35 protein-coding genes and 1 tRNA gene are annotated in these 49,027 nt (G+C 73.0%); 24 read left to right on the plus strand and 12 right to left on the minus strand.

The features are described 5' to 3' along the window. The first annotated feature begins 832 nt into the window (after window positions 1-832). On the plus strand, window positions 833-3,070 hold the full coding sequence (locus tag ACFWWQ_RS16200) for an ATP-dependent RecD-like DNA helicase (protein WP_384596443.1): 2,238 nt from the start codon (window positions 833-835) through the stop codon (window positions 3,068-3,070). Window positions 3,071-3,227: 157 nt separating this feature from the next. Beyond that, window positions 3,228-4,517: a citrate synthase gene (locus ACFWWQ_RS16205; RefSeq protein ID WP_384596446.1), complete on the plus strand. Its 1,290-nt coding sequence runs from the start codon at window positions 3,228-3,230 to the stop codon at window positions 4,515-4,517. 561 nt (window positions 4,518-5,078) lie between these two features. Here ACFWWQ_RS16205 and ACFWWQ_RS16210 read toward each other — a convergent pair. Then, the gene (locus ACFWWQ_RS16210) at window positions 5,079-5,372 is read right to left on the minus strand and encodes a heavy-metal-associated domain-containing protein (protein ID WP_384596449.1); all 294 of its coding nucleotides are present in this window, start codon (window positions 5,370-5,372) and stop codon (window positions 5,079-5,081) included. A gap of 264 nt (window positions 5,373-5,636) precedes the next feature. On the opposite strand from ACFWWQ_RS16210, the gene ACFWWQ_RS16215 reads away from it, so the two are divergent. Continuing rightward, window positions 5,637-6,359 (plus strand): DedA family protein, encoded by a 723-nt coding sequence (locus tag ACFWWQ_RS16215; RefSeq protein ID WP_384596452.1) that lies wholly within the window; start codon window positions 5,637-5,639, stop codon window positions 6,357-6,359. 192 nt (window positions 6,360-6,551) lie between these two features. Here ACFWWQ_RS16215 and ACFWWQ_RS16220 read toward each other — a convergent pair whose 3' ends face one another. The 5 genes from ACFWWQ_RS16220 to ACFWWQ_RS16240 form a co-directional block, all read right to left on the minus strand. After that, window positions 6,552-7,475 carry a 2-dehydropantoate 2-reductase gene (locus tag ACFWWQ_RS16220; RefSeq protein WP_384596455.1) on the minus strand — a complete coding sequence of 308 codons (924 nt, stop codon included), beginning with the start codon at window positions 7,473-7,475 and terminating at the stop codon, window positions 6,552-6,554. A gap of 139 nt (window positions 7,476-7,614) precedes the next feature. After that, window positions 7,615-7,809, minus strand: coding sequence for a helix-turn-helix transcriptional regulator (locus ACFWWQ_RS16225; RefSeq protein ID WP_384596458.1), 195 nt, complete (start codon window positions 7,807-7,809; stop codon window positions 7,615-7,617). A gap of 377 nt (window positions 7,810-8,186) precedes the next feature. Beyond that, window positions 8,187-8,579 (minus strand): peptidoglycan-binding protein, encoded by a 393-nt coding sequence (locus ACFWWQ_RS16230; RefSeq protein WP_384596461.1) that lies wholly within the window; start codon window positions 8,577-8,579, stop codon window positions 8,187-8,189. Window positions 8,580-8,853: 274 nt separating this feature from the next. After that, window positions 8,854-9,867 (minus strand): Gfo/Idh/MocA family protein, encoded by a 1,014-nt coding sequence (locus tag ACFWWQ_RS16235; protein WP_384596464.1) that lies wholly within the window; start codon window positions 9,865-9,867, stop codon window positions 8,854-8,856. Between the two features lie 36 nt (window positions 9,868-9,903). Beyond that, window positions 9,904-10,824 (minus strand): sugar phosphate isomerase/epimerase family protein, encoded by a 921-nt coding sequence (locus ACFWWQ_RS16240; RefSeq protein WP_384596467.1) that lies wholly within the window; start codon window positions 10,822-10,824, stop codon window positions 9,904-9,906. Window positions 10,825-11,194: 370 nt separating this feature from the next. On the opposite strand from ACFWWQ_RS16240, the gene iolC reads away from it, so the two are divergent. The 9 genes from iolC (at window position 11,195) to ACFWWQ_RS16285 (ending at window position 26,004) form a co-directional block, all read left to right on the plus strand. Further along, window positions 11,195-12,187, plus strand: coding sequence for a 5-dehydro-2-deoxygluconokinase (gene iolC, locus ACFWWQ_RS16245; RefSeq protein ID WP_384596470.1), 993 nt, complete (start codon window positions 11,195-11,197; stop codon window positions 12,185-12,187). A 199-nt stretch (window positions 12,188-12,386) separates the two neighbouring features. Continuing rightward, window positions 12,387-13,322 carry a 5-deoxy-glucuronate isomerase gene (gene iolB / locus ACFWWQ_RS16250; RefSeq protein ID WP_384596473.1) on the plus strand — a complete coding sequence of 312 codons (936 nt, stop codon included), beginning with the start codon at window positions 12,387-12,389 and terminating at the stop codon, window positions 13,320-13,322. Further along, on the plus strand, window positions 13,319-15,193 hold the full coding sequence (gene iolD / locus ACFWWQ_RS16255) for a 3D-(3,5/4)-trihydroxycyclohexane-1,2-dione acylhydrolase (decyclizing) (protein ID WP_384596476.1): 1,875 nt from the start codon (window positions 13,319-13,321) through the stop codon (window positions 15,191-15,193). The genes iolB and iolD overlap by 4 nt, the downstream gene beginning before the upstream one ends. Window positions 15,194-15,232: 39 nt before the next feature. Further along, window positions 15,233-16,726: a CoA-acylating methylmalonate-semialdehyde dehydrogenase gene (locus ACFWWQ_RS16260; protein ID WP_384596479.1), complete on the plus strand. Its 1,494-nt coding sequence runs from the start codon at window positions 15,233-15,235 to the stop codon at window positions 16,724-16,726. Window positions 16,727-16,868: 142 nt separating this feature from the next. Then, a complete protein-coding gene (locus tag ACFWWQ_RS16265; RefSeq protein ID WP_384596483.1) occupies window positions 16,869-18,131 on the plus strand; it encodes a hypothetical protein in 1,263 nt (420 codons plus the stop codon). 390 nt (window positions 18,132-18,521) lie between these two features. Then, window positions 18,522-21,224 (plus strand): alpha/beta fold hydrolase, encoded by a 2,703-nt coding sequence (locus ACFWWQ_RS16270; protein ID WP_384596486.1) that lies wholly within the window; start codon window positions 18,522-18,524, stop codon window positions 21,222-21,224. Beyond that, window positions 21,221-22,108: an ABC transporter permease gene (locus ACFWWQ_RS16275; RefSeq protein WP_384596489.1), complete on the plus strand. Its 888-nt coding sequence runs from the start codon at window positions 21,221-21,223 to the stop codon at window positions 22,106-22,108. The genes ACFWWQ_RS16270 and ACFWWQ_RS16275 overlap by 4 nt, the downstream gene beginning before the upstream one ends. Before the next feature lie 417 nt (window positions 22,109-22,525). Beyond that, window positions 22,526-24,640, plus strand: coding sequence for an FUSC family protein (locus tag ACFWWQ_RS16280; protein ID WP_384596493.1), 2,115 nt, complete (start codon window positions 22,526-22,528; stop codon window positions 24,638-24,640). A gap of 281 nt (window positions 24,641-24,921) precedes the next feature. Continuing rightward, on the plus strand, window positions 24,922-26,004 hold the full coding sequence (locus ACFWWQ_RS16285) for a rod shape-determining protein (RefSeq protein ID WP_384596496.1): 1,083 nt from the start codon (window positions 24,922-24,924) through the stop codon (window positions 26,002-26,004). Between the two features lie 51 nt (window positions 26,005-26,055). Here the strand turns inward: ACFWWQ_RS16285 and ACFWWQ_RS16290 are convergent, their stop codons facing one another. Beyond that, window positions 26,056-26,811 carry a TetR/AcrR family transcriptional regulator gene (locus tag ACFWWQ_RS16290; protein WP_384596499.1) on the minus strand — a complete coding sequence of 252 codons (756 nt, stop codon included), beginning with the start codon at window positions 26,809-26,811 and terminating at the stop codon, window positions 26,056-26,058. Window positions 26,812-26,966: 155 nt separating this feature from the next. Here ACFWWQ_RS16290 and ACFWWQ_RS16295 point away from each other — a divergent pair, with 155 nt between their 5' ends. The 6 genes from ACFWWQ_RS16295 (at window position 26,967) to ACFWWQ_RS16320 (ending at window position 33,051) form a co-directional block, all read left to right on the plus strand. Further along, complete coding sequence (locus ACFWWQ_RS16295; RefSeq protein ID WP_384596502.1) at window positions 26,967-28,328, plus strand: FAD-dependent monooxygenase; 1,362 nt, start codon at window positions 26,967-26,969, stop codon at window positions 28,326-28,328. A 218-nt stretch (window positions 28,329-28,546) separates the two neighbouring features. Continuing rightward, entirely contained in the window at window positions 28,547-30,184 is a 1,638-nt protein-coding gene (locus tag ACFWWQ_RS16300; protein ID WP_384596552.1) for a sensor histidine kinase, read from the plus strand. 2 nt (window positions 30,185-30,186) lie between these two features. Next, entirely contained in the window at window positions 30,187-30,594 is a 408-nt protein-coding gene (locus ACFWWQ_RS16305; protein WP_030284070.1) for a roadblock/LC7 domain-containing protein, read from the plus strand. 64 nt (window positions 30,595-30,658) lie between these two features. Then, entirely contained in the window at window positions 30,659-31,021 is a 363-nt protein-coding gene (locus ACFWWQ_RS16310; RefSeq protein ID WP_384596505.1) for a DUF742 domain-containing protein, read from the plus strand. Continuing rightward, window positions 31,002-31,625, plus strand: coding sequence for an ATP/GTP-binding protein (locus ACFWWQ_RS16315; protein WP_384596508.1), 624 nt, complete (start codon window positions 31,002-31,004; stop codon window positions 31,623-31,625). Before ACFWWQ_RS16310 ends, ACFWWQ_RS16315 begins: the two co-directional genes overlap by 20 nt. Window positions 31,626-31,650: 25 nt before the next feature. After that, complete coding sequence (locus tag ACFWWQ_RS16320; protein WP_384596512.1) at window positions 31,651-33,051, plus strand: cytochrome P450; 1,401 nt, start codon at window positions 31,651-31,653, stop codon at window positions 33,049-33,051. 132 nt (window positions 33,052-33,183) lie between these two features. On the opposite strand, the gene ACFWWQ_RS16325 is transcribed toward ACFWWQ_RS16320, so the two are convergent. Both ACFWWQ_RS16325 and ACFWWQ_RS16330 read right to left on the minus strand, forming a co-directional pair. Next, entirely contained in the window at window positions 33,184-34,329 is a 1,146-nt protein-coding gene (locus ACFWWQ_RS16325; RefSeq protein ID WP_384596515.1) for a terpene synthase family protein, read from the minus strand. A 1-nt stretch (window position 34,330) separates the two neighbouring features. After that, the gene (locus tag ACFWWQ_RS16330; RefSeq protein WP_384596518.1) at window positions 34,331-35,242 is read right to left on the minus strand and encodes an SAM-dependent methyltransferase; all 912 of its coding nucleotides are present in this window, start codon (window positions 35,240-35,242) and stop codon (window positions 34,331-34,333) included. Between the two features lie 468 nt (window positions 35,243-35,710). On the opposite strand from ACFWWQ_RS16330, the gene ACFWWQ_RS16335 reads away from it, so the two are divergent. After that, window positions 35,711-37,909, plus strand: coding sequence for a tetratricopeptide repeat protein (locus ACFWWQ_RS16335; protein ID WP_384596521.1), 2,199 nt, complete (start codon window positions 35,711-35,713; stop codon window positions 37,907-37,909). Between the two features lie 36 nt (window positions 37,910-37,945). Here ACFWWQ_RS16335 and ACFWWQ_RS16340 read toward each other — a convergent pair whose 3' ends face one another. After that, a complete protein-coding gene (locus ACFWWQ_RS16340; RefSeq protein WP_384596524.1) occupies window positions 37,946-39,331 on the minus strand; it encodes a hypothetical protein in 1,386 nt (461 codons plus the stop codon). Window positions 39,332-40,248: 917 nt separating this feature from the next. Here ACFWWQ_RS16340 and ACFWWQ_RS16345 point away from each other — a divergent pair. Beyond that, on the plus strand, window positions 40,249-42,339 hold the full coding sequence (locus tag ACFWWQ_RS16345) for a UvrD-helicase domain-containing protein (protein WP_384596527.1): 2,091 nt from the start codon (window positions 40,249-40,251) through the stop codon (window positions 42,337-42,339). Between the two features lie 179 nt (window positions 42,340-42,518). Here the strand turns inward: ACFWWQ_RS16345 and ACFWWQ_RS16350 are convergent, their stop codons facing one another. Continuing rightward, window positions 42,519-42,881 carry a hypothetical protein gene (locus tag ACFWWQ_RS16350; RefSeq protein WP_384596530.1) on the minus strand — a complete coding sequence of 121 codons (363 nt, stop codon included), beginning with the start codon at window positions 42,879-42,881 and terminating at the stop codon, window positions 42,519-42,521. Between ACFWWQ_RS16350 and ACFWWQ_RS16355 the strand changes: the two genes are divergently transcribed. Further along, the gene (locus ACFWWQ_RS16355) at window positions 42,828-43,562 is read left to right on the plus strand and encodes a hypothetical protein (protein ID WP_384596533.1); all 735 of its coding nucleotides are present in this window, start codon (window positions 42,828-42,830) and stop codon (window positions 43,560-43,562) included. The genes ACFWWQ_RS16350 and ACFWWQ_RS16355 overlap by 54 nt on opposite strands. A gap of 57 nt (window positions 43,563-43,619) precedes the next feature. On the opposite strand, the gene ACFWWQ_RS16360 is transcribed toward ACFWWQ_RS16355, so the two are convergent. Beyond that, a tRNA-Arg gene (locus ACFWWQ_RS16360) sits at window positions 43,620-43,695 on the minus strand. 302 nt (window positions 43,696-43,997) lie between these two features. Between ACFWWQ_RS16360 and ACFWWQ_RS16365 the strand changes: the two genes are divergently transcribed. The 3 genes from ACFWWQ_RS16365 (at window position 43,998) to ACFWWQ_RS16375 (ending at window position 48,914) form a co-directional block, all read left to right on the plus strand. Then, window positions 43,998-45,755, plus strand: coding sequence for a dynamin family protein (locus tag ACFWWQ_RS16365; protein WP_384596536.1), 1,758 nt, complete (start codon window positions 43,998-44,000; stop codon window positions 45,753-45,755). Continuing rightward, complete coding sequence (locus tag ACFWWQ_RS16370; protein WP_384596539.1) at window positions 45,752-48,016, plus strand: GTPase; 2,265 nt, start codon at window positions 45,752-45,754, stop codon at window positions 48,014-48,016. Before ACFWWQ_RS16365 ends, ACFWWQ_RS16370 begins: the two co-directional genes overlap by 4 nt. A 232-nt stretch (window positions 48,017-48,248) precedes the next feature. After that, window positions 48,249-48,914, plus strand: coding sequence for a single-stranded DNA-binding protein (locus tag ACFWWQ_RS16375; protein ID WP_384596543.1), 666 nt, complete (start codon window positions 48,249-48,251; stop codon window positions 48,912-48,914). Window positions 48,915-49,027 lie beyond the last annotated feature (113 nt).

Genomic DNA, 49,027 nt, shown 5'->3' on the forward strand with positions numbered 1-49,027 from the left:
GGGGGCCGCTGGCGGGCGGGTGGCCCCGGGCGACCCGCGGGGCGCGCGGGCCGCCCGCCCGGGCGGGGGCGGGGGCGGGGGCCCCCCCGGCCCCCCGCGCCATTGCGCCGGGCAGCAGGGTGGCGGGCGCGCCGATCCGCGCGACGATGCCGTGCTCCTGGTCGGTGGAGATCAGCAACGGGACGGGCAGCCGCTGCGCGGCGCCCGCCCGCTGGATGCCGTTGGACAGCTCCGCGATCTGGTGCGGATCTCGGGTGTTGTGCGCCCAGCTGAAGTAGATGACGCCGCCGACGTGGTACTTCGCGATGAGTTCGGCCGCGTTGGCGACGCCGATCTCCTTGCGGTTGGCGTTCACGTCGGCCGGGTCCGGGTCGGTGGCGGAGTGTCCGTAGACCCGCATCACGAAGAGCTGACCGGCCTTCTCCTCCGGTGTCATACGGGCGATGAGACGCCGCATCCGGTCCCGTGCGGCGGCGGTGGGACGGGCGCTGGCAGGGCTTGCGGCGGCCGCGGGAACGGTGCCCGAGGCACAGGCGGCGGCCGCCGCGGCTGCGGTGGTGAGGACGGCACGTCTGGAGTGCATGTGCGTTCCTTCCGGCGGGCTTCCCCGGCGAAGTGAGGGACGGTCGGAGGATCACGGATAGCCCGAAAGCATCGCTCGGTCAATGACCTGTTGACCGGCGCCGCCCGGCGGTTGCGGCGCGGACGGCGCCGTGCGTACGGCCGGCAGCCCAGCGGCGTTCGTCTCTCGGCGTCCGTCAGAACCCCGCGTCCCAGGGGAGCACGTCCCGGCCTGGTCGCGTTGTCAGACCCCGGCGGTACCGTTCGGAGCATGGGCAGCGAGGTCAACGCAGCGGTGGTCGAAGGGGTCCTGGAGCGGATCACCTACGCCCACGAGGAGAGCGGCTACACCGTCGCGCGGGTCGACACCGGCCGCGGCGCGGGCGAGCTGCTGACCGTCGTCGGCGCGCTGTGGGGCGCGCAGCCCGGCGAATCCCTGCGGATGGAGGGCCGCTGGGGCTCCCACCCGCAGTACGGCAAGCAGTTCACCGTCGAGAACTACACCACCGTCCTGCCCGCCACGGTCCAGGGCATCCGCCGCTATCTCGGATCGGGCCTGATCAAGGGCGTCGGCCCGCGCATCGCCGACCGCATCACCGAGCACTTCGGCGCGAGCACACTCGACATCATCGAGGAGCAGTCGCGGCGCCTCATAGAGGTGCCCGGCCTCGGCCCGAAGCGGATGAAGATGATCGCCGCCGCGTGGGAGGAGCAGAAGGCGATCAAGGAGGTGATGGTTTTCCTCCAAGGCGTCGGCGTCTCCACCTCCCTCGCCGTACGCATCTACAAGAAGTACGCGGACGACGCCGTCACCGTGGTGCGCGAGCGGCCCTATCAGCTGGCGGCCGACGTCTGGGGCATCGGCTTCCTGACGGCCGACCGCATCGCCCAGGCGGTCGGCATCCCGCACGACAGCCCGGAGCGGGTCCGGGCCGGTATCCAGTACGCCCTGTCGCAGTCGGCGGACCAAGGGCATTGCTTCCTGCCCGAGGAACAGGTGATCGCGGACGCCGTGAAGTTGCTCCAGGTGGACACCGGCCTGGTCATCGACTGCCTGGCCGAGCTGGCGGCGGACCCGGAGGGCGTGGTGCGCGAGAAGATCCCGCAGGGCGGCGGCGAGGAGCCCGTCACCGCCGTCTACCTGGTGCCCTTCCACCGTGCCGAGCTGTCCCTGGCCGGTCGGCTGACGCGGCTGTTGCGCACCCCCGAGGACCGGCTGGCCGTCTTCGGGGACGTCGACTGGGAGCGCGCGCTGGCCTGGCTGGCGCGGCGTACGGGCGCCGAGCTGGCGCCGGAGCAGCGGGACGCGGTGCGCCTCGCGCTGACCCGCAAGGTGGCGGTGCTCACCGGCGGCCCGGGCTGCGGCAAGTCGTTCACGGTCCGGTCGGTGGTCGAGCTGGCCCGGGCCAAGAAGGCCCGGGTGGTGCTGGCCGCGCCGACGGGGCGGGCCGCCAAGCGGCTGGCGGAGCTGACGGGCACGGAGGCGTCGACCGTCCACCGGCTGCTGGAGCTGAAGCCCGGCGGGGACGCCGCGTACGACGCCGACCGGCCGCTGGAGGCCGATCTGGTAGTGGTCGACGAGGCGTCCATGCTGGATCTCCTGCTCGCCAACAAGCTGGTCAAGGCGGTCCCGCCGGGCGCCCATCTGCTGCTGGTGGGCGACGTCGACCAGCTGCCGTCGGTCGGGGCGGGGGAGGTGCTGCGGGATCTGCTCGCCGACGGCGGCCCGGTGCCGTGCGTGCGGCTGACCAGGATCTTCCGCCAGGCCCAGCAGTCCGGTGTGGTGACCAACGCGCACCGCGTCAACGCCGGTCGGCCGCCGCTGACCCAGGGCCTGCCCGACTTCTTCCTCTTCGCCGAGGAGGACACCGAGGAGGCCGCACGGCTGACCGTCGACGTGGCGGCCCGCCGCATCCCCGCGACCTTCGGACTGGACGCCCGGCGGGACATCCAGGTGCTCTCTCCGATGCACCGCGGACCGGCCGGGGCGGGCGCGCTCAACGCCCTGCTCCAGCAGGCGGTGACCCCGGCGCGCCCGGAGGTGCCGGAGCGCCGCTTCGGCGGCCGGGTCTTCCGCGTGGGCGACAAGGTCACCCAGATCCGCAACAACTACGAGAAGGGCCGCAACGGCGTCTTCAACGGCACGGTCGGCGTGGTCACGGATATGAACACCGATGACCAGCGTCTCCTGGTGCGCACCGACGAGGACGAGGAGGTTCCGTACGACTTCGACGAGCTGGACGAGCTGGCGCACGCCTATGCGGTGACGATCCATCGCTCCCAGGGGAGCGAGTATCCGGCGGTGGTGATTCCGGTCACCACGGGCGCCTGGATGATGTTGCAGCGAAATCTTCTGTATACGGCGATAACCCGGGCAAAACGCTTGGTGGTGCTGGTGGGGTCCCGCAGGGCTCTGGGGCAGGCCGTGCGCACGGTGTCCGCCGGTCGGCGGTGTACAGCGCTCGATCGCCGACTCGCCGGAGTGGTGGCAGTCGCTCAACTTCCCTAATCGGGTCGAAGGGGCGCAGGATGGTCACGTAAACGGCACTCAGTGCCGCCCGAAGGCCGAATTGCCGACCCCGAGTGCACATCCCACGTCCAAATGGGGGAAGGTAGAGGCAGTCAGGGCACCTCGAAGAAGAGGCACAACGTCGGTGAGGGATGACGTGAGCGACAACTCTGTAGTACTGCGTTACGGGGACGGCGAATACAGCTACCCGGTCGTCGGCAGCAGCGTCGGCGACAAGGGCTTCGACATCTCGAAGCTGCGCGCCCAGACCGGTCTGGTGACCCTGGACTCCGGTTATGGCAACACCGCCGCGTATAAATCCGCGATCACCTATCTGGACGGTGAGCAGGGGATTCTGCGTTACCGCGGCTACCCGATCGAGCAGCTCGCGGAGCGCAGCACGTTCGTCGAGACCGCGTACCTGCTGATCAACGGCGAGCTGCCCACCGTCGACCAGCTGTCCAACTTCAAGCAGGACATCACGTACCACACCCTGCTGCACGAGGACGTCAAGCGCTTCTATGACGGCTTCCCCCGGGATGCCCACCCGATGGCGATGCTGTCGTCGGTCGTCAGCGCCCTGTCGACCTTCTACCAGGACAGCCACAACCCGTTCGACGAGCAGCAGCGGCACATTTCCACGATCCGGCTGCTGGCCAAGCTGCCGACGATCGCGGCGTACGCCTACAAGAAGTCGGTCGGCCACCCGGTGGTCTACCCGCGTAACGACCTCGGCTATGTCGAGAACTTCCTGCGCATGACGTTCTCGGTGCCGGCCGCCGAGTACGATCTGGACCCGGTCGTGGTCAGCGCCCTCGACAAGCTGCTGATCCTGCATGCGGACCACGAGCAGAACTGCTCGACCTCCACCGTGCGCCTGGTCGGCTCCTCGCAGGCGAACCTCTTCGCCTCGATCTCCGCCGGTATCAACGCGCTCTGGGGCCCCCTGCACGGCGGTGCCAACCAGTCCGTGCTGGAGATGCTGGAGGGCATTCAGCGCGACGGCGGCGACGTCGATTCCTTCATCCGCAAGGTGAAGAACAAGGAAGACGGCGTGAAGCTCATGGGCTTCGGGCACCGCGTCTACAAGAACTTCGACCCCCGGGCGAAGATCATCAAGGCGGCGGCGCACGACGTCCTCTCGGCGCTCGGCAAGTCCGACGAGCTGCTGGACATCGCCCTGAAGCTGGAGGAGCACGCGCTCTCCGACGACTACTTCGTCGAGCGCAAGCTCTACCCGAACGTCGACTTCTACACCGGTCTGATCTACCGGGCCATGGGCTTCCCGACCGAGATGTTCACGGTCCTCTTCGCCCTCGGCCGCCTCCCGGGCTGGATCGCCCAGTGGCACGAGATGATCAAGGAGCCCGGTTCGCGGATCGGCCGCCCGCGGCAGGTCTACACCGGCGTCGTCGAGCGCGACTTCGTGCCCGTCGAGCAGCGCTGACCCGTCCGGGCGCCCGCGCCCGGCACGGAAACGGCCCCCGCCCGTCCAGGGTGGGGGCCGTTCGCGTTCGGTGCGGTGAACGCGGTGGAGAACGAAAAGCGCCCCGCCTCCAGATCCCCCCACGGGTCCAGAGTGCGGGGCGCTTCCCTTGTCCCGGGTCGGATTCCCCCCACGGGATCCGTCCGGGCGTTCAGGGTGCCCGCGATCTGCCGGGACGCGCACGTTCGGGAGGGCCGCTCAAAGCTCCCCGGGCACGTCGCCCCGGCCACGCGTAGCCGGTCCGATCCCCCAAGACCGGCACGGCTGTTGCCGAGCAGGCCCCGCCGGGGTGCCTGCACATCTGGTTAGACTCTCGACCCCCCACGATGGTTACGTTCGGAAGTCTGTGATCTGGGTCTCTTGCCATATGAGGGCGAAAACGGTCAAGGGCCGCGATCTGAATTTCACGGCCCTGACGTATGGGTGTTGTGCCCATTGTGGGAATTTTGTGAACGCGTGGGCTGTGTGGGCTACGGAGCGGCCCCTGTGGTGAAAAGGCCCTCCGGTCCATACCGGGGAGGCTCAGGCCGGACCCAGCAGCTCGTAACCGGCCTCGTCCACCGCCTCGCGCACCGCGGCCTCGTCGAGGGCGGCCCGCGAGACGACGGTGACCAGACCCGTGGCGGCCTCCGCGCGCACCGAGACGACGCCGTCCAGCTCCGAGATCTCGGAGTTGACCGCGCCCTCGCAGTGCCCACAGGTCATGCCGGTCACCTTGTAGGTCGTGGCGATCCCGCCCGCCTGCGCCGCGCTCTCGCCGGAGTGGCAGGAGCCTTCGGGTGTGCAGCAGGAACCGTTCGTCGATGCGGCGGTCATAGGAGTCTCCTCGTGGTGCCGATGGTCCGTGGATGTCGAGATGCCGTACGGGTTGCCGGGGGGTGCGCCGTCAGGGGCGCGGCGGTGCGACCGGAGTCACCGACGCCGTCCGGCGATGCCCACTGTATACCCCTAGGGGGTATCAATCCAGCGGCGTCGCGCCGCTCGTCCCGGCACGCGTTGCCGCCACGCGTGTCGCGCGTCAGCCTGGGAGGTACCGGACCGGAGTGCGCCGGGCCGGGGTGATCGGAGGAGGCGCGCCGGATGGAAGTGCTGGCCCTCTACGGGCTGCTGATACTCACCACCCTGCCACCGCTGGTGCCCAATTCCGCGCTGCTCGTCTCCGTCGGGGTCCTCGCCGCACACGGCGATCTCTTCCTCCCGCTCGCCCTGCTGGTTGTCGCCGGCAGTGCGACCCTCGGTGACGTACTGATGTATCTGCTCGCCCGCCGCTTCGGCGGCCCGGCGCGCGCCTGGATGCGGCGCAGCGTCCGCCGCCGCGTCCTCCTGGAGTGGACGTCACGGCGCATCGAGCGCTACGGCCTGCCCTTCGTCCTCGCGGTGCGGTTCCTGCCCAGCGGCCGGATCGTCGGCGCCGTCGCCTCCGGCGTCCTGCGCTACCCACTGCGCCGCTATCTGCTCGGCGCCGGCATCGCCGAGACGGTGTGGGCGTCCTACTCGATCGGCCTCGGCTATCTCGGTAGCGCCGCCGTGGGTAACCGCCTCTACGCCGCCGCCCTGGGCATCGGCATCTCCTGCGCCGTCGCCGTTCTGGGCGCGGTCGTTCCCTGGGTGGCGCGCCGCCGCGCCGTCCGGGCGCAGAGGGCTTCGGTGTGCCGGGTGAACGCCGCCGGGGTGGTGGTCCGGGGCGGTGGCTCCGACAGTGCACGGTGGCAGGGCGAGGGCGATGTCGCGCAGGGTGGGTGCCGCGTCCCGGGTCCGGGGCGACGTCCCCGGCCCGTTGTCAGTGGTCGCCCTTACCGTTGAGTCATGGCTTACGAACTCTCCGTAATCATTCTGGTGTGGGGGTGCGCGTCGGGCTGGGCGCGGTGGGACCTTCGCGCTCCGGGGCGGGTCTTCCGGGCTCCCGGACGGTCGGGCCGGGGGAGTGGGTCGCGTTACGGGCGGCGCGGCTCACCGGTGGCCGGGTGCCGGGGCGGTCCGCCGAGGTGCCCGGATTCAGGTGCCGTACGTGGCTCGCGATTCGCGGTCGACGGCGCGCAGCAGGGTGAGCAGCATGCGGTTCAGGGGCGTCGGGAGGGAACGCCGTTCGCCTGCCGCGACCACCGCTCCGGTGAGGTATTCATGCTCCAGCGGTCGGCCCGCCTCGCGGTCGTAGAGCATCGACGAACCGCCGCCGGGCGGGGTCATCGCATAGATCTCCAGCGTCCCGGAGATGTCGCTGTCGCCGATGTCCGCCCCCTCCGCGCGGGCGACCTCCGCCGCCTCGATGAGCAGCGCGCGGGCGAGCGCGGTCATCTCCGCCTCCCGGAAGATGTGCATCCGCTGCCCGAGCAGCGCCGTGAGGGGGTTGGCGGCGAGGTTGAGGAACAGCTTGCGCCAGGTCGCGGTGGCGAAGTCCGGCACCAGCGTGACGTTCAGCCCGGTGCCGTCCAGCAGCGCGGCGAATGCGTCGGACGACGGGCCCTGCGGCACATGGAGTTCGCTCGCGAGATGGTGGACGATCCGGCCCGGCGCGGTGCGCTCCGCCGAGAGGTAGCAGATCACCGGCAGTGTCGCGGTCCCCTCCGGGACATATGGGGCCACGCGCTCCGTGAGCCCGATGCCGTTCTGGAGCACGGCGACGGTGGTGTCCGGCCCGCACAGGGCGCGCAGCCAGGGCGCGGCGCCGGGAGTGTCCTGCGCCTTGGTGGTCAGCAGCACCCAGTCGACGGGCCCGACCTGCGCGGGGTCGGTGGCGACGGGGACCGCGGCGTGCCGTTCGGTGCCGTCGAGGATGACGGTGAGCCCGTCGATGGGCGTCCGTACGCACAGGGTGACATCGAGGCCGGCCCAGTGCGCCAGGGCCGCGGTGTAACCACCGATCCCACCGGCGCCGATCACCGCGAGACGGGTGGAGGAGGAGCGAGATGTCGTGGACATGAGGCGATCGTAGGAGCGGCCCGCCCGACGTGTCCGGCGGTGCGCGGATCCGCCCGTGCCCAGGGGCGTCTGCGGAGGCGCGGCAGACCCGGGACCGGCATGGCCCGCGCACCGTGACGGAGGCCGTGCGGAGGTGGAGTCATACCCGTCGGCTGTGGCCCGGTCTGCGGGTCACCCAGTCGCGGACGGTGTCGGCGAACCAGTACGGCCTGCCGCCCTCGACGAGGTCCGGCTCGGGAAGCAGCCCGTGCTTGCGGTACGAGCGCACGGTGTCCGGCCGTACCCGGATGTGCGCGGCGATGTCCTTGTAGGACCAGAGCCTCCGGTCGGTCATCGCTGCCTCGCCTCCCTGGATCCGGGGCCCCGGCCGCGCGGCCTGCGGGAGGCGCGGACGGGGCGGGTGTTCCTGTGTCCTGCGCCGGGACAACGACACCGACCGCTGCACGGACAGGGGCTGTTGATCACCTGTGACGGAAGACCCGCGTAATCGTGACGGATGTGACGCGCCGGGGACGGACGTGACAGGGACGGAACGGAAGGAGAGTGAGGGGGAAGGTCGTGGCGGGATGCGGGATGCGGGATGCGGGATGCGGGATGCGGGAGGGGGCGGCCTTACCGGTCGGGGAAGTCCCGGACGTGCGCGGCGGGCCGCCCCGCTCGGGACGGCCCGCCGTGTGAAGGGTGCCGCGCCGAGGGCGCGGGCCGACCCGCTCAGGCGTAGAGCGCCTTCCAGGTCTTCTTGTCGACCTTGCCGTCAGCGGTCAGATGCGACGCCTTCTGGAACTTCTTGACGGCGGCGCGCGTCTGGTCGCCGAAGTAGCCGGTGAGGCTGCTCCAGGGCAGGTACTTGCGGTTGGCCAGCAGGCACTGGACTTGCTTGACCCGGTCGTTGCGCTGGCCGTACACGGTGAGCGCGGTGCCGTTGTAGTAGGCGCAGGCCGCCCGGGGGCCCGGCCCGGCGGCGGCCTGCGCCGCGGGTGCCGAGCCGGTCAGCAGGGCGGCGGTGATCAGGGCGGCGGCGGCCGCCAGGGCGGCCGGGCGGCGGATGGTGCGATGCAGTGAGGTGATGCGCATGATGTCCTCGTTTCCCCCGTTGAATGCCATGCATCCGTATGGTGCGTATCGGGCCACCCCCAGGGGGTACGCGCGCCGGACCGCCCCGCATCCGGATGTCGTGCATCTACGGGCACGCCGCCCGCGCCCGCCGCGGTTGCCGGAGGCGCGGAGTCCGGTGCGTCAACTTCCGTACGTATTAAGGGGGAGGGCGGCTCGTCGTCGCGGACCGGTCGATTTGCGTCGAACGTCCCGTGAGTCGGGAGACGTGAAGGGACGGCCGCGGCCTTTGCGCCGGTGTGGGCCGTGCGGGGGAGCGGGCGGATCAGCGGTACAGCGCGGGCCGTTCGGGCAGGTCGACGGGGACACGCTCGCCGGTGCGCTGCGCCTGGACGCCCGCCCGGCAGACCACCGCGGCGGCGTAGCCGTCCCAGCAGCCGGGGCCCTCCACCGTGCCGCGCCGGGTGGCGTCCACCCACCGCTGCACCTGCCGGTCGTACGCGCCCGCGAAGCGTTCCACGAAGCCCGGCGGGATGGTGCCGCCCCAGCGGCCCGCCGCGTTGACGAAGACGCCGCGGTCGTCGCCGATCCGGGCGGTGCCCCGCTCGCAGACCGCCTCGCAGGACACCTGGTAGCCGAAGCCGCAGTTGACGAACAGTTCGGTGTCGACGAGGTGGCCGTCCGCGGTCTCGAAGACGATCAGCTGCGGATCGTGCAGTCCCTCGGGCGCACCGCCGGAGGGCGCCGGACGCAGCACCCGCACCGCGGTGATCTCGGTGTCCAGCAGCCAGCGCGTCACATCGATCTCGTGCACCGCGGAGTCGTGCAGCGTCTGCGCGTCGGTGCAGCCGGGCGGCGAGGCGACGTTGCGGTGCGTGTGGTGCAGCATCAGCGGACGGCCGTACGCGCCGCGCGTCAACTGCGCCTTGAGGGCGAGGTAGTCGGCGTCGTAGCGGCGCATGAAGCCCAGCTGGACGAGGCGACGGCCGCCTCGCTGTTCGGCGGCGAGCACCCGCAGCGCGGAGTCCGGATCCGGCGTCAACGGCTTCTCGCACAGCACCGGCAGCCCGCGGTCGAACGCCGCCGTCAGCGCCGCCTCATGGGCCGCCCCCGGCGACGCGATCAGGACCGCGTCCACCCCCGGAGCATCCATGGCGGCCACCGGATCGGTGCAGGCCACGGCCCCCTCCATGGCGTCGGTCAGCGCCTCGGCGCGCGCCCCGTCGACGTCGGCGACGACCGCCACCCGCGCCCCGCTGATCACCTCGTCGATCCGGCGTACGTGATCGGCGCCCATCCGCCCGGCGCCGATGACGGCCACCCCCAGCGTCCCGTGCATGTCGTCCTCCTGCTCGCGGTCCGTTCCGTCCGTCGCTCAGGCGCCGCAGGAGCGCAGAAAGCGGCGGGTGCGCCGGGCGATGGGCAGCGGCCGCTCCGGCGGACAGGGATACATGTCCTGCTCGACGATGGCGAAGAGCGCGGTGCCCAGCTCCTGCGCCGCCTCCAGGACGGGCGGCAATGCGGGCACACCGCGCGGCGGTTCGCACATCACGCCCTGCCGGACGGCCGGACCGAAGGCGGTGCCCTTGGCGCGGACATCGGCCAGGACACCGGGGTCGACCTGCTTGAGGTGGAGATAGCCGATGCGCTCGCCGTAGGTGCGGATCAGTGCGACGCTGTCGCCGCCGCAGTAGGCGTAGTGGCCGGTGTCCAGGCAGAGGGAGACCAGGCCGGAGTCGGTGGCGTCGAGGAAGCGGGTGACGTGCTCCTCGGTGTCGAGGTGGGTGTCCGCGTGCGGATGCACCACCAGCATCAGGCCGAATTCCTCCCGCACCCGCCGGGCCAGCCGCTCCGTGCCCTCGGCCAGGTGCCGCCACTGCGTGGCCGTCAGCTCGGGCGGCTCCAGCTCCTCGGCGGTGCGGTCGTCACGCCAGAAGGACGGGATGGCGACGAGGTGCCCGGCGCCCGTCGCCCGGGCGAGCGCGGCGACCCGGGACACCTGCGCCCACGTCGCGTCCCAGACCGCGGGGCCGTGGTGCAGCGAGGTGAAGACCGTCCCGGCCGAGACACCGAGGCCACGCCGCGCGGTCTCGTCGCGCAGCACCGCCGGGTCGGTGGGGAGATACCCGTAGGGGCCCAGCTCGATCCAGTCGTAGCCCGCCTCGGTGACCTCGTCGAGAAAGCGCCGCCAGGGGACCTGCCGCGCATCGTCGGGGAACCACACGCCCCACGAATCCGGCGCGGACCCCACCCGGATGCGGTCCAGAACGGGCGCGTCGGCACGGGCTGCGGACATGCGACGGCTCTCCTCTCGCCGGTCGGCGGTGACCGGGGGCGCGGGAGTGGTGGGCTCAGCCTCGCGGGCGCCCCGGGGGGTGTCAAGATTTCGTTCTGCCATATGGATCTTCCGGCACGACCGCCCCGGGGAGTGCCGGACGGCGCCCTGAAAGCGGAGGTTCCGCCGCGTCGCTCCCCTGGCGGAAGCCCGCGCGAGGGGGTGTCCCCGCCATGGGGCCACTCGCCCGTACCGCCGTCCCCGTACAGGTCAGGGCGGTGTGCCGCGCCGTTGACACGGTCCGGCGGCCCCACTAGACCTGTGCCCGCGACGGGGCGTGGGTGCGCCGCCCGGCCCCGTCGTGCCGCGTCGGCCGAAGCGAAGGGGCCCCATGCCGGAACCGTTCGACCTCATCACCATGGGCCGCATCGGGGTGGACCTCTACCCCCTCCAGACGGGCGTGCCGCTCGCCCGGGTGGAGACGTTCGGGAAGTTCCTCGGCGGCTCCGCCACCAATGTCGCGGTGGCCGCCGCGCGCCTGGGCCGCCGCACCGCCGTCATCAGCCGCACCGGACGCGACCCCTTCGGTGACTACCTCCACGAGGCGCTGCGGGAGTTCGGCGTCGACGACCGCTGGGTCACCGCCGTGGACGGTCTGCCCACCCCGGTCACGTTCTGCGAGATCTTCCCGCCGGACCGCTTCCCGCTCTACTTCTACCGCCGCCCCACCGCCCCCGACCTCACCCTCCGCGCCGACGAGCTGGACCACGACGCGCTGCGGGCCGCCCGGATCCTCTGGGTCACCGGCACCGGACTGTGCGAGGAGCCCAGCCGCACCGCCACCCTCGCCGCGCTCGCCGCCCGCGGCAGGCGCGGCCCCACCGTCTTCGACCTCGACTGGCGGCCCCTGTTCTGGGGCGGTGCGGGCGGCGCCTCCGGGGACGGCGGCGCGACCGGCGCCGCCGCCATGGCCGCCGCGCGCCCGCACTACGAGGCGGCGCTCGCCCACGCCACCGTCGCCGTCGGCAACGTCGACGAGGCCGAGGTCGCCACCGGGCTGCGCAACCCGAGGGCCTGCGCCGAGGCGCTGCTCGCCGGGGGCGCCGAACTCGCCGTCGTCAAACAGGGCCCCAGGGGCGTCCTCGCGGTGCACCGGGACGGCCGCACCGCCGAGGTACCGGCCTTCCCCGTCGACGTCGTCAACGGTCTCGGCGCCGGTGACGCCTTCGGCGGCGCCCTCTGCCACGGCCTGCTGCACGGCTGGGACCTGGAGCCGATGATGCGCTACGCCAACGCGGCCGGTGCCCTCGTCGCCACCCGCCTCGCCTGCTCGCCCGCCATGCCGACCGCGGCGGAGGTCGACGCGTTCCTCGCCGGACGATGAACCCCGGCGTGCCCCGACGCCCCGCCCGAAAGGACGGTTGGGGCCGCCGCGCCGTTGCGGCCGCGTCCGGGCCCCCGGACCCGGACCGGTCCGGCGCCGGGGGTCCGGACCGGTCCGGCGGCCTCGCGCGGACCGGTGGGCACCGCCGCAGCGCACGGATTTTCTCTCACTGTCAGTGGTCGGGTGGAGACTTGTGGTCATGAATCCCGCATCCGCGTCATCCGCTTCCGCCCCCGGCCCCGGCCGGGCCCTCGGCCTCCACATTCCGGCAGGTCACGGCGGTACCGGGCCGTACGCCCTGGACATCACGCCGGAGCGGGCGGGCTGGGGCCACTCCTCGCTGCGCGTCCTCGACCTGCCGCCCGGCGGCCACCACGCCTTCGATGCCGGGGACAGCGAATGGATCGTGCTGCCCCTCGCCGGAGGCTGCACCGTCACCACCGACGGTGCCCCGTACGAACTCGCCGGCCGTGACAGCGTCTTCAGCGGCCTTACCGACTTCGCCTACGTCCCACGCGACGCGCGCGCGGGGCTCACCAGTCGGGCGGGCGGCCGGTTCGCCCTCGCCGGAGCCCGCTGTGCCCGCCGCCTGCCCGCCCGCCGTGGCGCCGCGGCCGACGTCCCCGTGGAGCTGCGCGGCGCCGGGCCCTGCTCCCGCCAGGTCAACAACTTCGCCGCCGCCGACGCCTTCCCCTGCGACACGCTCATCGCCGTGGAAGTCCTCACCCCGGGCGGCAACTGGTCGTCCTACCCGCCGCACAAACACGACACCGCCCGCCCCGGCGAGGAGTCCGAGCTGGAGGAGATCTACTACTTCGAGATCGAGCCCGCCCACGGCACCCCGGGCGTCGGCTACCAACGCGTCACCCCCTCCGGGCCCGGCCACCGCACCGACGTCCTCGCCGAGGTCCGCGGCGGCGACGCCGTCCTCATCCCCGACGGCTGGCACGGCCCGTCCATCGCCGCCCCCGGCCATGCCCTCTACTACCTCAACGTCATGGCCGGACCCGGCGCCACCCGCGAGTGGCTGATCCGCGACCACCCCGACCACGGCTGGATCCGCGACACCTGGGCCGGCCAACCCACCGACCCCCGCCTGCCCCGCTACACCGCGCCCCCGGGAGACACCCGATGACCACCCTCCGCCTCACTGTCGCGCAGGCCCTGGTGCGGTTCCTCGCCCGCCAGTACACCGAGCGCGACGGCCACCGCCACCGCCTGGTGAATGCCTGCTGGGGCATCTTCGGCCATGGCAACGTCGCCGGGATCGGCCAGGCCCTGCGCGAGGACCCCGCCGCCCTGCCGTTCCTCCAGGGCCGCAACGAACAGGCCATGGTCCACGCCGCGACCGCCTACGCCCGCCAGAGCGACCGGCTCCGAGCCCAGGCCGTCACCACCTCCATCGGCCCCGGCGCCACCAACCTCGTCACCGGCGCCGCCCTCGCCACCGTCAACCACCTCCCGGTCCTGCTGCTGCCCGGCGACACCTTCGCCACCCGCCGCGCCGACCCCGTCCTCCAGCAGCTCGAAGTCCCGTACGCCGGTGACCTCTCCGTCAACGACACCCTGCGTCCGGTCTCCCGCTACTTCGACCGTGTCACCCGGCCCGAGGCACTGATCCCGGCCGCCCTCCAGGCGATGCGGGTCCTCACCGACCCCGTCGACACCGGCGCCGTCACCCTCGCCCTCCCGCAGGACGTCCAGGCCGAGGCGTACGACTGGCCGCCGGAGTTCTTCGCCCACCGCATCTGGCGCGTCCCCCGCCCCGCGCCCGACCCGGACGCCCTCGCCGAGGCGGCCCGGGCCCTGCGCGCCGCCCGCCGCCCGCTGATCGTCGCCGGTGGCGGCGTCCACCACAGCGAGGCCGAGGACGCCCTGCGGGCCTTCGCCGACGCCACTGGCATCCCCGTTGCCGCCACCCAGGCGGGCAAGGGGGCGCTGCGCCACGACCACCCCGCCGACGTCGGAGGCATCGGCCACACCGGCACCGCCACCGCCGACACACTCGCCCGCGACGCCGATGTGGTCCTCGGCATCGGCACCCGCTACACCGACTTCACCACCGCCTCCGCCACCCTCTTCGCCGACCCCGCCGTCCGCTTCGTCAACCTCAACATCGCCGCCTTCGACGCCCACAAGCTCGCGGCGCTGCCCCTCGTCGCCGACGCCCGCGAAGGGCTCACCGCGCTCACCCGCGCGCTGCACGGCCACCGCGTCGACGCCACGTACGAGACGGGCTACGCCACCGCGAAGGCCGCCTGGGAGCGCCGCGTCGACGCCGCGTACGCCGCCCCCGACCCGGCCGCCCGGCCCACCCAGACCCAGGTGCTCGGCGCCCTCGACGCCGTCGTCGACGACACCGACATCCTCGTCAACGCCGCCGGGTCCCTCCCCGGCGATCTGCACCGGCTCTGGCGCGCCCGGTCCCGCAGGCAGTACCACCTCGAATACGGCTACTCCTGCATGGGATACGAGATCCCCGCCGCCCTCGGCGTCGCCCTCGCCGCCCCCGGCCGCCCCGTATGGGCCCTGGTCGGCGACGGCACGTACCTGATGAACCCCACCGAGATCGTCACGGCGGTCCAGGAGGGCGCCGCGTTCACGCTGGTGCTGCTCCAGAACCACGGCTTCGCCTCCATCGGCGGCCTCTCCGAGCAGACCGGTGGCGAGCGCTTCGGCACCGACTACCGCTTCCGCGCGGCGGACGGCACCTACACCGGCGCTCCGCTGCCCGTCGATCTCGCCGCCAACGCCGCCTCCCTCGGCATGCGCGTGCTGCGCGCGCCCACCGTCGGCGCGCTGCGCGACGCCCTCGCCGAGGCGCGTGGCGCGAACCGTCCCACATGTGTCTACGTCGAGACCGAAACGGCCGACACAGTGCCGGGCGCGCCGAGCGCCCAGTCCTGGTGGGATGTACCTGTTGCCGAGACCGCGACGCGTCCCGCGGCGGTCGCCGCGCGCCTGGCCTACGACCAACACGCCGCCGACCGCCGCCGACACCTCTGATCTCAGCCCGTAGCAGTCACCACCGGAAAGGCCCCCCGCATGCAGACCATCAGCCACTGGATCGGCGGCAAGCCCGTCGAGGGTGTGTCCGGCAACTTCGGCCCGGTGTTCAACCCGGCCACCGGCGCCCAGGAGAAGCAGGTCGCCTTCGCCTCCGTCGAGGAGGTCGACGCCGCGGTCGCCGCCGCCAAGGAGGCGTTCGCCACCTGGGGCACCAGCTCCCTCGCCAAGCGCACCTCGGTGCTGTTCCGCTACCGCGAGCTGGTCGCCGCCCACCGTGAGGAGCTGGCCCGGCTGATCACCGCCGAGCACGGCAAGGTGCACTCCGACGCCCTCGGCGAGGTCGCCCGCGGTCTGGAGATCATCGAGCTGGCCTGCGGCATTCCCGAGAAGCTCAAGGGCGAGCTGTCCACGCAGGTCTCCACCCGGGTGGACGTTGCCTCGATCCGGCAGTCCCTCGGTGTGGTCGCCGGCATCACGCCGTTCAACTTCCCCGCCATGGTGCCGATGTGGATGTTCCCGCTCGCCGTGGCGTGCGGCAACACCTTCGTCCTCAAGCCCAGCGAGAAGGTGCCCGGCACTGCCTTCAAGCTCGCCGAGCTGGCCGCCGAGGCGGGCCTGCCCGACGGCGTGCTGAACGTCGTCAACGGCGACAAGGTCGCGGTCGACCGCATCCTGGAGCACCCGGACATCGCCGCGGTCTCCTTCGTCGGCTCCACCCCCATCGCCAAGTACATCCACACCACCGGCACGGCCAACGGCAAGCGGGTGCAGGCGCTGGGCGGCGCCAAGAACCACATGCTGGTGCTGCCGGACGCCGACCTCGACCTCGCCGCCGACTCGGCGATCAACGCCGCGTACGGCTCGGCCGGTGAGCGCTGCATGGCGATCTCCGTCGTCGTCGCCGTCGGCGAGACCGCCGACCCGCTGATCGAGAAGATCAAGGAGCGCGCCGCCGCCCTCCGCATCGGCCCGGGCGACGACCCGGCGTCCGAGATGGGCCCGCTGATCACCAAGGTCCACCGCGACAAGGTCGCCTCGTACGTCCAGGGCGCCGCCGCCCAGGGCGCCGACGTCGTCGTCGACGGCACCGGCTTCACGGTCGAGGGCTTCGAGGGCGGCCACTGGCTCGGGGTGTCGCTGCTCGACAACGTCACGCCCGAGATGGACGCCTACCGCGACGAGATCTTCGGCCCGGTGCTGTCGGTCGTCCGCGTCGCCACGTACGACGAGGCCATCGCGCTGATGAACGCCTCGCCGTGGGGCAACGGCACCGCCATCTTCACCCGCGACGGCGGCGCGGCCCGCCGCTTCCAGCTGGAGGTCGAGGCGGGGATGGTCGGCGTCAACGTCCCGATCCCGGTCCCGGTCGGCTACCACTCCTTCGGCGGCTGGAAGGACTCGCTCTTCGGCGACCACCACATCTACGGCAACGACGGCGTGCACTTCTACACCCGCGGCAAGGTCGTCACCACTCGCTGGCCCGACCCGTCCGACGGTGGCATCAACCTCGGTTTCCCCAGCAACCACTGACGGTACGTTCGCTGCCCCGCCGGTCATCGACCGGCGGGGCGGCGGCGCTCCGTCCGCCGGGGGCACGGCGTTCAGGGGACGGCCGTCGGCGGGGTTGCTACGGTGACCGGGCGTGTACACAACACCACTATCGGGGGATGCGATGCCACCTAGTACGGCGCTGGCCAAGGGCGCACGGATCACGGGCGGCATCTTCTGCCTGGTCTTCTTCCTCTACACCGCGTTCTGGCTCTGCTACGACCTTTCGCAGTCCGGCTTCCCCGCGGTGTGGGACTACTGGACCGGCGCACGTCCCCCCGGCCTCAACACCGTCAGCAACTCCACGCAGTTCTGCCTGGCCCTGGTGCAGCTGAGCGGGGCGTTCGCGGCGTTCGCGGGGCGGCGGTCGGCAGGCGGCCTGATGGCCGTCGCCACCACCTTCACCTTCGCCACCGCCGTCCAGACCGTGGTCAGCGTAGGCTCCCACACCGGCGACAACCGCTGGTTCCTCCACGCCCAGATCGACGCCGACCCCTTCGACGCGGTCTTCCTCGGCAGCCTGGTGCTCGCCCTGCTGACCTTCGTCACCGGGGTCGTGCTGCTCGCCGGGATGCGGTCCTGGCCGCGGCCCGCCCCGAGCCTGCCGCCGATGCGTCCGGCCAAGGCCGCCGGGGTCGTCGCCGGTCTCGTTCTCGGTGCGATGGCGCTGTGTTCGGTGATCTGGCAGATCTACATGGTGGTGCAGGGCGACGGGGACAGCGACGCCGTCTTCATGCTCTACCTGGGTAAGGGCATGCTGACGTCGCTGACGTCGCTGGCCCCGGGCTGGCATGCGCTGATCATGCTGGCGCTGGCGGGCATCGCCGGGCTGAGCTGCCTGATCCGCGGCACCGCCGCCCGCGGCCTGGCCCTGGGCCTGGCGACGATGCTGCTGCCGAACGCCCTCCTGGCGGTGATCGGACTCGGCGGTTCCGGTCATCTCTTCGACATCAGCGACTCGATGCCGGGCCTGAGCGTCCTCAACCTCGTGGAGCTGGCGCTGGACCTCTTCGGCTCGCTCGCCCTGTTCACCCTGATGGCCAAGGGCGAGCCGGTCGCCCCCGGCTGGCAGCCGCCCGCGCCCGCCCCGCAGTTCGGCGGCCCCGGCTTCGTCCCGCCTGGCCCGCAGCCCGGCGGCTGGCAGCCGCCGGTCCCGATGCCCGGCCCGATGCCCGGCCCGATGCCCGGCGGCCCGATGTTCGGCGGCCCGGTTCCCCCGCAGGCGGGCCCGGTCCCGCCGATGCCGATGCCGGGCCTCGCCGCCCCGCCCGTCCCGTCCGCGGCCCCGCCGATACCGCCGACCGCTCCGCCGATACCGCCGGCCGCCCCGCCGGTCCCGCCCGGCAACCCGCCGGCCCCTGGTGGGTTCGGGCCTCCGCAGTACTGATCGGGGGCTGGGGCCGGTGCCGCCCCGCGGCGCGCCGCCTGCTCGCCCCGGCGAAGGCCGTGAGCAACGGGCCGCTGGTGGTGGCCGCGTACCGGTGCTGTTCCAGCAGCGCGGGCAGCGTCAGCTCGACCGAGGAGAGCAGAAACATCGTGGCGGCGCCGGCCACATACACCGGCCAGGGTGCCAGCAGACTCCGGGCCGCTCCGCGCGCCGCCCGCCGCACCCACGACGGAACCCACGACGGCCCCGCGCCACCGGGCCGGGCCCCCGCCTCACCGGGCCGGGCCCCCGCGCCATAGGGCCGGGCCCCCGCGCCACCGGGCCGGGCCCGGCGCCGTCTCCCGGCCACTCCCCGGGAACCCCGTAAGGGCCGCTCCCTAGGATCCCCCTATGGATCTGCGACTGCGCGGACGGCGGCTGTACGCGGCCGTCGGTGTTCTGGCCCTGCTCATGGGCGGCGGCGTGTGGGCGGGCGCCACGTCGGACGCCGCACCCCTCGTGCACCGCGAGGACCGGGCGCTGGCGGTGCCCGAGAAGCCCGGCGGCGCGAAGACCGTACGGATCGACACCTCCTACTTCACCGCGGGGAGTTCCACCGCGCGCCGCCCCGCCGTGCTGCTCGCGCACGGTTTCGGCGGCAGCAAGAACGAGGTCCGTCCGCAGGCGGAGCGGCTGGCCCGGGACGGGTACGCCGTCCTCACCTGGTCGGCGCGCGGCTTCGGCGACTCCACCGGCCGCATCGGGCTCAACGACCCGGACCGCGAAGTCGCCGACGTCAGCCGACTCATCGACTGGCTGGCGAAACGTCCCGAGGTGCGGCTCGACAATGCCGGGGATCCGCGCGTCGGGATCGCCGGCGCCTCGTACGGCGGCGCCGTCGCGCTGCTCGCCGCCGGGCACGACCCGCGGATCGACGCCCTCGCCCCGCAGATCACCTACTGGAACCTCGCCGACGCGCTCTTCCCCCACGGTGTGTTCAAGAAGCTGTGGTCCGGGATCTTCTTCACCACCGGCTCGGCGGGCGATCCCACCGCGGGGCCCGGCCGCGTCCCCGCGTCGTCCGGCGGCTGCGGACGGTTCGCCGCGGACCTGTGCACGATGTACGAACGGGTCGCGGTGGCCGGGAAACCGGACGCGGCGGCCCGCGCCCTCCTGGAGAAGCGCAGTCCGTCCGCCGTCGGCAATCGCATCAAGGCGCCGACCCTGATCATGCAGGGGCAGACCGACTCGCTCTTCACACTGGATCAATCCGATGCGATGGAACGGGCCCTGCGCCGCAACGGCGCCCCCGTCTCCGTCGACTGGATCGCCGGTGGCCACGACGGCGGCGACCGCGAGACGGCCCGGCTCGCCGACCGCACCCGCGCCTGGTTCGACCGCTACCTCAAGGGAGACAAGGGCGCCGGCACCGGGCCCGCGTTCCGGGTCAGCCGCAGCGGAGGGGTGGACTCCACCAACGGCTCCCTGCAACTGCGCGGCGCGAGCGGCCCGGCCTACCCCGGCCTCGCCCACGACCCGCGCCGCATCCAGCTCACCGGCCCCGAACAGCGCTTCACCAACCCGCCCGGCGCGAGCCCGCCCGCGATCTCCGCGGTCCCCGGCGTCGGCGCGCTCGGCGCCCTCTCCGCCCTGGGTACCGGCGGCCTCGCGGTCGACTTCCCGGGCCAGTACGCCCGCTTCGACTCGGCGCCGCTCACGGCGCCCGTCCACCTCACCGGCGCGCCACGCACCACCGTGACCGTACGGTCCACCTCCCGCGACGCGGTCCTCTTCGCCAAGCTCTACGACGTCGCCCCGGACGGCACCAAGCAGGTGCTGCCCGCCCAGCTCGTCACGCCGTACCGCATCTCCGGCGCCGACCGGGGCGTCCGCGTCGAACTGCGGCTGCCCGCCGTCGACCACGACTTCGCCGCCGGGCACCGGATGCGCCTGGTCCTCGCCGCGACCGACCTCGGCTACGCCTCTCCCGCCGAGCCCGCCACCTACACCGTGGCGGCGGCCGGGGGCGGCGCCCTGACCGTCCCCACCGACGCGCGGGTCCGCGCCGCCGCGCCCCCGCTGCCCGCCTGGACGTGGCTGCTGCCGTCGGCCGCCGCGGTCCTCGCCGCCGCCCTGCTGCTCACCGCCCGCCGCCGCACCACCGCCCCGGCCCCCGATCCGTCCCTCGCTGCCGTGCCGCTGGTGATCGACGGGCTGAGCAAGAAGTACGCCGGGGCGAGCGACCGGTACGCGGTGCGGGACCTGTCGTTCCGCGTCGAGACCGGGCAGGTCCTGGGGCTGCTCGGGCCCAACGGCGCCGGGAAGACCACCACCCTGCGGATGCTGATGGGCCTGATCCGGCCGGACGAGGGCGAGATCCGGGTCTTCGGGCACGCCATCCGGCCGGGCGCCCCCGTGCTCTCCCGGGTGGGCGCGTTCGTCGAAGGTGCAGGGTTCCTGCCACATCTGTCGGGCCGCGCCAACCTCGACCTGTACTGGCGTGCCACCGGGCGGCCCGCCTCCGACGCGCACGCCGAGGAGGCCCTGGAGATCGCCGGGCTCGGCACCGCCCTGGACCGCGCGGTGCGCACCTACTCCCAGGGCATGCGGCAGCGCCTCGCCCTCGCCCAGGCCATGCTGGGCCTGCCCGACCTGCTGATTCTCGACGAGCCGACCAACGGCCTCGACCCGCCCCAGATCCGCGAGATGCGCGAGGTGATGATCCGTTACGCGGCCGCCGGACGCACCGTCATCGTCTCCAGCCATCTGCTGTCCGAGGTCGAACAGAGCTGTACGCATCTGGTCGTCATGGACCGCGGACGCCTGGTCAGGTCCGGGCCGGTCGCGGAGATCACCGGCGCTCAGGACACCGTCCTCGTAGGCGTCGCGGACCCCGGAGCGCTCACCGAGGCGGTGGTGGAGAAGGTCCGCGCGCTGCCCGGTGTGCTCGCGGCGGTCCGCGCCGACGACGGTCTGCTGGTCCGCCTCGACGACCCCGCGGCCACCCCGCGCCTGCTCGCCGAACTCCTGCGGCTGGACCTGCCGGTGTACCGCGTCGGGCCGCACCGCCGCCTGGAGGACGCGTTCCTCACCCTGATCGGAGGCGACCGATGACCGCCACCACCCCGGATCCGCACCCCGCGCCCCCGGCGACGGCCGCCGCCCCCGGCTACCGCGCTCGCCGCACCCTCCCGTTGCGCGTCGAGGCGCTGCGGCAGCTGTGGCGGCGCCGCACCCTCGTGATCGGCGCCGGTCTGGCGCTGCTGCCGTTCGTACTGGTCGTGGCCTTCGCCATCGGCGGCACCCCGGGGCGGCGGGCGAGCGGCCGGGTCACCCTGGTGGAGACCGCGACGGCGTCCGGCGGCAACTTCACCGCCACCGTGCTCTTCGTCTCGGCGGGCTTTCTGCTCGTCGTGCCGGTGGCGCTGTTCTGCGGTGACACGGTGGCGTCCGAGGCGAGCTGGTCGTCGCTGCGCTATCTGCTCGCGGCGCCGGTGCCGCGCGCCCGGCTGCTGCTGAGCAAACTCACCGTGGGCCTGCTCTTCAGCGCTGCCGCGATGGTGCTGCTGCCCCTGGTCGCCCTGGGGGTGGGCACCGCCGCGTACGGCTGGGGCCCGCTCACCCTGCCCACCGGCGGCGCGCTGCCGTCGGATGAGGCGGTGGGGCGGCTGGCGGTCGTGGTGGCGTACCTCTTCGTCAGCCAGCTGGTCACGGCGGCGCTGGCGTTCTGGCTGTCGACGGTCACCGACGCGCCCCTGGGGGCGGTCGGCGGCGCGGTCGGCCTGACCATCGTCGGCAACGTCCTCGACCAGGTCACCGCCCTCGGCGGCTGGCGCGATGTGCTGCCCGCACACTGGCAGTTCGCCTGGGCCGACGCGCTGCAACCCACGATGGAGTGGTCCGGCATGCTCCAGGGCGCCTCCGTTTCGGTCGCGTACGCGCTGGTCCTCGTCGCCCTGGCGTTCCGCGGCTTCGCCCGTAAGGACGTGGTGTCCTGAGGGACGCTCCGGGGGTGGTCCGGCCGTTCCGGGGCGGCGCCTGACCGCTCTTCAGCCTGCCCGGGGCGCCCTCGGCCGGGGGCGCGTCGGGTGGGCCGACGCGCCGGGTGCGCACGCCTGCCCGCGGGCGGCACCGCACGGCGCGCGACGGAACGGAACGCGCCCCGGCCACGCCCTGCCCGAGCCCTCGGCCACGCCCTGCCCGAGCCCTCGGCCACGCCCTGCCCGAGCCCTCGGCCACGCCCTGCCCGAGCCCTCGGCCACGCCCTGCCCGCGTCCCGGCCACGCCCTGCCCGCGTCCCGGGCGCGAGCCCCGCCCACGCCCCACCGGCACCGCTCCCGTACGCCCCCGGCGCCACGTGAGGCGCCGGTACCGCCCGGCCCGAACCGCGGCATTGTGCCCCGTATTCTCTTGGTATGACCTGGTCGCGCGCGCTGAAGAAGACCGCCCGCTCCGGGCTGACCATCGAGCGGGCCGAGCTCACCCCCCTCATCGCGGTGCGCGGCACCGTCGGCGTCGCCCTCGTCATCGGACTCTGCCTGTGGCGCGGCAATCCGACGCTCGCCGTCTCCTCCGCCTTCGGCGCCTTCGCCGCGGGCACCGTCACCTTCCAACGGAGCTGGCGCCCGCGCCCCGTCCTCGCGCTCGCCGTCGCCGGGGGCCTCGCCCTCTCCACCTTCCTCGGCTACCTCGCCGCCTCCCACCTCCTCGCCTTCCTCCTCCTGCTCGCCGGATGGACCTTCCTCGCCGGGCTGGCCTGGGCGATCGGGCCGATCTCCGGCGTCGTCGGCACCCAGACCGTCTCGATCATGCTGGTCACCGTCACCCTGCCGACCTCCGTGCTCGGCGCCCTCGAACACGCCGCGCTGATCGCCTTCGGCGGCCTCATCCAGGCCACGCTGATCGTCGTCTTCCCGGTGCGCCCCTGGGGCGTCCAGCGCGACGCTCTCGCGGACGCCCTCGCCGCCGAGGCCGACTACGCCCGGCGGCTGCGCCATGACCCCGTCGCCCCGTTCGACCCGCAGCCCCTGATGGACGCCCGGCTCGCCTCCGCGGTGACGCCACGTCAGGCCAAGCGGCGCCCCGTCCAGCTCCACGGCCCCCGCGGCATCGCCGAACAGATCCGGCCGGTCCTCGCCTCCCTCGCCGACCCCGTGGTCGGCGCGCCCCTGGAAGGGCCCGAACGCGACCGCACCCGCGATCTGCTGGGCGCCGCCGCCACCGTCCTGGACGCCGTCGCCCACGCCATCCGCCACGACCGCCCCGTACGGCTGCCCCCGGAGGCGATGGCCACCCTGGAGGTCCCGCCGTCCGGACCGGTGCTCAAGGGCGCCGCCCGCCGCTCCGCGTACCGTCTGATCGCCCTCCTCGCCGACGCCGTCGAGAGCACCGACGAGCCCGTGGAGTCCACCCGCCCCGCCACCGAGGGGGAACGCGGCCATCTGTTGCGCCCCAGCGTGCCCCGGCTGATCCCGGGCGCGCTGCGCTCCCTCCACCGCGAACTGCGCTGGTCCTCCCGCATCCTGCGGCACGCCGTACGGATCAGCGTGGTCGCCGCGGTCGGCTACCTCCTGGGCACCGCGCTGCCGTTCGGCCACGGCTACTGGGTGCCGCTCGCCTCCGTCATGGTGATGCGCCCCGACTTCGGCCAGACCTACGCCCGGGGCGTCGCCCGGTTCTGCGGCACCCTCGTGGGCGTCACCGTCGGCGGCGCCCTGATGGCGCTCTTCCACCCCGGAGCCCATGTCGCCGCGGCGCTCGCCCTCTGCTGCGTCCTGTTGATGTACCTGCTCATGCACACCGGCGTCTCGGTCACCTCCGCCTGCGTCGCCGCGTACGTCGTCTTCCTCCTCGGCATCGCGGGCGCCGGCTGGGAGCAGACCGTCCTGGAGCGCCTCGTCCTCACCCTCATCGGCGGCCTCCTCGCCATGGCCGCCTACGCCCTCTTCCCGACCTGGGAGACGCCCCGGCTCCGCCGCCGCCTCGCCGAATGGCTGGAGGCCAACGGCCGTTACGCGCTCGCCGTCTTCGAACTGCACGCCCGCCCCGCCGAACGCCGCCCCCGCCAGGTCCGCGACGCCCTGCTGGACTCCCGCGCCGCCCGCGTCGCCTGGGAGGAGAGCGAGGAGCGCGCCGAGAAGGAGCCGGTACGCCACCGGGGGCTGTCGCGGTCCTCGGCCGCGGCGGCGACCACCGCGCTCGCCACCATGGGCCGGGTCGCGATGATCCTGGAGGCCCACCTCCCCAAGAAGGACGCCGAACCGTCGGTCGGCGCCACCGCGTTCGCCTACGAGCTGCGCGAATCTTTGGAGCGCACCACCCAGGCCGTGGTGGACCGCGAGGAGCTGGACTGGAGCGAACTGCATGCCGTGTGGGAGCGGTGGGACGCGGAGGACGAGAGCCAGGGCGTCGCCCTGCGCGGCGCCGACCTCCTCCTCGACGCCCTCGACGACCTCGCCCACGCCCTCTCCCGCGGCCCCGGCGGCCGCAATCGCGCCGCCCGGGGCAGGCTGGGCAGCAGCAGCCGGTGACCGGCGGGCCCGGGGCGGCTCCCCCGGTGCGCACCCGGAACCGGCCCGCCCCCGGGAGCGGTACGGAAACCGGCCCTCCTCGGGTGCGGACCCATCCGGAACCCCTTCGGCGGTCCGCCCGTTTCCCCACCGCAGGAACCAATCCGCGACCCCAGTACTCTTGATAAATGCCCGTAATTGACGCCATTGGTACTCCCTTGGTGCCGCCTGGGCCGCGATGTCCGAGGACCCCGCTCAGCCGGGGCCTGTCATCCAGTTGAGAAAGAGCGAACGAACTCCCCATGGCGCCCAGCACCTCGTCCGGTACGTACGACATAGGCATCGACCTCGGCACCGCCAACACCCTGGTCCACGCGCGCGGCAAGGGGGTGGTGCTCAACGAACCGTCCGTCGTCGCCGTCAACGCCGCGGGTGACGTCATCGCCGTCGGCACCGAGGCCAAGCGCACCATCGGCCGCACCCCGTCCGGCATCACCGCCCTGCGGCCCCTCCGCGAGGGCGTCATCGCCGACTTCCACGCCGCCGAACAGATGCTGCGCGCCCTGATGAAGAAGGCGCTGCCCACCCGCCGCTTCTCCAAGCCGCGTGTGGTCATCTGCGTCCCGTCCGGGATCACCGGGGTCGAGCGGCGCGCCGTCATCGACTCCGCGCGCGGCGCGGGCGCCCGCGAGGTGCACCTCATCGAGGAGCCCATGGCCGCCGCGATCGGCGCCGGACTACCGGTCGCCGAGCCGGTCGGCTGCATGGTCGTCGACATCGGCGGCGGCACCACCGAGGTCGCGGTCCTCTCCCTGGGCGGCCTTGTCACCGCCCAGTCCGTACGCGTCGCCGGGGATGCCCTGGATGCCGCGATCATCGCCTACGTCAAGAAGAAGCACGCGCTGGCCATCGGGGAGCGCACCGCCGAGGACATCAAGATCGCGATCGGTTCGGCGGCCTGGAGCCCGGTCGCCGAGGACGAGGACGGCACCCCGGAGCGCCCCACCACGTACACCGTCCGCGGCCGCGACCACGTCGGCGGACTGCCGCGCGTCCAGGAGGTCACCGAGGAGGAGATCCGCCAGGCGCTCGCCGAGCCGGTCGACGCGATCGTCCGCGCGGTCCACCGCACCCTGGACGAGTGCCCGCCGGAGCTGTCCGGGGACATCGTCGAACGCGGCATCGCTCTGACCGGCGGCGGCGCCCTGCTGCGCGGCCTCGACCAGCGGCTGTGCCAGGAGCTGGGGGTGCCGGTGACCGTCGCCGACCAGCCACTGGACTGCGTCGTCAACGGCACCGCGAAGTGCGTCGACGAATTCGCCACGCTGAAGGGCCTGCTGTCCGACGCCAAGGAGCCGCCCCGGCGAGCGGTGCGCCGCCTGTAGCGCGTCGCGGTGCGGACGGCCCCGGGTGTCAGGCGGAGGCGCCCGGGGCGCTCAGCGGGCCGCCCGCCGGCCGATCAGCGCTTCGAGGCCGTCGAGGATCCGCTCCAGCCCGAATTCCAGTGCCTGGTTCGCGCGGCCGGTGGCGCCGGACGCGAGGGCCGAGGTCAGCGCCGGGAAGCGGTCCGAGCGGCCGACGAGCAGTTCGTTCAGCGCGGCGCTCAGGACCTCTTCCGGCGCCGACGCCCGCTCGGAGCCGGCGCCCATGGCGGCCGCGACCTGGGCGATGCCCCGCACATGACCGGTCAGCAACACCACCGCGTCGAGCTGTTCGCCTCCGGTCAGGCCGGTGTCCGTCAGCGCGGAGACGGCGCGCTCCGCCCAGCTCAGCTCGTGCGGCCCCATGACCCGCGCGCCGACGGCCGCCTCCAGCAGCCAGGGGTGACGGTGGAAGACGGCGGACAGCGCGGCGGCCCAGGCGCGGAGCGCGGGCCGCCAGGCCCCGTCTGCTCCCTCGGGTGCGTCGGGCGGGGCACCCATGGCGGTGTCGATCATCAACGCCACCAGTTCGGTCTTGCCCGGGACATACCGGTACAGCGACATCTTGGTGAAGTTCAGCTCGCCCGCGATCCGCTGCATGGAGACGGCCGTCAGCCCTCCGGCGTCGGCGAGACCGATCGCCGTACGCGCGATCCGTTCCGGGCTCAGCGCCGGTTTGGGCCCCCGGCTGGGCCGCTCCCGCTCACCCCACAGCAGCGCCACACTCCCCGTCCGCCCCTCGAACACACCGTGCTTCCCGTCTCCAGTCACCTCCGCATCCTAAAACTGTGTATCAGGTATACAGATCTGTGTCCGACGGATACAGTTTTCTGTGATGACGCCTCCGGCCGTGCGGGCCGGCGGCCGCCACCGCGCGCGGCCATGACGGCGTACGGGGTGACACGGAATCAAAGGGGGAGAAGGTCATGACGGTGGTACGGAACGAAGGGGCGGCGGGGCGCGGAGGTCCCGGCCCGGCCGTGCTGATCTCGGGCGCGAGCGTGGCGGGTCCCGCGCTGGCCTACTGGCTGGCGCACCACGGCTTCCGCCCGACGGTGGTGGAGGTGGCACCCGCCCTGCGCGACGGCGGCTTCGCCGTGGACTTCCGCGGTGAGGTCCATCGGGCGGTCCTGGAGCGCATGGGCCTGCTCGACGAGGTCCGCGCCCACGCCACCGGCGGCCACCCCCTCGCCTTCACCGACCCCCAGGGCGCCCCGCTCGCCACCGTGCCCGCCGCCTTCGCCGGCGGCGGCCTGGAAATCCTCCGCTCCCGCCTCTCCCGACTCCTCCACGACCGCAGCCTGCACGCGGACGCGCCACCGGTACGCCCGGTATGCCCACCCGGGGGCGGAGCGGATGCGACGGCCCCCGGATCGTGTCGCCCCGCCGCCACCGAATACCTCTTCGGCGACTCCCTCACCTCTCTCACGGAAACCCCGGACGGCGTGCGCGTCACCTTCGAACGCGCCGCGCCCCGCCACGTCGATCTCGTCGTCGGCGCAGATGGCGTGCACTCCACGGTCCGCCGCCTCGCTTTCGGCCCCGAGGAGCGGTTCGTCCGCCACCTCGGTCACCACATCGCGGCCTGGGACCTGCCACCCGGCACCCCGCCCGGCCTCACCGCACACCCCGGCGCCTACTCCGAGCCCGGCCGGACCGTCAGCGTGGGCCGTCTGCCGCACCGCGCGGCCGAAACCGCGTACGCGGGCGAGGCGTTCTGTGTCTTCGCCGGGCCCCGTCTGCCTCATGACCGGCGGGACCCCCGGGCGCAGATACGGCTTATCGCCGCGGCGTACGAAGGGTGTAAAGGGCGCGCCGTCGATGTGCTGGCCACCCTGCCGTACGCCACCGGGATCTACTTCGACGCCATCAGCCGTGTGGACGTGCCCACTTGGTCCACCGGCCGCACCGTCCTGCTCGGCGACGCCGCCCACGGCGCCACCCTCGGTGGCATGGGGACCGGCGCCGCTCTCGTGGGGGCCTACGTCCTCGCGGGTGAACTCTCCGCCGCCCGAGGTGACCACCGTCTCGCCTTCGCCCGCTACGAACAGCGGATGCGGCCCTACGCCACCCGGTGTCAGGAGGGCGGACGTCAGGTCGGAGAGTTCCTGGCACCCCGCACCCAGCAGGCGATCGACGCCCGCCACGCTCTGTTGAACACGCCAGAGGCATGTGCCGCGATGCTCGATGAGGGGTGGGAGGTTTCCGAGGGGATTGCACTGCCGGACTACTCCGCCGGACTGCCGGAAGCCTGTCCGATGACACGACTCGCCCGTATTCGGAAGTGAACTGACGGAGTGTCGAATATGAAGGGGAAGTTCGGTTTCCGCTTGTTCGGGGCGTAGTGACCTGGCGTCAGCCTGCGATCAAACCCGGTTATGCTACTTCCGGTCCGCCGCCCCCTTGGAAGTGTTGCACGGTAACCACCGTGACGGCACTGTCCGTTGTGTCGCGGATTCGGCAAGTCGTCCCGATCTTTCAATGTTTGAGGGTTTTGAGGGTGCAGATGGTTCGAGAAGGATCGTCGCCCGGGGGGTCACGTCCCGTCTCGGTTCTCGCATGGGCCGTGCCAGCCGCGGTGACGGCCGTGGCCGGAGTCGTCGCCGCGGTGACGGTCCCCTCCCAGGCGAGTACACCGGTCGCCTGGGTCGGGGTGATCGCCACTGTGGCGGTCGCACTGGTCACGGCTGAGCTGGCTCGACGGGCCAAGGTGATCGCCGGGCTGCGGCAGCGCGACCGTGAGTACCGCACAGCCATGTCCCGCCAGGAGTCGGAGACCATCCGCCTGGCCAAGGACCTGCTGCCCGAGATGGTCAACCGGCTCAGCCGTGGTGAATTCCCCGAAGACGTCTTCAACGCCATGGGGGGGCGGCTCGCCAAGCACGCCAAGGAGGCGGAGCTCACCCCCGAGTTCCATGGCGCCCACCAGGCCGTTCTGCGGTCCGTCATGGAAGCCGTCGTCGCGGAGGAAGACCTCCGTGACGCCGCCCAGCGCGCGTTCGTGAACATCGCCCGGCGCGTCCAGGCGATCGTCCACCAGCAGGCCCAGGAACTCCGCGAGATGGAGGACCGCCACGGCCATGTCCCCGAGGTCTTCGGCGACCTGCTCCAGCTGGACCACGGCACCGCCCTGATCGGACGCCTCGCCGACTCCATCGCCGTGCTCGGTGGCGCCCGCCCCGGCCGCCAGTGGAGCCGCGCGGTTCCGCTCTACAGCGTGCTCCGTGGCGCCATGTCCCGGATCCTCGACTACCAGCGCGTCGAACTGCACTCGGTCTCCGAGGTCGCCGTCGTCGGCCCGGCCGTCGAACCGCTCATCCACGCCCTCGCCGAGCTGCTGGACAACGCCACCCGCTACTCCCCGCCCCAGACCCGGGTGCACCTGACCGCCGTCGAGGTGCAGTCCGGCATCGCCGTGGAGATCGAGGACGGCGGCGTCAGCATGAGCGAGGAGGCGCGAATGCGCGCCGAGCGGATGCTGGAGCAGGCCCAGAAGGGCATCGACGTCAACGACCTCGGCGAGACCCCGCGCCTCGGCCTCGCCGTCGTCGGCCGCCTCGCGCAGGTCTACAACTTCCAGGTATCGCTGCGTACCTCCGCCTACGGCGGTGTCCGCGCCGTGCTGATCGTCCCGCAGGACCTGATCACCACCGCCCCCGCCACCGGCCGGGCCCACGGCATCGGCGCGTCCTCGGGCCCGCTGGCCGCCCGCACGGAGCGTCCCGCCGGGATCTCCCGTCCCGCTCCCGCTGCCGCGGCCGCCCCCGCGGCGATGGCGCCTGCCGCCCCCGCGCCGGTCAACGGCGGATATCCGGGCGACACCATGGACGACATCCCCGTGGTGACGGAGCGGACCGTCACCGGACTTCCGCAGCGACGGCGCAAGGCCCGGCCGACCGCCCCCATGGCTCCGCCGGCCGCCCCAGCCCCTACCCCGGCGCCGGCCCCCGCTGTTCCCGCCCCCGCCCCCGCCCCCGCCCCCGCCCCCGCCCCGGCCAAAGCGCCACCGGTGCAGCCCGGTATGTGGCTGGCGGCGTTCCAGAGCGGCCTGTCCGGCGAGAGCCAGACACCCGCGCCCACCGGTGCCTCCGGTGAGGCCGGTGCAGCCCGTGAGAGTGACGAGTCGTCGGAAAAGAGTGAGTAGCCATGATTCAGCACCGGCCCAACATGGACTGGATGCTCAAGGACCTCGCGGAGAGCGTGCCGCAGACCCGTCACGTCATCGTGCTGTCGTCGGACGGCCTGCGGATGGCCCAGCACGGCACCGACACCGACACCGCGGACCGGCTGGCGGCCGCCTGCGCGGGGCTGCAGAGCCTGGCCGGTGCGGTTTCCTCGGAGTTCCCCCGCAGCGACGGCCGGATGCGTATGGTCGTGATCGAACTGGACGGTGGGTTCTTCTACCTGATGGCAGCAGGCGCCGGGGCCTACCTCGCGGTGCTGGCCGATGAAGACGTGGACGCCGGCTTGATCGGTGCGCGGATGCGGGACCTCGTGGCCCGCATCGGCGAGCACCTGAGCAGCCCACCGCGCCACAACGGACAGGTCGTATGAGCGAGGTCGTCGAACGTGTTGAGGACATGCGGCGTCCCCGCCGAGGGGGAAGAGGGTCTCCGGAGTGAGCGATGCGGACGAGGGCTGGGAGGACGAGAACCCGGAGAGGCTTTATGTGATCACCGGGGGGCGCAGCGGATCCTCCGGAAAGTCGGCCTCCCTCGACCTGGTCACGCTGATCGTGTCCAAGAACGCCCCCAAACCGGGCATGCAGCCCGAGCACGCCACGATCATGCGGCTGTGCCACTCCCCGCTGTCCGTGGCGGAGCTCTCCGCCTACATGCGCCTGCCAGTCAGCGTGCTCACCGTCCTGCTCGGTGACCTGCTGACAGACAGCCGCGTCGTCGCACGGGCACCCGTACCCCCCGCTCAACTTCCCGACCGTGCCCTTATTGAGGCGGTGATCCATGGACTTCAAAAGCTCTGAGACGCTTGTCGAGCACCCTGCCGAGGGCCCACGGACCGAGGACGAACTGCCGGATACCGCGGCGGCAGCGGTCAAGGTCGTGATCGTCGGTGGGTTCGGCGTCGGCAAGACCACGCTCGTCGGTTCCGTCAGCGAGATCCGTCCGCTGACGACCGAGGAGACGATGACCCAGGCCGGTGTCGGCGTCGACGACACCATCGGTGTGGAACGCAAGACCTCCACCACCGTGGCCATGGACTTCGGCCGGATCAGTCTCAACGACGAACTCGTCCTCTATCTCTTCGGAACCCCCGGACAGCAGCGCTTCTGGTTCCTGTGGAACGGCCTGTTCGACGGTGCCCTCGGCGCCGTCGTGCTGATCGACACCCGTCGGCTGGAGGTCAGCTTCGACGTCATCGGGCGGCTGGAGGAGCGCGGCGTCCCCTTCGTCGTCGCCATCAACTCCTTCCCGGACGCACCGCCACACCCGGTCGAGGAGGTCCGCGCCGCCCTCGACCTGCCGGCCAATGTGCCGATAGTCGATTGCGACGCCCGGCTGCGCCCGTCAAGCCGCGACGTACTGATGACGTTGATGCGGTATCTGCATTCCCTCGCCGTGGCGTGAGCCGACGAGGAGCCAAGGAGCCACTGTGAGCACTTCCCCCACTCCGCCCCCGGGCTGCCCGGCCCACGGCGTCGGCCCGGAGGGTCTGCGTCGGCTGTACGGTCCGGAGGCCGAGGCCGACCCGATGGGGCTGTACGAGAAGCTGCGTGCCGAACACGGCCAGGTCGCGCCGGTGCTGGTGCAGGGCGACCTCCCCGCCTGGCTGGTGCTGGGGCACCGCGAGAACCTGGACGTGGCGCGCACCCCGTCCCGCTTCTCGCGTGACTCGCGCCGCTGGCGCGACATGCGGGAGGGCCGCGTCGGCCTGGAACACCCGCTCGCCCCTCTCACCGCCTGGCAGCCGGTGTGCAACTTCGCTGACGGTGCCGACCACGAGCGGCTGCGGGCCGCGGTTACCGACTCCATCGGCCGCTTCGACCGGCGGGGCATCCGCCGGTACGTGACCCGCTTCGCCAACCAGCTGATCGACGAGTTTGCCGGCGCCGGCCAGGCCGACCTGGTCAGCCGGTTCGCCGAGCATCTGCCGATGCTGGTGATGACGCAGCTGCTGGGTATGCCCGAGTCGTACGGCCCCCGGCTGGTCGAGGCCGCCCGCGACATGCTCAAGGGTACCGAAACCGCTGTCGCCAGCAACGAGTTCGTCATGCAGGCGCTGCAGCAGCTCGTGGGGCGCAAACGTGCCACCCCCGGCCACGACTTCACCACCTGGCTGCTGGAGCACCGCTCCGCGCTCACCGACGACGAAGCTGCAGAGCATCTTCGCGTCGTGCTGATCGCCGCGTTCGAGACGACCGCCAACCTCATCGCCAACACGGTGCGGATGGTCCTCACCGACCGCCGTTTCCGCGCCAGCCTCTCGGGCGGTCACATGACCCTGCCGGACGCGCTGGAGCAGGTGCTGTGGGATGAGCCGCCGTTCACCACCATCCTCGGACGGTGGGCCACCGGCGACACGGAGTTGGGCGGTCAGCGCGTCAAGGAGGGCGACATGCTGATCCTGGGCCTGGCGGCGGGCAACGTCGATCCGGAGATCCGCCCCGACCTCACGGAGCCGGTGCACGGCAACCGCTCGCACCTCGCGTTCAGCGGCGGCCCGCATGAATGCCCCGGTCAGGATGTGGGCCGGGCCATCGCCGACACCGGTATCGACACCCTGCTCGCCCGGCTGCCCGATCTGCAGCTGGCGGTGGCGGATCACGACCTGCCGTACCGCTCGTCGCTGATGTCACGTCATCTGGTCGAGCTTCCGGTGAGGTTCACGCCAAAGCCGAGCATGCCGGAGCAGACCAGCTCCGAGCTGCCGGCGCCGCGTCGTTCGGAGCCGCTGCCCGAGGCGACCGGTCCGCGGCCGCGGGTCGCGGTGCCCATGTCGGCGGCGGAGCGCCGCTCCCACACCTGGTGGCGTCGCTGGTTCAGCGGTCACTGAGCTGCACGGTCCCGGGCCCGCAGGCGTACGGAATGCGTCGCGGGCAGGGAAGCTGAAAGGGAACGGCGGTGCGTGCGTGCCGCCGTTCCGCGGTTGTGGTGGGGGCGTCCCGGTGGGGGCGGGACACCACGCTCAGGGAGCGTCGGGGGACGTCAGCTGGTCCCACCACCAGGCGATCGCCGGGAGTGCCGGTGCGTCCGTCGAGGGGTCGCTGGGCGTGTCCCGGTAGGTGATGCCGAACGACGAGCCCGGCACCGGCAACGGGTTGCGGTTGCGGGGACTGGCGAAGCGCGGGGCGCTGTTCTGCCAGGCGATGCAGCCGGCGATGTAGTGGCCGAGCGCCACCAGATAGCGTCGCAGTTCCGGGTCGCCCTGGGCGGCGAGCTGTTCGCTGAGCCGGATGAACAGCGTCATCGTCCGGTCGCGCAGACCGACGGCCTCGGCCAGTGCCTCCTTCGGGGTGCAGCCCCGTTCATGGGCGATGACATTGATGAGGTTCTGTTCGGGCAGCTCCAGGTGGTCTTCCTTGGCGTAGGAGAACAGGTCGTTGTCCGTGGAGACGATGAAGCCCGCGGCGTCGGTGACGGCCTGCACCGCCGGTGAGCAGAGAACGTCGGGCGGCAGGTCGATGCCGTTCGCGACCTCGCACCAGGTGAGCGAGAAGCGGGTGCCGTTGATCGAAACGGTCATGCCGGCAAAGTCGTTGAGGGTCGGCATGATGCGGCGTTCGACGTTGGTCATCTGCCAGGCAGAGGCGAACAGCCAGTCCCGCATGGCGTCGATGAACCGTCGCAACTGCCAGGGACTGAGCATGTCCCGGGTCCGGGCCACCAGATCGTGCAGGGCATCGGCCACCGGACCGGGCCTCGCCATCGACGATCCCGGGTACTCCAGGGCGCGGATCAGCCGGACACTGGTGTCGACGATCTTGGCGGTGGCGGTGGCGTCGCTGCCGGAGTCGAGCCAGTCGTCGATCGTGTAGGCCCAGTAGTTCCACAGCACGAACATGAGCAGGGGTTCCGGCTGGCCGCACGGAATGATCCGGCAGCTGAACTTCGCACTGTGGGTGGCCAGTCCCCACGCGCGTTCGGTGGCATCGGGGTAGAGGCCGTAGTCGTCGAGCCAGTCCAGGGCGCGCTGTTCCAGTTCCGCGTGGCGCGGGTGGATGCCACCGGTGAGCGTGATCGGGCAGTAGAACGGCGGGAGTTGCCAGCCGATGGGGGACGGGCGGGACCGGTCGCCGCCCGGGGTGGTGCGGGTGTCGGAGGTGACGCTCATGTCAGTTGCCTCCCAGGCGGAAGAGCAGCAGCCGGGTCTCGACCGCGTGGTCGCGCCAGATGCGGAACAGCTTGCCGTGGGTACGCTCCGAATCCAGCAGCCGGTCGCGGGCGATGGGCGAGGGCACGCCCGTACGGTCCATCGTCTCCACCTCCGCGGTGCTCCAGGCCATCGACTGCATCCAGAACTCCGCGACGCGGTCGGTGATGTCCTCGTCCTGCTCCAGCTCCAGACCGGCCGCGCGGGCGGCGTTGATGTACTCGGTGAGGGTGCCCAGGCGGGTCTTGTAATAGGCGTCGATGAAATCGGTCCACTCCGGGCGGCACAGGAAGTGTTCCTGGATGCCGAACCAGCCGCCGGGCTTGAGGGCCTTGGCCACGACGGAGAACAGTCGCTCGCGGTCCATGTAGCCGGAGCTCTCGATGGCCACGGCGCCGTCGTAGCGGTTCTCGTCGGTCAGGTCGTGGATGTCGCCGAGGACCGGCGTGATCCGGTCGCCGACGTCGGCCTGACGGGCGAGGTCGGCGATGACCGGTATGTGTTCCCCGGTGACGGTGATGCCGGTGACCTGCGCGCCGTACTTCTGCGCCCAGTAGATCGAACCGCCGCCGACGCCGCAGCCGATGTCGAGGAGATGGCCGGGCGGGTTGCGCGGTACGTCCCAGAGTTCGGCGGCGTGGTCGAGTACGGCCTCCTGCGATTCGACGATGCGGCGCCGGAGGACGCGCTGCGCGACCGTGGTGTTGGGCCGCGCTCCCTCGTCAAATATCCCCATATGGAAGTGGACGCGCGGTCCGGGGCCGTATTTGTGCAGGATGTCGGTGGTCTTGCGGGTGTAGTAGAGGGGGACTTGCTTCTCGTCGAACCCGGACTGGCCGGGGACCGCCGCGTCAATGACGAGGTTGTTGTCCATATTTCAACTCCGATGGGCAGACAGTCCGGTGCGCCGGTAACATCCGGCGCCCCGGTTGGGGGTGGGCCGGAACCAGACAGTCCGGGCCTTCACGGGTCTGCCCGAGAGTGATCGTTCGCAATCCGGATACGGACTCTACGTGATCAGAGTCATATGCAAACAGGCCAAAAATAAACACTTCTGGGCATGGGGAATGCCGTCAACGCGCCGTTCGTCTATTCGATACAGCGTCAGGATGCCTGCATGGAGGGAGAGTGGACGAGGGGTCAGCCGCGAGAGGTGTGAGCGGCGCACGCCTGGGATGAGGTCTCGGCCGGAGGGAGTTCCCGGCCCACGCCCCTCCCGGCAGGATGTGCGGGAGGAGCACGGCGTCCGGCGATTCCACCACTACGGTTGACCACGGGCGGAGAACGGATCGGCACGGCCACCCGGCAGCGGTACGGGGCGGCCTACAGGGGGAGTGACGGCATGCTGGATCCCACGTCGATGGGGGCGGTTTCGTCCCTGCTGTCCACCAAGGCGATGTCCATGGCGACAGAAGCGGGCAAACGTGGCTGGGAATCGCTCGGTGCGCTCGCCCGCCGGATGGCGGGACGCGAGGTGCCCGCGCCGGTCGGCGCCGACGAGCGCGGCGAGTTGGCCGCGGCGCTGGCCGACGGCGCCGCGCGCGACCCCGAGTACGCCCGCGCCCTCGGCGTCCTCTTCCGCACCGCCCCCGCCCGCGCGAGCGCGACGGCCGTTCCGCGCCAGCTCCCCACCACCGCACGCTTCTTCACCGACCGCCGCCAGCCCCTCAGACAGCTCGACAAGGAAGCCGGACGCAAGGCCGACGGCCTGCCTCGCGTCGCCGTCGTGTACGGGCCCGGCGGCATCGGCACCAGCGCCGTGCCCGTCCACTGGGGAAGCCGCAACGCGCACCGCTTCCCGGACGGCCAGCTCTACCTCGACCTGCGCGGCGGCGCCGCCGGAGGTCTCGACGCCCCCGCGGCGCTCCGCCACTTCCTGCGCAAACTGGGCGTCGCCGACGCGGACGTACCGCCCGCGGCCGAGGACCGCATCGACCTCTACCGCACCCTCGTCGCGGATCGCAGGCTGCTCGTCGTCCTCGACCACGCCCGGTCCGCCGCGCAGGTCGGCCCCCTGTTGACCAGCGCTCCCGGCGTCTTCACCATCGTCGTCGCGCGCCGCCCGCTGGCCGGACTCGACGCCGTGCCCGTCCCGGTCGGGCCGCTCTCCGCCAAGGACGCGCGGACCCTCCTCGGCAACCTCACCGGACTGCGGTGGCGCGGCGACGACGAGGCCGTGCTCCAGGGCGTCCTCGACCGGTGCGGCGGCTCCCCGTACGCCCTGCGGACCGCCGCCACCTCCCTGGCTCTGCCGCAGGACCCCGCGCCGGACGGTGCGGACGGGGCCACTCCGCCGGTCCGGGAGCCCGCCGCGGCCGACCCTGATCCGGTGCGCGCCGCCGCCGACGACGCCTACCGCGCGCTCCCCGCGGACGCCGCCCGGCTCCACCGCCTGCTGGCGCTGCGCCCCTGGCCCGCCATCGGCCCCGCACAGGCGGCGGCCACCGCGGAGATCACCGAGACCGAAGCCGAACGCCTCCTGGACGAGCTGGTCGCGCGCGGGCTCCTGGAGACGCGGGACGGCGTGCGCCACCACCAGCGCCCTCTCGTCAGGCAGCACGCGGAAGCGCTCGCCGCGCAGGAGGACCGGCCCGCGGGCTGTTCCGCCGCCGTCGCCCGCGTGGTGACGTGGGCGCTGCGCCTGGCGGTGCCCGCCGACCGCGCCGCCCTGCCGCAACGCTGGCATCTCGGCCCCCTCTACGACCTGCTGCCGCAGGGCCCGTACGCCGACGACCGGGCGGCGCTGGCGACCCTGGACGGCGAACTCCCGACGCTGGTGGCGGCCGTGCTGGCGGCGGAGGAGTACGGCGATCACCACAGCGTCTGGCAGCTGTGCGAGGCCCTGTGGGCGGTGCAGCTCAAGGCCGGGCGCCACGAGGAGGTCCTGTCGGCGCTACGGGCGGGCGTCCGTGCCGCCCGCGCCCTGGCCCCGGAGGGCGACCCGTCCCCGGCGGCCGAGGTGCCCGGTGCGCAGGTTCGGGTGCGGGCCCGGATGCACACCCAACTCGCGCTGGCCCTGACGGAGCTGGGCGCCGAGCATTTCGCCGAGGCCGAGGAGGAGCTGCGGCACGCGGCCCGGGCGTCGCGGCTGGCCGGTCACCGTCTCGGGCAGGCCACCGCGGCGGAGACCCTGGGCCTGTTGCGGCTGCGGCAGTGGCGGTACGCCGAGGCGCTGGACCTCTTCGAGGAGGCCGACGCCGTCCTCGTCACCCTCCCGGAGGGCGGCGAGGGCAGCGGCAGCGTCCCCCGCGCCCGCGCTCTTCTGCGCCGCCACCGGGGCCGGGCCCTGCGTGGCCTGGGCCGTTGCGACGAGGCCACGCGATGGCTGGAGCAGGCCCTGGAGTTCTTCCGCGTCGAGGACGCGTACAACACCGCCCGCACCCTCACCGACCTCGCGGAGACACGCAACGAGGCCGGGCATCCGCGGGAGGCGCTGGCCCACTTCGAGGAGGCCGCCGGGCTGCTGGAAGAGGGCGGCGCGGGGTTCCACCTGATACGCCTGCGGGAGCTGCGTGAGGCCGTCGAGCGGGACGCGGAGTAGGGACGGCGGTACGGTCGGGCGGCCGCTCCACCGCGGTCACCCGGCGGTCCCGGTGCCGTCCTCCGCAGGGTTGGCCGGGGCGACCGTCACCCGGTGGCGGGCCCGGGCGGTCCGCACCGTCAGCCCGTTCGCGATCAGGCTCCGCGGCGCCGTGCCCGCGGACAGGCAGGCGAACAGCGCCGAGGCGTGCGCGGCGGGGTCGGCCGCCGAGGCGTCGACGGTGAGGGTGAGCGTGACACCGGTACGGGTGTGGATGGTGCAGGTGCCGGGAGCGCTGACGTAGACGGCGAGAGCGCACTGCGGGCGGCGGGCCAGCACCTCGGCGCACCACGCCGCGGGCGGGCCCAGTCGCGGATCGTCGGCCGGGCCGTGGCGGAAGATCACGTCCGCCGCAGCCACCGCCTCCCTGTCCGCGGTGTCCTCGTGCGCAGCCGTGTGCGCCCGGACGGGTTCTCCGTCTCCCGGACGGCCACCTCGGGCGGTACGCGCCGGGCCCTCTGGCAGGTCCTCGGGCTCCTCCGGTTCGTACGACGGCTCCGCGTAGCGGCGTAGCTCCACTTCGTGCGGGCCGAGGAGGCGGGTCAGGACGCGCAGTGAGGTGGTGTGCCGCGGGGGTGTGTGGTCGGGCAGCGGCAGCGGGTCGAGGAGAGCGGGGGTACCGGGCTCGGGGATGCCGATGAGGTCGTAGAAGAGGGTGCGCAGGAGGGCGGCGGATTTTCCGGGGACGGAGGTGGTGAGTTCGGCCGGTCCGGGGTGCGGGCGATGGTCGCTGATTGCGGATTCCAGCTGCGGTCGCAGGGGTCGGAGCGGGTCGAGTCGGGGCGCGGTGCGGACGAAGTCCGCGACGGGCGAGGCGGGGTCGAGGCCGTCGAGCGGCGCGGCTCCGAGGAGGACGGGGGTGCCGAGCGCGGCGGCGTAGTAGGTGACCGAGCCGTGGTCGCCGATGACGAGGTCGGCGGCGAGGAGGGCCTGACGCCAGTCGGTCAGCGGATCGAGGAGCGCCAGGCCACCGCGGCGCGCCCGCTCCAGCCAGGCCCGTACCTGGCCCGGGCCGTGGCCGTGCCAGATGTTGGGGTGGAGGACGGCGGCGAGGCGGTAGTCGTCGGCGGGGAGCTCGCCGGTCAGCCGCGGGAGGAGGGAGGGCAGCAGGTCGTCGCCGCCGTCACCGAAGAGCGAGGCGGGGTTCCAGGTCGAGTTGAGGACGACGAGCCGTTGCCCGTCCCGGAGTCCGAGGGCCCGGCGGAAGCGGTCGCGGTAGGGACGGGCGTCCAGCATCCGGTCGAAGCAAGGGTCTCCGGCGAGGACGGCGGTGTGCGCGGCGGGCGGGCACGCGGTCCGCAGCCGCGCGAGCTGTTCGGGATGGGAGAGCACCATGGCGTCCGCGATCGGCTCCCCGTCGACGAGCAGCCACGCATCCGACATCCCGAATACCGGGTCCGGCGTCCGGCGTCCGGCGTCCGGCGTCCGGCGTCCGGCGTCCGGCGTCCGGCGTCCGGCGTCCGGCGTCCGGCGTCCGGCGTCCGGCGTCCGGCGTCGCCAGCGTTTTATTGTACCCAACACCGTGCGACAAAACGGCCAACTTGCCGCAAATTGCCTGGAGTTGACCGCCGAAGCTGGCGGAGACGGCGAGGTCCACCCGCGTCCGCAGTGCCTGCGCCCATGGGAGTACGGGCACCCCGACCTCGGCCAGCAGCTCCGGCACCCCGGCCTGGAAGGGGGACGAACCGGTGCAGGTGGCCAGCAGCTGGACGCGCCAGTCGCGGAGTAGCGGCAGGACATCGAGCAGCCGGGTCGCGGAGGTCACGTTGTGCACCACGAGCAACACCCGCTGCGCCGACCCCCGGGTGTCCCACCGGCCCGCCTCGGCGCCCATGGGCACCCGTATCCATGCCCCGGCCCCTTCGCCCACGGGGTCCCCCTCCGTTGCTTCGACTGCCACTGACGCCCGCCCGCAGGGGGCACCGGCTCGCGCCGCCGGCCGGACCCGCCTGCCGTGATCGACAGCTGGCGGCCGGGGCGGCGCACGTGGTCATGATCTCATCGCCCGTCACCTTGTGGGGTGTGGCGGAGTGATGGCTGCGGACGCGTGTGTTCCGGGGGCCGGCAGCCGGAGAGGCAGGGGTGCTGCGGCCTCCTCTAGAGGGAGTTGCTCTAGAGGGAGTTGGCGTCGACCTCCACCCGCAGGCGTCCGCCCGGCCGCCGCCTGGGCGGCAGGGGCCCGTCCCGTGCGGGCGGCGGCTGAACTCCGGGCGCCGGCGCCCCCGGTTGTCGGACGATGTACCTGCCGCCCGGTCGCTGATCGCCCTATGATCGCCAGTCCGCGTAGGAGGAGGCTGGGTATGGGGGCAGGCGGGTCGGCGTCGAGGCGGGCGCAGGAGGCGCGGCGGCAGGAGCGGCTGTTACGTGAGCAGTGGCAGGCGGCCCGTCGGCAGGCGCGTCAGTGGGAAGCGGCAAGTGAGGGCGAACGTCTCGTTGCCGCTCAGCTGTTGGTGCTCACGGAGCGCGGGTGGCGGCTGCTCGTGGACCGGCGGTGGCCGGGGACGCGTACCGCCAACGTGGACATGCTGCTGGTGGGGCCCGGCGGTGTCTTCGTGCTCGACGTCAAGAACTGGCGGTCCGCTCCGGAGGTCTCGGGAGGCAGGCTCCACGCCGGTGGCGAGCCACGCGATGAGCACGCGGCCAAGCTCCTGGCGGTGACGAAGGCCGCCGAGGGTGCGGTCGCGTCGCTCGGGCTGTCTCCGGTGGCGGTCCAGCCGCTCATGGTCTTCGCGGGCCGGCGGGTCGACGCCACGCTCGGCAGGATCCGGCTTCTGGGCGAGCATGAGGTCGGCCCGGCGCTCCTGTCCGAGCGCTGCAGGCTGCGGAGGGAATCCGTCCGCGCGATCGCCGACCATCTGGAGCGCGTCTTCCCCGATTACGAGGGGTCGGCGGTCGGACAGACGGCGTTACCTCCCACCGCGCTCCCTCAACAGCCCGAAGCCGACGGACTGTTCGACCTCAACGGTCTGCGGGACGCGGTGCTGGAGGAGGCGTTGCAGGCTCCGATCGAGCAGTGGATGACATTCCTCCACCCCGACCAGGTCGCTCTGGTGCGCCGCAACTGGTCGGGCCCGGCACGTATCAGCGGTCCCGCGGGCACGGGCAAGACGGTCGTCGGCCTCCATCGCGCGGCCCACCTCGCCAGGCGCACCAGCGGCCGCATCCTCTACGTCACGTTCGCCAACAACCTGCCCCGGGTGCAGAGCACCTTCTTCCGGACCATGTCCCCGGCCGTCGCGGACCGGGTGGATTTCCGCAGCCTGCACTCGTGGGCGCAGGAGTTCCTGCAGCAGCGCGGGGTGCAGGTCCGGCTGCACGGGGACAAGGCCGAGACCGCCTTCAGCCTCGCCTGGAAGCACGTCGGTCGTGACAGCAGGCTGGCGGAGATCGATCCGGCGCCGCGCTACTGGCGCGAGGAGATCGACCACGTCATCAAGGGCCGGGGCATCACCGACTTCGAGGAGTACGCGACCGTGCCCCGGCGCCGCCGCAGGACGATCCTGCGACAACCGCACCGCCAGGCGGTATGGGCGCTGTACGAGGCGTACGAATCCCTGCGCGCCGAGCGTGGCGTGCACGACTTCAACGATGTCCTCTCCCTCGCCCTGGCGGAGGCGACACGGTGCACGGACGGGTTGCGCTACGCGGCCGTGATCGTCGATGAGGTCCAGGACCTCACCCTCGTCGGGGTGCGCCTGCTGCATGCCCTGGTCGGCGATTCCCCCAACGGGCTGCTCCTGGTCGGCGACGGCCAGCAGTCCGTCTACCCGGGCGGGTTCCGGCTCTCCGACGCCGGTATCGACATCCGTGGCGACCGCGGGCAGGTGCTGCGTACCAACTACCGCAACAGCAAACAGATCCTCGACGCGGCCCTCGCGGTCGTCGCCGACGATGCCTTCGACGACATCGACGGCCTGCGCACACCCGGCATCCGGGACGTGGACCTCACCTACCACGACGGCCAGGTGGTCCGTGTCGTGAAGCCGACCGTGACCGAACACGACCAGGCGTTCCTGGACGCCCTGCGCGCACTGCCCGACGGCGCGCGTGCCGACGCCGCCGTACTGTGCCCCTCCACGCGGGCCGTCGGCCACTACCAGCGGCTTCTCACCCGTGCGGAGGTCCCGGTTTGCCCGCTGGAGCACTACGACGGCCATCCCGTTGACGCGGTCAAACTGGGCACCTATCTCAGGGCCAAAGGGCTGGAGTTCAAACGGGTGTATCTGCCGCAGCACGATGCGGCCCTGCCGAACGGGTCACCGAGCGCCGACCCCGGAGTGACAGAGGCGACCGAATCGGCACGCGAACGGGAGGAGCTGCTGCGCAGCCAGCTGTTCGTGGCGATGACCCGGGCCCGTGACGTGCTGTGGCTAGGCGGCACGGCCCCGTAGAGGCAGCGATCTGCTCGCCGTGTGACCTCGGCATACCTGCCTGACCGGCTGGCTCCACGTCGGCGTTCCGGCAGGACGTGAACCTGCGGCCGAGTGCTGAGAAGGCGCCTGATGGGGGCGCGGCGATGAGGCGCTGACCTCCGTGCCCCGGCCCCGGCCTCACTGCACGCTCGGGCGCGTCACCGCTGAAGGAGCGGTGCCGGCCCGGCGAGGTGTTTCCTGGCAGTGGACCAGATCAGCACCGCGCACAGGAACGCCGCCGCAGCGAACACCAACGGGCGCGCGAGGGCGTCTTCCCGGGAGCCGCCCAGCAGCGCGCCGGCCGCGGCGAGGACCAGGGCCGACGCCGGAAGCGCGCCGGGGTGCGGGGTGGCCCTCGGCGCGGTGGGCGGGAGCAGGCGGGTCGCGAGGATCGGGGCGGCCAGCCCGTAAGAGCCCGTGCCGTCCAGCCACCACGGCAGAGCCGTGTCGTCAACGACGGCCCGGGCATGCGCCTGTACCCCGCCGCGCAGCAGCGCGACGACCAGGTAGGCGGCGATCAAGCAGCGCAATGTGCTGTGGCTCGTGTTCCGCGGCCGCCGGTCCGTGCGCTGCTGGCCCGTTGGGAGCCGGAGGCGCGGAGTCTGCTCGGCCAGTTCCGGGCGAAGGCGGCCCTGCATCCGGAGGACGGCAGGTACGGGGAGATCACGGAGGAGCTGCTGACCGACCCGGACGCGGCCCGCTGGTGCGGCCGCCGGGAGACCTCGGCGTTCCATCCCGCCGTACGCCATTTCCGGCACCCGGTGGCCGGGGATCTGCGGCTGCGGTACGTCAAGCTCGCTGCCGTGGACCACCGGGCCACCACCTGCTGGCCTGTCTTCCCGACGATCGGGCGACGGAGGAGGCGTTGGCGGCGCTCGTCGGGTGAGCCGGCGCCTCTCGGAGCGGGGAGCGGGGAGCGGGGAGCGGTGACGGCCCGACCGCGCCGGAGGGCTGCTGTCGGGCCGTCCGTCCCTGAAACGGCAACCAGGGGAAACCGGGTCGCTGGTGACCGTGCCAGTGGGGCGAGAGCCGGGAAAGGGGGCCGGCGTAGCTGGAACCGGTCTCGAACTTGGCGATGTTCATTCGGAAAGATTCGGGAAGGACAGCCACCGGGAGCCGTCCACAACCGGCGTCAGCCGGACTCCCACGTTGTCCCGGCAGCCACTCCCACCCCGCCGAAGCCGCCGCACCGGCCCCGCTGAACAGCCCCGACCAGCAAAAAGCCCTCCACAAGGGAGGGCTGGACGCCGTACGGGCGGTGGCGCCCCCGGCAGGACTCGAACCTGCGGCCAAGTGCTTAGAAGGCACCTGCTCTATCCGCTGAGCTACGGGGGCCGGTGGTGGACGTGGATCACGGACCGCGGACAAGGATAGAGGTCCGGGTGCCTCGTCCCGGTTGCTTCACCTCCGTGGCACGTTGTGGAGATTCCGTGAAGTGGTCCCGATAATCGCAGGCGGGTACGAATCCTGCACCGGTTTTGGCCACTCCGGCAGCGGCTGTTGTGCAGTCGTTATGCCTGCGAGCCGCTCGCCTCGATCGTCTCACGCGCCGCTCATACCGTTCTGTGGCAGTTTTTATGGCACGCACACAGGTGTATACGCTTCAAAAACCAAATCAAATTGGGCATTCTGCACATGTGGCGACCTTGGACGTACAACCCCGACTCATCGACGCCCTGTCCGTACTGCGCGACCGCGTCGACGCCGCACGTTTCCCGCTGCCCCTGAGAGGCGCCGCCCGCGCCCGGCGCAGCAGGGACGAGCTGCTCGCCCAGCTCGACGACTACGTCATGCCGCGGCTGCGCGCACCCCACGCCCCGCTCCTCGCCGTCATCGGCGGCTCCACCGGCGCCGGAAAATCGACCCTCGTCAACTCCCTCGTGGGCCGACGCGTCTCCGAAGCCGGCGTCCTGCGCCCCACCACCCGCACCCCCGTCCTCGTCTGCCACCCCGACGACCTCCACTGGTTCGCCGGCCGCCGCGTCCTGCCCCACCTGGCCCGCCTCTGGGTCCCCGAACAGGACGGCCCCGGCCCCGCCACCCGCGAACCCCGCCGCAGCCCCACCCGCACCACACCCCCGTACCCCACCTACGGGACAAGCGGAACGTACGGCACCGGCGAGCGCCCCGAGAGCCACGCCGCCGCACACGACGCACCGCACCCCACCCGCGACGAACCGCCCGTCCCCACCCTCCGCATCGAAACCGACCCCGCCCTCCCCGCCGGACTCGCCCTCCTCGACGCCCCCGACATCGACTCCCTCGTCGCCCGCAACCGCGAACTCGCCGCCGAACTCATCTGCGCCGCCGACATCTGGGTCCTCGTCACCACCGCCGCCCGCTACGCGGACGCCGTGCCCTGGCACCTCCTCCGCACCGCCAAGGAGTACGACGTCACCCTCGTCACCGTCCTCGACCGGGTGCCCCACCAGATCGCCGCGGACATCTCCGCCCGCTACGCCGCTCTCCTCCAACGCGCCGGACTCGGCCACGTCCCCCGCTTCACCATCCCCGAACTCCCCGAATCCGCGGGTGGCGGCACCGGACTCCTGCCCGCCACCGCCGTCGCCGCCCTCCGCGACTGGCTCGCCCGCCACGCCCAGGACCCGCCCGCCCGCACCGCCGCCGCGGACCGCACCACCGCCGGGGTCATCGCCTCTCTCCGCAGCCGCCTCCCCGCGCTCGCCGGGGCCGCCGCCGCCCAGCACGCCGCCGCCCTCCGCCTCGCCGCCCGCGTCGAGGAGGCGTACGCGGAAGCCGCCACCCGCGTACGGCGCGAGATCACCGCAGGCGAAGTGCTGTCCGGTGACGCCCGCGCCCACTGGCGCGACCACGCCCTCGGTGGCCGCCCCGACGACCTCCTCGACGCCCTCACCCACGGCCTCACCGCCCTCCTCGCCTGCGCCGTCGAACGGGCCGGCGAACGCACCGCCGACGCCTGGCGCCGCGACCCGGCCGCCGCCGACATCGCACCGACCGCCGTCGCCGGTGCCACCGGCGCACCCGACCGCCTCGGCGTCGCAGTCCGCCGCTGGCGCCGCTGCCTGGAAGAACTCACCGAAGAGGAGATCCGCGAGGCCCGGGGCGGCCGGGCCGCCCGACGGCCCGGCTCCGTCACCCCCGACGAACCCACCGCCCTGCTGGCCACCGCGCTCCTCGGCGGCGACCGCGCCCGCGCCGCCGCCGAACGCCTCGCCACCCTCCTCGGCGCCCAGAGCACCCTCCGCCTCCACGACCGGGGCACCCGCCTCCTGACCACCTACCTGGACCGCGCCCTCACCGCCGAACGCCAACGCCGCCTCGCCCCCCTCGAACGGCTCACCGTCCCCCCCGACCAGCAGGCCGAACTCATCGCCGCACTGTCCGTACTGCAGAGGGAGAAGGTGACCGGATGAACGGGGCGAGCGGACCCGATGACACCCCCGACGGCACCGCCCCGGACCCGGCGCCCGCGCCGCCCGACCCGTGCGGGGCATGCGGCCGCACCCGCATGTGCCGCGCCTGCCGGACCTGCGGCGAACGCGTCGACGCCACCCCGCCCCGGGGACACGCGCACGACGAGCCGGAACCGGACGTGGCCCCGCCCCCGGGTGCGGACGCGGTGCCGCCCGCACCCGGCCCCGCCCCTTCCGAGCGCGACACCGACCGTCCGGGGGGCCACCGGGCATGGGCGGCGGGCACCGTGGTCTGCACCGGCGGCCGCCTCGTCACCCGCGCCGCCGTCTGGGACGACGGCCTCATCGCCCGCCGGGCCCCCGCCACACCACGTGACACCGCCCGTCGCCCCGACGGAACACCCCGCCGACGCCGACGGCTGCCCACCCTCTGGACCACCAGAAACGGCCCCCGCACCCCGGAGGGCGAAGGCCGCCGCACCGGCCCGCAAGGGGACGGGGAGAGCCCCGCCGACGCACCCGCCGCACGGGGAACGGACGCGGCGGTACCGGCCGGACCCGCACCCCGCAACATCCCCGCCCCCGGGCACGCCCCCCACAAAGACGCCCCCTACGGCTGGCCACTCCCCGACAGCGGTGGCTTCCCACGGATCCCCGACAGCGGTGGCTTCCCACGGATCCCCGACGCCGGACGCCACGATCTCGGCGACGCCCTACGGGCCCGCCTGGATGCCCTCCGCCAACTGATCGTCCTCTCCCGCACCCGCCTGGACGGCGCGACGCTCGACGATGCCGGGCAGGTCCTCGACGCCGCCGACGAACGCCACCGGCTCTCCGACCGGCACACCGTCGTCGCCATCGCCGGCGCCACCGGAAGCGGCAAATCCTCCCTCTTCAACGCCCTGGCCGGCGCACCCCGCTCCCGGGCCGGCGCCCAACGGCCCACCACCGGCGAACCCGTCGCCTGCGTCTGGACCGGCGGCAGCCCCGGCGCCGACGGTCTCCTCCACCGGCTCGGCGTCCCCCCGCACCGCCGCCACACCCCCGCCCGCGACGCCACCGGGCTCGACGGACTCGTCCTCCTCGACCTGCCCGACCACGACTCCGCACAGACCGGCCACCGCGAACAGGTCGACCGGCTCCTCGGCCTCGTCGACGCCGTCATCTGGGTCGTCGACCCCGAGAAATACGCCGACGCGGTCCTGCACGAGCGCTATCTCCGCCCCCTCGCCGGATACGCCGAGGTCACCTTCGTCGTCCTCAACCAGATCGACCGCCTGCCCGGCGACGCCGCCGACCAGGTCGTCGACGACCTGCGACGACTCCTCGACGACGACGGGATGGCGCTCGGCGAACACGGCGAACCGGGCGCCACCGTCCTCGCCCTCTCCGCCGCCACCGGCACCGGCGTCGGCGACCTCCGCGACGCCCTCGCCCGGTTCGTCGCCGATCACGACGCCGCCGACCGCCGCCTCGCCGCCGACGTCGACGCCGCCGCCGCCCGCCTCCGCCCCGTCTACACCGCGCAGGGCCGGGTGACGCTCACCGCACAGGCCCGCCGCACCTTCGATGAACGGCTCGCCGAATCCGTCGGCGCCGCGGCGACCGGCCGCACCGCCGAACACGACTGGCTTCGCCACGCCGAACGCGCCTGCGCCACCCCCTGGACCCGCCTCCACCACCGGCGCACCCGCCCCAGCGGCGACGTCCCCCGCATCACCGACGACCGCGCCGCGGCCCGCCCCGTCATCGAACAGGCGGTACGGAACCTGGTCGGCGAGGCGTCCCGCGGACTGCCCGCGCCGTGGGCCCACGCCGTACGCGACGCCGCCGGGCGGGGCGCCGAAGGGCTGCCCGCGGCGCTGGACACGGTCGCCGCCGAAGCCGAGGCGGCACTGCGGCCCGGCCCCGACCGGCCGAGGTGGTGGACGGTGACCGCCACGCTCCAGGGGCTGATGTGCGTCCTGCAGATCATCGGCACGGTGTGGCTGCTGGTGACGCTCACGGGGCCCGCGGACGTGACCGGGTGGCCGGCGGCGCTGGCCGTGACGGCCCTCGGCGTGCTGGGCGCACCCACGCTGACCTGGGCCTGCGCGGCCGCGGCCCGCGCCCCGGCACGCCGCCACGGCCAGGAGACGGAACGCCGCCTGCGTGACGCGGCGGCCCATTACGGCAGGTCCCACGTCCTTGAACCGGTCGCGGCGGAACTGCTGCGGTACCAGGAGGTTCGGGAGCAGTTCGCGGTGGCTTCGGGGGGCTGAGGCGGGGCCGGGGGCGTTTGCTCCGCCGGGGTGAGTGGGTGAATTCCCCCTTCGAGTGGCCGAGTTGTGCACAGGGCGATTCGTCGCCCACAGGCGCGAGCGGCGGTTGGCGGATGCGCGCAGCATGAGAACTGTCCACGGCGACAGCGCTGGTCCGCACGGAACGGACGTGGGCGAGGAGCGGAAGCAGAGGCGAGGGCGTCGGGTGACGGCGGCCTGATGAGGGGGAGCGATGAACGACACGATGGTCACGCTGGTGGGGAACGCGGCCACCGCGGTGGAGCACCGGCAGACGGCAACGGGCGTACCGGTGGCGAGATTCCGGCTGGCGGCCACGCCCCGGCGGTGGGACCGGGCACGCGAGCGGTGGACGGACGGGGACACCAGTTTCTTCACCGTCAAGGCGTGGCGCGCGCTCGCCGACCACGTCGCGGCGTCCGTGACGGTGGGCGAACCGCTGATGGTGCAGGGGCGGTTGCGTGTACGGGAGGGCGAGCAGTCCGCGGACCGCGGCGGGCAGCGGTGGCTCGCGGCGGAGGTCGAGGCCGTCGCGATCGGCCATGACCTCACCCGGGGGACCGCGGCGTTCCGCCGGGCGTCACCCCGGGCGCAGATCGAGCCGCAAGCGGGTGAAAGCGGTGGAAAGAGCGGGGAGTTGGGCCCGGATTGGTCGACAGGGGGAGGTGCAGGGGGGAAGGCGTCGTCGTCGCCGCCGTCGCCGTCGCTGTCGCCGTCACCGGTGCCGGGGGCGGGCGGAGGGGGGAGCGGTGGCGAGGCCGAAGCCGCTGCGGGGGGCGCGGATGAGGCTGCGGCGAGAGCGGCTGGAGCGGCGAGCGCGGCAGAGGGCGCCGGGGGGAGGGAGGCGACGGAGGGCGTTGCGGTGGGGGTGATGGCGTAGGCGGGGAGTGTCTCCGGGGGGGGGGCGGGCCCCCACCCCCCCCGGGGGGGGGGGGCGGGGTGGGGGGCGGGGGGCGGGTGCTGCCGCGATTGGGCGCGTGCGCCCCCGGTGGG

Origin of the sequence: Streptomyces sp. NPDC059080 (assembly GCF_042739975.1) — a bacterium.
In the GTDB taxonomy this organism is placed as follows: Bacteria; Actinomycetota; Actinomycetes; order Streptomycetales; family Streptomycetaceae; genus Streptomyces; species Streptomyces benahoarensis.

Coding starts and splice junctions, on each gene's coding strand:
- ACFWWQ_RS16200 (WP_384596443.1), top strand. CDS start 833: ATGGGCAGCGAGGTCAACGCAGCGGTGGTCGAAGGGGTCCTGGAGCGG.
- ACFWWQ_RS16210 (WP_384596449.1), bottom strand. CDS start 5,372: ATGACCGCCGCATCGACGAACGGTTCCTGCTGCACACCCGAAGGCTCC.
- ACFWWQ_RS16215 (WP_384596452.1), top strand. CDS start 5,637: ATGGAAGTGCTGGCCCTCTACGGGCTGCTGATACTCACCACCCTGCCA.
- ACFWWQ_RS16220 (WP_384596455.1), bottom strand. CDS start 7,475: ATGTCCACGACATCTCGCTCCTCCTCCACCCGTCTCGCGGTGATCGGC.
- ACFWWQ_RS16225 (WP_384596458.1), bottom strand. CDS start 7,809: ATGACCGACCGGAGGCTCTGGTCCTACAAGGACATCGCCGCGCACATC.
- ACFWWQ_RS16230 (WP_384596461.1), bottom strand. CDS start 8,579: ATGGCATTCAACGGGGGAAACGAGGACATCATGCGCATCACCTCACTG.
- ACFWWQ_RS16235 (WP_384596464.1), bottom strand. CDS start 9,867: ATGCACGGGACGCTGGGGGTGGCCGTCATCGGCGCCGGGCGGATGGGC.
- ACFWWQ_RS16240 (WP_384596467.1), bottom strand. CDS start 10,824: ATGTCCGCAGCCCGTGCCGACGCGCCCGTTCTGGACCGCATCCGGGTG.
- iolC (WP_384596470.1), top strand. CDS start 11,195: ATGCCGGAACCGTTCGACCTCATCACCATGGGCCGCATCGGGGTGGAC.
- iolB (WP_384596473.1), top strand. CDS start 12,387: ATGAATCCCGCATCCGCGTCATCCGCTTCCGCCCCCGGCCCCGGCCGG.
- iolD (WP_384596476.1), top strand. CDS start 13,319: ATGACCACCCTCCGCCTCACTGTCGCGCAGGCCCTGGTGCGGTTCCTC.
- ACFWWQ_RS16260 (WP_384596479.1), top strand. CDS start 15,233: ATGCAGACCATCAGCCACTGGATCGGCGGCAAGCCCGTCGAGGGTGTG.
- ACFWWQ_RS16265 (WP_384596483.1), top strand. CDS start 16,869: ATGCCACCTAGTACGGCGCTGGCCAAGGGCGCACGGATCACGGGCGGC.
- ACFWWQ_RS16270 (WP_384596486.1), top strand. CDS start 18,522: ATGGATCTGCGACTGCGCGGACGGCGGCTGTACGCGGCCGTCGGTGTT.
- ACFWWQ_RS16275 (WP_384596489.1), top strand. CDS start 21,221: ATGACCGCCACCACCCCGGATCCGCACCCCGCGCCCCCGGCGACGGCC.
- ACFWWQ_RS16280 (WP_384596493.1), top strand. CDS start 22,526: ATGACCTGGTCGCGCGCGCTGAAGAAGACCGCCCGCTCCGGGCTGACC.
- ACFWWQ_RS16285 (WP_384596496.1), top strand. CDS start 24,922: ATGGCGCCCAGCACCTCGTCCGGTACGTACGACATAGGCATCGACCTC.
- ACFWWQ_RS16295 (WP_384596502.1), top strand. CDS start 26,967: ATGACGGTGGTACGGAACGAAGGGGCGGCGGGGCGCGGAGGTCCCGGC.
- ACFWWQ_RS16300 (WP_384596552.1), top strand. CDS start 28,547: ATGGTTCGAGAAGGATCGTCGCCCGGGGGGTCACGTCCCGTCTCGGTT.
- ACFWWQ_RS16305 (WP_030284070.1), top strand. CDS start 30,187: ATGATTCAGCACCGGCCCAACATGGACTGGATGCTCAAGGACCTCGCG.
- ACFWWQ_RS16315 (WP_384596508.1), top strand. CDS start 31,002: ATGGACTTCAAAAGCTCTGAGACGCTTGTCGAGCACCCTGCCGAGGGC.
- ACFWWQ_RS16325 (WP_384596515.1), bottom strand. CDS start 34,329: ATGAGCGTCACCTCCGACACCCGCACCACCCCGGGCGGCGACCGGTCC.
- ACFWWQ_RS16330 (WP_384596518.1), bottom strand. CDS start 35,242: ATGGACAACAACCTCGTCATTGACGCGGCGGTCCCCGGCCAGTCCGGG.
- ACFWWQ_RS16335 (WP_384596521.1), top strand. CDS start 35,711: ATGCTGGATCCCACGTCGATGGGGGCGGTTTCGTCCCTGCTGTCCACC.
- ACFWWQ_RS16340 (WP_384596524.1), bottom strand. CDS start 39,331: ATGTCGGATGCGTGGCTGCTCGTCGACGGGGAGCCGATCGCGGACGCC.
- ACFWWQ_RS16345 (WP_384596527.1), top strand. CDS start 40,249: ATGGGGGCAGGCGGGTCGGCGTCGAGGCGGGCGCAGGAGGCGCGGCGG.
- ACFWWQ_RS16355 (WP_384596533.1), top strand. CDS start 42,828: ATGCGCCTGTACCCCGCCGCGCAGCAGCGCGACGACCAGGTAGGCGGC.
- ACFWWQ_RS16370 (WP_384596539.1), top strand. CDS start 45,752: ATGAACGGGGCGAGCGGACCCGATGACACCCCCGACGGCACCGCCCCG.
- ACFWWQ_RS16375 (WP_384596543.1), top strand. CDS start 48,249: ATGAACGACACGATGGTCACGCTGGTGGGGAACGCGGCCACCGCGGTG.